We start from the raw sequence: 54,326 nt of genomic DNA, 5'->3' as shown, positions 1-54,326 counted from the left end.
AACTCGCGGCGTAGCAACCAACCGAGGAACTGTCCAAGATCCTTGACACAGCTCAAGGCATCCCCCACCCCCCACACGGGGCATGGGCGCGGCGTGCGCGGCGCATGGGCAGCGGTGGCCTGGTAGTTGGCGAGCATCCGAACATCATCGTTCACGAGTTCATCTCTGCCGGGTTCGACCCAGACTGCGTCCGCCGCAACAGTGGCATCCACCTACCCGGTTACTACCGTCCCGCCAAGAAATGGGCCGTGGTGGTTGTCGATAGCGGGCTCCTGGTTGCCGCTATCGAGTTCAAGTCCCACGTCGGGCCGTCCTTCGGTAATAACTTCAACAACCGTATCGAAGAGGCCATCGGTAGCGCTGTCGACGTCTGGAGAGCCTACGAAGAGGGCACGTTCGGCGAGGTGCGGCCCTGGCTCGGGTACTTCTTCCTGCTGGAGGATGCGCCACGCTCGACGAAGCCTGTCAGCCTTCCAACCACCGTCTTTCCGGTCGACGATGCGTTCCAGGATTCGTCGTACACGGATCGCTACCGAATCTTCTGCCAGCGCCTTCTCCGGGAACGCTTGTATGACGCCGCCTGTTTCCTGACGGCCTCCGGCACCGGTGTAACGATGATCAATGAGCCGTCACGGGAGCTTGGGTTCGCTGCCTTCGCGGCGAAGATCGCTGGCCGCGCAGCCGAGATCCACGCGTTGAAGGCCACGGGTATCCACGGCTAAGCCACGTGAGTCGTTCGCTTCGACGGCTAGGTTTTCTCCGAAAGCTTGATTTTGTCGAGGTCGGGGGCGCGGCTGTAGTCGTTGAACAGCTTCACCGAGTTGGCGCCCTTCGCGAGCCGGACGGTCGTCGTCACCGTCCCCGGCGACCCGGACCGGCAGCGCACGGTCTTCGTCTCGCCGCCGTTGACGGAGACGCGGAGGTCCCGGTCGCGGCTGGCCCGGTAGGTCACCGTCAGCGTGTAGTCGCCCGCCGCCGGGGCGGAGATCCCGCCGAACGTGAGCCACCCGGACCGCCACAGGAACCCGTCGATGAACCCGGAACCGAGCTGCCCGATCGCCGCGCCGCCGGAACAACCGCAACTGAGCCGCAGCGCGCTGCCGCCGAGCTGCGCGGACTCCGCCTCCACCGTCACCGCGAAGGCCGCCGACGCGCGTGTGGTCGGTGCGCGCCCCGTCGCGGTCGCGGTCGGTGCGGGCGGCGTTGTCCGTGGTGGCGCGCTCGTCGACCGCGTCGGTGTCGCGGTGTGCGACGGCCGCCCCGCGGTCGCCCGCGACCCCACGCGCGGCGTCGGGCTTGCCGGCACCGCACTGGGCAGCGCGGCGGTCGCCCCGCGCGGCCGTGCGTCGCCGGCTCCCGTCCGTTGCGGATCCACAATCAGGAGTACGAGCGTGAGCGCGGCGAGGACGGCAGCGCCCCCGGCGACGATCAGTCGCATCCGTTCGCCCGGTGTCCGCAGGCGCCACATGACGAACCGTGACATTCGTGTGAACCTAGTGGCCGCGCTCGCGGCGTTGCTCCACCGTCGGGACCGGTCGGTTGTCCGTATAGGGACACCTGGCGGGCCGGCCGGCCGCTAATCTTGCGCGCAACCGATGAACCGGAGGCCACCCGTGACCCAGATCCTTGCCGATGTGGCCCCCGAGCCGGAGGGCGTCGCCGCCGAGGTGCTGGCCATCGGGGCCGGCCTGTTCGTCGTCGTGGCGATCGTGGTGGGCGTCGTCGTGCTCGTGATGCGCCGCGCCAAGCGCGGCAGCTGACCGGTCAGTCCATGCGGCCCGCGACCACGCCGGCCAGGACCGAGCCGCCGTTGACGCCGACGGCCACCGCGGCGAGCAGCACGAGGTCGAGCCGGGTCGTCGCGCCCCGGCCCCGGGCGGCGATGACGCCGGCGGCGAGCACCGCCCACTCGATGACGCACACGGCCGCCTCCGCGCCGGCGAGCACCCACAGGTACGCCGGGTCGTCCGCCCACGGCCGCAGTGACCACCACAGCGCCGGGTGCGTCAGCGCGTTCGCGGCGAGCGCGAGGGCGGCGGCCCGCCGCCACGACAGCCCGAACCAGCCCACCAGCGCCGCCACATACAGTGGCGCCTCGACGAGCAGGGTGAGCGCGAACGCGCCCACGTACCGGGGGAAGGACACGCCATGACAGTAGGTGGCATGCGGGCCCCGGCGCTTTCCGCACCCGCGCTGACCGTCCCGGCGGGCGTGCCGCCGCGTGCCGCCGGCCGGCTGGCCGCCGCGCTGCGTTCGGGTGACGGGTCGCCGAGCGGTGTCGCGCTCGCGGCCGGGTTCGCGCTCACGGCCGCGATCGCGCTGGCCGTGGCGGCGCGCGCGCCGCTGGCCACGACGGTGCTCGGCCTGATCGCGTTCGGCGCGCTGCACAACGTGCTGGAGTTGCGCTATGTGGCGGGACGATTCGCCGGGGTGCTGCGGGGACGGCTGCTCGTCGTGCTGCTGGCGCTGGTCACCGGCATCCTCGTCTGCCGGCTCGCGGCCGCCCGTACGCCTGAGATTGTGTTGGCGTACGCGCTGCTGGGGGTGGGCGTCGCCTACGCGGTGACCCGGCCGTGGTGGCGCCTGGCCGCGTTGGGCGGGCTGGGTGGGGCGCTCGCGGCGTCGCTGGCCTTTCCGGCGTACCACTTCGTGATCCTGACCCACCTGCACAACGTGGTACCGCTGTTCTTCCTGTGGGAGTGGTCGCGGCGGCTGACCCGGGGGCGCACGGCGTTCCGGGTCGCGCAGGTGGGCTGGGTGCTCGGCATCCCGGCGCTGATCCTGCTGGGTGTCGCCGACGGCCTGGTGGTCAACCAGCTCGCGGACGGCGGGGCGGGCACGGTCACCGCGTTCGCGGGCACGCCGGCGAAGCTGGCCGCGCCGTTCGTGCCGCCGGGCCTGCAACCCGACCTCGTCGTCGGGCTGCGGTTCCTGGTCGTCTTCGCGTTCCTGCAGACGATGCACTACGCGGTGTGGGTGGGCTTCCTGCCCCGGGCCGCCCCGGACGCGGCGGCGGCCTTCGAGGCGCGGGTGCCGTGGCTGGCCGGCTGGCGGGCCTGGGCCCTGGGCGCGGCCGCCGCGGCGCCGCTCGCGGTGCTGTTCGCGGTCGACTACACCCAGGGCCGGGTGATGTACTCGGCGTTCGCCAGCTACCACGCCTACCTGGAGTTCCCGGTCCTGCTGGCGCTGCTGTTCAGGCCACGTGCTCCAGATAGCGTTCGATAGTCTCCGCGAGGATCTCCGCCCCCGGCCGGGCCCACACCTCGGCGTTGAAGACCTCGACCTCGACCGGTCCCGTGTAGCCCGCCTCGTCGACCGCTTCCCGGAACCGGCGCAGTTGCACGCAGCCGGTGCCCGGCAGCCCGCGCCCGAGCAGCACGCCCTCCGGCAGCGGCGTGATCCAGTCGGCGGCCTGGAAGCAGGCGATGCGCCGCTCCGCCCCCGCCCGCGTGATCTGCCGCCACACCTGGTCGTCCCACCACAGGTGGTAGGTGTCCACGACCACGCCGACGGCCTCGGCGGGGTAGGGGTCGGCCAGGTCGAGGGCCTGCCCGAGGGTCGACACGACGCACCGGTCGCTGGCGAACATCGGGTGCAGCGGCTCGATGGCCAGCCGCACCCCGGCGTCGAGCGCGTGCGGCACGAGTGCGCCGATCGCGTCGCCGACGTGCTGACGCGCCGCGTCGATGTCGCGCTCCGCCGGGCGCAATCCACCACAGACCAATACGAGTACCGGGGTACCGAGCGTCGCCGCCTCGTCGATGGCGCGGCGATTGTCGTCGTACCAGTCGTCCTGTTGGAAGAAGCCGCCCCGGCACAGCGACGTCACCGCGAGCCCGGCGTCGCGGACGAGCTGGGCGGTCGCCGCCACGCCGTAGGCCTGCACGGGCTCGCGCCACAGCCCGATCTTGTCGAGCCCGGCGGCGGCGCAGCCGGCCACCGCGTCCGGCAGCGCCCAGTGTTGCGCGGTGGCCTGATTGAACGAGAAGCGATCAAGGTCGCTCATGCCCTGAGTTCCTTGATCTCGACGCGGCAGCCCTCGCGGGCGGAGAACAGGCCACACTCGGCGAGCTGCACGCCGCGCGCGCCCGCCCACAGGTCCCAGGTGTAGGGGACGTCCTCGACGACATGGCGCAGGAACAGCTCCCACTGCGCCTTGAAGCCGTTGTCGAACTCCTCGTTGTCGGGCACGACCTGCCACTGGGCGCGGAAGTCCTCGGTGGCCGGCAGGTCGGGGTTCCAGACGGGCTTCGGGGTGGCGCCCCGGTGCTGGATGCGGCAGGTGCGCAGGCCGGCGACGGCGCTGCCCTCGGTGCCGTCCACCTGGAACTCGACCAGCTCGTCGCGGTAGACCCGCACGGCCCACGACGAGTTGATCTGGGCGACGATCGGCCCGTCCGGGCCGGCGATCTCGAAGATGCCGTACGCGGCGTCGTCGGCCGTGGCGGCGTACTCCTCGCCCCGCTCGTCGACCCGGCGGGGGATGTGGGTCGTCACATGCGCGGTCACGGCGGTGACCCGACCGAAGATCTGCTCGAGGACGTAGTGCCAGTGCGGGAACATGTCCGTGACGATGCCGCCGCCGTCCGCGGCCCGGTAGTTCCACGACGGACGCTGGGCGGCCTGCCAGTCACCTTCGAAGACCCAGTAACCGAACTCGCCGCGTACGGACAGGACGCGGCCGAAGAAGCCGCCCCTGACGAGCCGGTCGAGCTTGCGCAGCCCGGGCAGGAACAGCTTGTCCTGCACGACGCCGTGCTTGATGCGGGCCGCGTCGGCCGTGCGGGCGAGGTCCACCGCGCCCGCCAGGCCCTCGGCGGTGGGCTTCTCGGTGTAGATGTGCTTGCCGGCCTCGATGGCGGCGCGGATCGCCTTTTCCCGCTGGGACGTGACCTGAGCGTCGAAGTAGATCTCGACGTCGTCGCGGGCGAGCGCGGCCGACAGGTCCGTGGTCCAGTCGGTGAGGCCGTGCCGGGCGGCGATCTCGGCGAGCTTCGTCTCGCTGCGCCCGACGAGCACCAGCTCCGGCCACAGCCGGCTGCCGTCGCGCAGCGGCAGGCCACCCTGCTCGCGGATGGCGAGCAACGAGCGCACCAGATGCTGGCGGTAGCCCATGCGTCCGGTGACGCCGTTGACCACGATGCCGATTGACCTGCGATTCATCGAGCCGTCCCCTAGTCGGTTGTCGTGCCGTTGCCCGTACCGTGCCGCCCGGTGGACCGTGCTGTCCTGGGTGCGGCACGGTCTGCGGAAAGCGCTTTCCGCAGCCTAGAGCGTACGGCTGTCGCGCGGCAAGGGCATACCCGCGTACGCCACCCGGTACGCTGCTCGCCCATGGGGACCACACGTCGGGTGGCGCGGAGCATGGACGGCCCGGAACCGGATGCCGGCCCACCCGCTGGGGAGGCGTCCGCGCGGGGCGGCATCGCGCGCGGTGCGGTCACGCTCGCCGATGTCGCGCGGCGCGCCAAGGTGTCGCCCGCGACCGCGTCAAGGGTGATCAACGGCAGCACGAAGCCGGTCGCGGAGGAGCTGCGCGCCCGCGTGCTGCGCGCCGTCGAGGACCTGCGGTACGTGCCGAACGCGCACGCGCAGGGCCTGGCCCGGTCGCACCGCATCGCCGTGGGCGTCATCGTGCACGACGTCTCCGACCCGTACTTCGCCGAGATCACCCGCGGCCTGCAGCGGGTCGCGACCGAGCACGGCCGGCTCCTGGTCATCTGCAACAGCTACCGCGACCCGGCCCGCGAGCTGGAGTACGTGGAGCTGCTGCGCGCCCAGCAGGTGGCCGCGATCGTGCTGGCCGGCTCCGGCTACCACGACGTCGCGTTCACCAAGGAGATCAACGCCAAGCTCCGCGCGTACCAGCAGTCCGGCGGGCACGTGTCCGTGATCGGCCGGCACGAGCACGTCGGAGACGCCGTGCTGCCCGCCAACGAGGAGGGCGGCCGGCTCATCGCCGAGCACCTCTACGAGCTGGGCCACAAGCACATCGGCGTCATCGCAGGCCCGAAGGTCCTCACCACGACGACCGACCGGCTCGCCGGCATCCGCCGCGCCGCCAAGGACCACGGCCGGGCGCTACCGGCCCGCCGGGTCGTGCACTCGGACTTCAGCCGCGACGGCGGCGCCACCTCGACCGCGCACCTGCTGCACGACTCGCCCGAGGTGACCGCGATCGTGGCGCTCAACGACTCCATGGCCGTCGGCGCCCTGGCCTGGCTGCGGGCGCACAAGATATCCGTGCCCGGTCAGGTCTCCGTGGCCGGCTTCGACGACATGCCGGTGGCCAGCGATGTCACCCCGACGCTGACGACCGTGCGCCTGCCGCTCACCGAGATGGGCGCCCGCGCGATGAGCATGGCCCTGTCGGGCAGTGCGATCCACCCCACCCGCATCGAGCGCGTCGAGGCGATCGTCGTCGCGCGCGAGAGCTCGGGCCCGCCGCCCGCCTAGCGGCCTGCCGGGTTCAGGGCGCCTGGAAGCCGGCGGCGGTCAACACGGCGAGGCCCTCGGCCGACCGTACATAGTCGACGAAGGCCTGCCCGCCCGCGGCGTTGGGCGCGTCCTTCAGCGTCGCGATGGGGTAGTCGTTGATGGCTGCGGCCGATTCCGGGAACTCGACGGCGTCCACGTCGGCCGCGGCCGCTCTGGCGTCCGTCCGGTAGACCAGCGCGGCGTCCACCTCGCCGAGGCGTACCTTCGCCAGTGCTGCCTTGACGTCGTGTTCGAGGGTCACCGGCGTCAGCGCGACGCCGGCCGCGTCGAGTGCCTTCCTGGCCGCCGCGCCGCAGGGCACCTGCTCCGCGCACGACGCCACCGTGGTGCCCGCCGTGGCGAGATCGCTGAGTCCCTTGATCGCCTTGGGGTTGCCCTTGGCGGTGGCGATGACAAGCTGGTTGCGCACGAACGTGACCGGGGCTGCCGCCACCGCGCCGGCGGCCACCACGGTCTGCATGTTCGCCGGGCTCGCCGAGGCGAACACGTCCGCCGGCGCGCCCTGCCCGATCTGCGCGGCGAGCGCCGAACTGCCCGCGAAGCTGAATCTGACGCTGGTGCCCGGGTTGGCGGCCTCGAAGTCCTTGCCGATCTTCGTGAACGCCTCCGTCAGCGACGCCGCGGCGAACACGGTCACGGTCCCCCCGTGGCCCTGATCCGGGGCGCTGTCCCGGCAGCCACCGAGAACCAGGAGGCCCACAGCCGCGCTGGCCGCGATCAATCGCCGGATGCTCATGCAATCACTCTCGCATTAGCAAGCTGTAAACGCCAAGTTCCCTTGCATCTGCGTCAGCGCTGGCGGTGACGCGGGACGCAAAACCGTATGTGTCGGGTGCGGTTCCCCCGCTGCGCGCTCGTCCGGCGACCTGTGCGAGGCGCGTCACATCCCAGCCGGCCACGCCGCCGTCCGACCGGTGAGCACCGGGGCGCTGGTCTGCCGTCCACGATGGACGTCCGCGCGAACCGGACGGTTGGCAGCTCACCCTGGGTGCGGGACCGTGTCCGGAGGTTCTCCCCGCGGCCGTGGGCCTGTCCCCACCGCCGACCGCCCGCGATACCGGCCGCACCGGGCGGGTCGGCGCCGTGACTCTGCGCGGCGGGACACTGCCCCCGCGTCGTCGCAGCTTGACTGTCGGGTCATAGACCGGGTTGAGAGTCTGGGGTGCGCGCCACCATACTGTCGCGTCATGAGTGATGGCATGCTGCCCGGGGGTGCTCCCGCGAACCAACCTCCGCCGTGGACACCTGGATCGGCGCCGCAGCCCGGCGCGTCCAACCCCGACGTGACCCAGATCGACTCCGGGTACCCCGGTCAGCCCGCCTCACCCGGCCAACCGCCCTACGGCGCGCAGCCGCCCTATGGTGGTCAGCCCGGCTCCGGGCAGCCGCCCTACAGCGCGCAGCCGACGCCCGGCCAGCCCGGCTACGGTGCTCAGCCATCCTATGGTTCTCAGCCGCCCTACGGCGCGCAGCCGACGTCCGGCCAGCCGGGCTACGGCGGCCAGCCTGACTACGGCGGCCAGCCGGGGTACGGGGCCCAGCCGGGATATGGGGCGCAGCCCACGTCGGGCCAGCCGGGCTACGGGGCCCAGCCGGGGTACGGGGGGCAGCCGGGCTACGGGGCGCAGCCGACGTCCGGGCAGCCATACGGCGGACAGCCGACGTCGGGGCAGCCATACGGCACGCAGCCGTACGGCGCGCAGCCCACCTCCGGCCAGCCCGGCTACGGCGGCCAACCCCCGTTCGGGGTGCCGGGGCAGTTCCCCGGGCAGCCGCCCGCGAAGAAGAACACGACGCTGTTCATCGTCCTCGGCGTCGTGCTGGTGCTGGTGCTCGCCTGCTGCGGCTTCTTGGGGTTCCGGCTTCTCAGCGATGACCCGAAGACGACGTCCAACCCGCAGACCACCTCCGGCGCGGGCGGGCCGACCGGAGCGCCGACCGCCGCGTCCGTGACGCCGGAGGCGTACCAGCAGGTGCTGGCGCAGGCGGACGCCGCCGTCGTCGCGTCGTACAAGTCGTTGGCCGCCGCGAAGAGCAAGTCGGCCGCGGTCAGCGCGGCGGGTAAGTTCGACACCGCACTGGCTCAGGCGATCACCCTGCTGCAGGGCACGGCGACGCCGGGCGCGGCGACCCGGTCGGCGCACGAGGACGTCATCTCCGCGCTGCAGCGCTTGCGCACGGACGTCGCCACCATGAAGGACGGCCGTTCGGCCTGCCCGGCGGCGGCCGCGCTGCCCGCGATCAGGAACTCGAGCGCCGCCGCCACGCTGCGGGCCGCCGCGAAGCGACTCGCCGAGGGCGACGCCGCGCACGAGTACAAGGTGGCGACGTGGCTGCCGGGCACCTCCAAGGCGCGCACGGTGGCCAACGGCACGATCGTCAAGCGGACCAGCAGCGGCCCGAGCCGGCTGGAGATCACGAACAACAGCTCGCCGGGCTTGATCAGCCTGGTCAAGAAGGGTTCCAAGTCCGCCACGATCATCGTGTACGTCGGCCCGAACAAGAAGTACACCGTCAACAGCGTGCCCAGCGGCACGTACACGATCTTCATGGCGTCCGGTACGGACTATGACCGGAACGCGAAGAGCTTCGCCCGCAACTGCGGGTACTCGAAGTTCGACGACACGTTCACCTTCTCCTACACGCAGGCCTGGCGGATCACTCTCACCAAGAGTTCGGGCGGCAACGCGTCGACCAGCGGCGTCGACCCGGACGACTTCCCGCAGTAGACGGTCCCATCACGGCACGCCGCGCCGGGCGCACACCACGCCCGGCGCGGCGTTCGCGTGTCAGGGCGCGCCGCCCTCCGCCGGGTCCGGGGGCGCGGCGCGGTCCAGGAGTACGGAGCGCTCGCGGGCGTTCGCCGTTAGCGCGGCCGCCCGCTCGTACTCGGCGCGCGCCTCGTCGCGGCGGCCGAGCCGGTCGAGCAGGTCGGCCCGGACGGCCGGGAGCAGGTGATAGTCGCGCATGGCCGGCTCGCCGGCGAGCCGGTCGACGATCTCCAGCCCGGCCGCGGGGCCCTGTGACCTGGCGAGCGCGACCGCGCGGTTGAGTTCCACCACGGGCGTCGGCATGAGCTCCGCGAGCCGCGCGTAGAGGGCCGCGATGCGGCCCCAGTCGGTCTCCTCAGGGGTGCTGGCCCGCGCGTGGCAGGCGGCGATCGCGGCCTGCAGCACGTACGGCCCGGCCGCCGACCCGGGCTGGTCCCCGGCCCGCAGGAGGCGCTCGGCGTGCAGCAGGGCCGCGAAGCCCTGGTGGATCATCGCCTGGTCCCACCGGGTGCGGTCCTGGTCGGGCAGCGCGATCGGCTCGCCCGCGGAGCCCACCCGGGCGGCGAGCCGCGAGCCCTGGATCTCCATGAGGGCCAGCAGCCCGAAGACCTCCGGCTCGGTCGGCGTGAGGTCCGCCAGGATCCGCACCAGGCGCAGACCCTCCTCACACAGGGCGGGCCGCAGCCAGTCGTCGCCCGCCGTGGCGGAGTAGCCCTCGTTGAAGATGAGGTACAGCACCTCGAGAACGGAGGCGAGCCGCGCGGCGCGCTGCGCCGGCGGCGGGACCTCGAACGGGATGCGCTTGTCGGCCAGGGTCCGCTTGGCGCGCACGATGCGTTGCGCGATGGTCGGCTCGGGCGCCAGGAACGCGCGCGCGATCTCCGCGGTCGACAGCCCGCCGAGGACCCGCAGCGCGAGCGCCACCCGCGCCTCCGCCCCCAGTACGGGATGACACGACACGAAGATCAACCGCAGGAGGTCGTCGTTGAGTGCGTCGTCGTCGGCCTCGATAACGGCCTCGTAGTCGGCCGTACCGTCGAAGGTGGCCGACTGCTGTCGCTGGTGCGCCTCGTGGCCCAGCTGGGCGACGCGCTCGCGCAGCCGTACGTCGCGGCGGATGCGGTCGATGGCCCGACGGCGGGCCGTCAGCATCAGCCACGCCCCCGGGTTGTCGGGCACGCCCTCGGCCGGCCACTGCTCCAGCGCGGCGACCAACGCGTCGGCGGCCAGCTCCTCGGCCAGGCCGACGTCGCGGACCACGCCGGCCACGCCGGCCACGATCCGGGCCGACTCCGCCCGCCACGCCCGCTCGACCGCCTCCGTAACGTCCGCGGCCTGCATCGCCTACTGGCCGTAGATCAGGCGCATGTCGCCCTCGCCGTCGCGGACGATGGCCCAGAAGCGTTCGGCCAGCGCCAGCGCCTCCTCCTTCGAGGCGACCTCGATCACGGCGAAGCTGACGACGGTCTCCTTCGTCTCGGCGTACGGGCCGTCGGTGAAGGTGACCCGGCCGTTGCTGGCCGACATGCGGGTGCCGGTGGAGTCCAGGCCGCCGGTGGCGACGAGGGTGCCGGCCCGGCTCAGCTCCTCGATGAAGCGGCCCATGTCCGCGTAGAGCTGCTCGTCGGCCTTGCGGCCGCCGCCGTTGATCGTCAAGAGGTACCGCACGCTGGCCTCCGGTATCCGTACTGTCGCGCCCATCCAATCATGGGAAAGATCTGCGGCCGCGTGTCGATCCGGCGGTGGGCCGTTCGACGCACTGGTGGCGGGCGGCGACGGGCCGCCCCGACCGGAGGGAAACAGCGATGCGCAAGCTCGTGGTGGCGCAGTTCATCTCGCTCGACGGCGTCGTGGAGGCACCCGACCAGTGGCACACCCCGTACGTCAACGAGGAGATGTTCGCCGTCATGGCGGCCGACTCGGCGGCCGCGGACACGCTGCTGCTGGGCCGGGTGACGTACGAGAGCTTCGCCGGGGCGTTCGGCAACGCGCCGGCCGACGACCCAGGGGCCGCGACGATGAACCGGCCCGCGAAGGTCGTCGTGTCGGGAACCCTGACCGACCTGTCGTGGCGCAACTCGACCCTGCTGAAGGTCGACGGCACCGACGTGGCCGGGGCGGTCGCCCGGCTCAAGGAGGAGCCCGGCGGCCACATTCTCGCCCCCGGCAGCATCACGTTGGCCCGGACGCTGCTGCGGGCCGGCCTGGTCGACGAACTGGCCCTGCTCGTGCACCCGATCGTGGTGGGCCGGGGGCGGCGCCTGTTCGAGGCGGACGGCCCGACGATCCCGCTGACGCTGGCGAGTTCCGCGACGTTCTCGACCGGCGTGGTGCACCAGGTGTACCGCCCGGCGTGACGGGGGTCGGGGCCCGGCCGCCACGGCGACCGGGCCCCGGCATGCGGCCTACGACTGGTCGCGGGCCCAGGGGACCGCGAGTTCGCGCAGGAGGGCGAGGTCGCGGCCGGCGCGCAGCAGGGTGTCGTTGATGCCGGGGATGGTGTGGTGGATTTCCGGGGCGTCGCCGGTGACCGTGACGAACGCCGGGTCCACCCGCGGGGGCACCCCGGCGGCGCGGATCGCCTCCAGGACCACCGTGAACGGCAGGGTGTCGGCCAGCGGGGCGAGCAGGGGCACGCCGTCGGGGTCGGCGCGGTGGTCGAGCAGGTTCTCCAGCAGGCCCACCCGGCCGGGCACGTCGCGCAGGCCGGCGTCGCCCGGCATGGCGAGGCGGTCCGTCGGGTACTCCAGCCGGGCCGTACCCGTCGTGCCGACCGCCGTGAGCATGCCGGGCAGAAAGTCCTCCCCGCACAGCGTCACCGCCACCAGGATGCGCACCCCCGAGGCGAGCGTGACGCGCAGCGTGGCCGTGTCGTCGACCTCGATCTCCCGGGTGCGGTAGGCGTCGAGCTCCACGAGCGTCGGCTCGGACCCCGCGACCGCCAGCGCCTGCATCACCGCGTGCGCGAACGGGTTGGCCAGCGCGCCGTCGAGCACCGGGTGGCCGCCCACGCTGCGCCGGCCCGCCCACGGCGAGCGGGCGTAGTACGCGTCCGAGCGCTGCCACGAGCCGACCACGGAGACGCCGGTCAGCGTGCCCAGCTCGCCGGAGTCGACGGCCGCGCGCAGCCGGGCGAGCGCCACGGAACCGAGTGCCTGGAAGCCGACCTGCAGCGCCCGGCCGGTCTCCGCGACCACGGACGCGAGCGCCTGATGGTCGGCCACGTTGACGACGGGCGGCTTCTCCAGCAGCACGTCCGCGCCCGCGCGCAGGCAGTCCGACGCGATGGCCAGGTGCGTGTGCGGCGGCGTGCAGATCACGGCGACATCGGGGGAGTACGCGCTGAGCAGCTCGCGGTGGTCCGTCAGCACCGCGGTGCCGTCCGGGATGGGCGCGCCGTCGGCGGGAGCGACGTCCCTGACGTCGACGAGCGCCACCAGGTCGACGCGGCCGGCCTCGTGCAGCGGCGCGATCCGCCGCCGGTGCCACAGTCCGTGCCCGTTCGCCCCGATCAACGCCACCCGCGGCGGCGGGCCGGCGGGTGTGGCGGCCCCGTCCGCCGGCCCGCCGGTCCCGTCGATGGCGTCGGCCGCCGCGGCGACCTGCGCGAGGTCGGCGTTGAGCCGGTCCGCGCCGTTCACCGGGCGCCCGCGACCGTCGTGGCCGCTCCGTGCGCGGTCAGGTCCGTGAGCCACCCGGTGATGAGACCGCGCACGACCTCGTCCTCGGCCAGTTCGGCGGGGAAGACCTGGCGCAGGTCGAGCAGCGCTCCGACGATCTCATCGGGCTTCCCGCCGGCCGCGGCGAGCGCGGCGCGCACCGGCCCGGCGAGCGGGTCGTCGAGCGGCAGCTCCCGGCCGTCGTCGGCGCGGCCGGCGGCGAAGCGCATCCACGCGGCGACCACGAGCGCGCCCCACCGCGGGGACGCCCCGGCCGCGCGGCGCTCCAGCATGCCGTGCAGCACCCGCTGCGGCAGCTTCTGCGTGCCGTCCATGGCGACCTGCAGGGTGCGGTGTCCGAGGGCCGGGTTGGCGAAGCGGCTCAGCACCGATTCACCGTACTCGATAACGGATACGCCCGCCGGGGGTCGCAGGCTCGGCGCGATGTCCTCGGCGATCATGCGTCGCAGCAGGTCCGCCATGCCGGGCAGCGCCAACGCGTCCGCGATGTACTCCCGTCCGGCCAGCGCCCCCAGGTACGCCATCGTCGAGTGCACGCCGTTGAGTGCCCGCAGCTTCAGGTGCTCGTACGGGGTGGTGTCCGTGGTCATGGTCGCGCCCGCCAGGTCCCACGCGGGCCGGCCACCGGGGAAGTCGTCCTCGATGACCCACTGCATGAACGGTTCGGCGGCCACCGGCGCGAGATCGACGACGCCGAGCGCGGCCTCGGCGCGGGCCAGGGTGTCGGCCGTGGTGGCCGGCACGATGCGGTCGACCATCGTCGACGGGAACGACACGTTCGCGCCGACCCATGCGGCGGCCCGGTCGTCGCCGGCCAGCGCCAGGGCCTGGGTGATGAGCCCGCGCAGCCGTTCGCCGTTGGTCGGCAGGTTGTCGCAGCTCGCGAGCGCGACCGGCCCGGCGTCCGCGGCGGCGCGGGCGCGCAGGCCGGCGACCAGCAGCCCGGGCACGGTCGTGGGCGCGCGGTCCGTGGTCAGGTCGGCGCGCACCTGCGGGTCGTCGCGGAGCGTTCCGGTCGCCGGATCCAGGGCGTACGCCTTCTCGGTGACCGTGAGGGTCACGACGCGGATGTCCGGGTCGGCGAGCAGCCCGACGACGCCGGCCGGGTCGCTGGCGGCGTGCCGCAGCCCGGCGAACGCGCCGAGCACCTTGGCCCTGGCGCCGCCGTCGTCGAGGGTGACGACGCTGAACAGGCCGTCCTGCTCGGCGATGGCGTTGAGCACGTCGCGGCTGCGCGGCGCGACCCCGACGATGGCCCAGTCGCTACCGCCGCCGGCGGCGATCGCCGCCTCCGTGTAGACCGCCTGGTGGGCGCGGTGGAACGCGCCGAGGCCGAGGTGCGCGATGCCGGCCCGCACGTCGCCCGGCAGCACCGCCGGCCGGGCGCCGGCCGGCACCCGCCCCACCGTGCGCAGCGAGAGGCGCTCGCTCACCCGGCCCATACCGGCCCGTCGGGGAACGAGTACCCGGCGATGGACTCCGGCTTCATGGTGGCGCTGTAGCCGGGCTGCTCCGGCACCAGGTAGCGGCCCTCGCGGGTGCGTACCGGGTCGACGAAGTGCTCGTGCAGGTGGTCGACGTACTCGACCATGCGGCCGTCCAGGGACGCGCTGACGCGCAGGTAGTCGAAGATCGCCAGGTGCTGCACGTACTCGCAGAGGCCCACGCCGCCGGCGTGCGGGCAGATCGGCACGCCGAACTTGGCCGCCAGGAGGATCTCGGCGAGCACCTCGTTGACGCCCGCGACCCGGCAGGAGTCGATCTGCATGACGCCGATCGCGTTGGCCTGCAACAGTTGCTTGAAGATGACCTTGTTGGCGGCGGCCTCGCCGGTCGCCACGTGGCAGCGCCCGCCGGTCAGCTCGCGCACGGCCGCCGCGATGCGGGCGTGGCCGAGCACGTCGTCGGCGTGCGTGGGCTCCTCGATCCAGTACGGGTCGAACCGCGCCAGTTCCGTCATCGCGGCGATCGCCACGTCGACGTCCCACACCTGGTTGGCGTCCATCATGAGCAGCGCGTCCGGCCCGATCTCGGACCGGATGATCTCCGCACGCCGCACGTCGTCGGCGAGCGGCCCGCCGACCTTCATCTTCATGGCCCGCCAGCCCTCGGCGTATGCCTGCTTGGCCAGCGCCCGGACCTTCTCGTCCGGGTACCCGAGCCAGCCCACCGAGGTGGTGTACGAGGGGAAGCCGTCGCGGCGCAGCTCCGCCAGGCGCTCCTCATAGCCGACCCGGCCGCTGTCCAGGATGGCCGCCGCCTCGGCCGGCGTGATCGCGTCGGTGATGTGGTGGAAGTCGACGTTGGCGACCAGCTCGTCGGTCGGCATCTCGGCGAGCAGCTGCCACAGCGGCACCCCGGCCAGCTTGGCCCGCAGGTCCCAGACGGCGTTGACGATCGCGCCGGTGGCCATGTGGATGACACCCTTCTCGGGGCCGAGCCACCGCAGCTGCGGGTGGGCGGTCAGGCTGCGCGAAAAGGCCACCGGGTCCGCGATGATCTCTTCGAGCGTACGGCCGACGAGCGTCGGCTCGAACGCCCGCACGGCCGCGCAGGTGATCTCGTTGCCCTGCCCGTTGGTGAAGGTGAACCCGGCGCCGACCGTCCCGGCGGGGGAGTCCGTGTGCAGCTCGACATAGGTGGCCGAGTAGTCGCCCCGGTTGATGGCGTCCGAGCCGTCGGCGTGCAGCGACGTGGGAAAGCGGACGTCGCGCACGGTAACGGCCGTGATGGTGGTGGTCATACTGTCTCTTTCTTCGGGTCGTTATCCAGCCGGAAGACGCGCTTGGGCAGCCGGTACGCCAGGTCGACGATCGTCTCGGCGGCCTCGTCGAGGGGCAGCCGGTCCTCGGCCACGAGCCGGGCGAGGAACGCCGCGTCGACCCGGCGGGCCACATCGTGCCGGACCGGGATCGAGCAGAAGGCGCGGGTGTCGTCGACGAAGCCGGTCGTGTTGTAGAACCCGGCCGTCTCGGTGACGGACTCGCGGAAGCGTCGCATCGCCTCGGGGGAGTCCAGGAACCACCACGGCGGCCCGAGGAACAGCGCCGCGTACCCGCCCGCGAGCGGTGCGAGTTCGCGCGAGAACGTGTACTCGTCGAGGGTGAAGACCACCACCCGCAGGCGCGGGTCGTTGCCGTACGCGTCGAGCAGCGGCGCCAACGCGTGCGTGAACTCCGTGGCGTGCGGGATGTCGCCGCCCACGTCACGCCCGTGCGTGGCGTGCAGCCACGTGTTGTGGTTGCGCACCGAACCGGGGTGCAGTTGCAGGACCAGGCCGTCCTCGATCGACATCCGGGCGAACTCGACCAGCATGTGGGCCCGGAACGCCTCGGCGTCGGCGGCGCTGGCCTCGCCCGCGAGGCCGCGCCGCAGCAGGGCCTCCGCCTCGTCCGGCGTGAGGTTGAGGGTACGGGCGGTGGGGTGCCCGTGGTCGCTGGACGTCGCGCCGGCCGCGATGAACGCCTCGCGCCGCCGGCGCAGCGCGGCCAGGTAGCCGGCGAACGTGGTCGTGTCCTCGCCGGTCAGCTCGCCGAGCTGGGCGACCCGGTCGGCCCAGCCGGCCCAGTCCATGTCGACCACGTTGTCCGGGCGGAAGGTCGTGATGACCCGCCCGCCCGGGCCGCCCCAGCCGTCCGCGGCGAGCTTGGCGTGCCTGGCCAGGTCGTCCAGCGGTGACTCCGTCGTGGCGAGCACCTCGATGTTGAACGCCTCGAACAGCGCGCGCGGCCGGAACGCGGGCTCGGCCAGCTTCGCCGCGATCGCGTCGTAGATCTCGTCGGCGGACTCCGGCCGCAGCGGCGTCGTCACGCCGAACACGGTCTCGAAGGTGCGCTCCAACCACAGCCGCGTCGGGGTCCCCCGGAAGAGATACCAGTGGTCGACGACGGTGCGCCAGATCGTGCGCCCGTCCGTCTCGGCCGGCTCGCCGTTGACGGTCGGCACGCCGAGGCGCGACGGGGGTACGCCCTGGCTGAGCAGCATCCGCGTCAGGTAGTGATCGGGCACGATGAGCAGCCGGGCCGGGTCCGGGAACGGCGCGTCGTCGGCGAGGATGGCGGGGTCCACGTGGCCGTGCGGGCTGATGATCGGCTGCTGGGCGGCGAGCGCGTAGAGCTCGCGGGCGAGGCCGCGTTGCGTGGGATCGCTCGGGAAGAGGATGTCGCTGGGCACTGCGCGTTCTCCTTCGTGCGGTTGGGCGTGCGGGGTGGTCGCCCTCAGGCCAGGTCGAGCAGGTCGGCGGCGCGCACCGGCAGGCCCGACTCGAGCGACAGGTTGGCGGCCAGCCCGGTCAGCAGCGACGCGGCGCCGTCGCGCTCGGTCGCCGCGCGGCCCAGCGGGTCGACGGCGTGGCGGTCCGGTCCACACAGGACCGCGGTGAGCTTGGCGTCCGCGCCCCCGTGCCCCTCCCGCGAGTACCCGTCGACCGTTACCTCGTACGGCGGCTGCCAGAACGGCCGCACGAGCAGGCTGTAGTGACCCTTCCCGGCGCCGGGTGGGCCGGCGTGGTCGGACTCCACCACCTCCAGTTCGAGCCGGCCGGCGGAGCCGTTGAACATCACCCGGTAACCCTCCCACGGGGCGTAGGCCGTGAGGTGGTAACTCATCGTGGCGCCCGTGTCGTAGCGGACGAGCACGGACAGGTCGTCCTCGATCGTCACGCCGGGAGCGAAGACGTTGCGGTCGCGGTGGTACCCGTCGATCGACTCCGCCTCCAGGTACAGCTCGCGCAGCCCGGCGTCGGTCGCCAGGTGGATCGCGAACGGGTCGTCCTCGGCGGCCGGCGACGCGTACGCGCGGTCGTAGTCGCGGGCGTACCCGTGCCGGGCGCCGGCCTCGCCGTAGAAGAACAGCCGGCCCTGCGCGTACACGGTCTCGGGGCGCGCGCCCAACCACCAGTTGACCAGGTCGAAGTGGTGCGTGGACTTGTGCACGAGCAGCCCGCCGGAGTTGGCCTTCTCGCGGTGCCAGCGGCGGAAGTAGTCCGCGCCGTGGCGCACGTCGAGCAGCCACTCGAAGTGCACCGAGCCGACCTCGCCGATGGTGCCGGCCGCCAGCAGCTCGCGCACCTTCTCGTGCACGGCGTTGTAGCGGTAGTTGAACGTCACCGTGACGTGCCGGCCGGTGCGCCCGGTCGCCTCGAGGATGCGCCTGCAGCGCGGCAGGTCGACCGTCATCGGCTTCTCGGTGATGACGTCGCGGCCGGCCTCCAGCGCCGCCACGATGTACTCGTCGTGGGTGCGGTCGACGCTCGTGACCAGCACGACGTCGACGCGCTCGCGGTGCAGCATGGCCCGGAACCCGTCGGCCGGATAGGTGGCCGCGGCTGGGGCGCCGAGCGCGACGAGGCGGCGGTTGTGCGTGTCCATGCGGACCTGGTTGACGTCGGCGAGTGCCACGAGCTCGGCCGTCGCGGCGTGCTCGGTGGCGATGGCGCGGGCGAACATCGCGGCGCGGGAGCCCGTGCCGACGATGGCGAAGCGCGTACGACCGCCGGTCTGGTCGGTGGGCATCAGGCTGCGCCTCCCCGGATCGCACAGATGCGGAACGTGCACCGATTGGTGCTGCAAAGGTTTGCAGGAGAAGTAACCATGTCGATGCCCCGCGCGTCAACGGCTCGTTTCAAGTGGACCGAGAACATCCTGTTTTGTGCGCTTCTTCCGCACGGGATAGCGCTTACCTGTAATCAAACGGCAACACACCACCGTTGACAGCCGAGCAACCGTTTGCATTAATTGGCCATCCATCCGGACCACTGTCCCGAGGCGACACCTGACCCAGAAAGGGGGCGCCGTGCCAGCCACCATCCGCGACGTCGCGCGCGCCTCCGGCGTGCACATCTCCACGGTGTCGCGCACCTTCTCGGCGCCCCACCTGGTCAACCCGGAGACCCGCAGCCGGGTGCTGGCCACGGCCGAAAGCCTCGGCTACCGCCCGAACCGGGCGGCCCGTGCCCTGATCACCGGCCGTACGCACAACGTCGGCCTGATCGTGGCCGACATAGCCAACCCCTTCTTCCCGCCCCTGATCAAGGCGGCGGAGAGCCAGGCCCGCCAGCGCGACTACCACGTGTTCGTGGCCGACACGAACGAGGACGCCACGGCCGAGGAGGAGCTCGTGCTCGCCATGGCCAAACAGGTCGACGGCGTTCTCCTGTGCAGTCCACGCATGAGCAACAGCCTCATCGAACAGTGCAGCCGCGAGGTGCCGCTCGTCGTCATCAACCGGCTCGTCACGGGCCTGCCCTCCGTCGTCATGGACGTGGGGCAGGGCGCGCGTGACGCGATCGAGCATCTGGCCGGCCTCGGCCACCGCCAGATCGCTCTACTCGGTGGCCCGCGCGGGTCGTGGACCAGCCGGGAGATCCGGCGCGCGGCCCTGCTCGCGGCGCGGGCCGCGGGCGCCGACCTGACCGTACTCGGCCCGAATCCACCGACAGAGGACGGCGGCGCGGCCGCGGCGGACCAGGTCCGCCGGGTCGGCTGCACGGCCGTGCTCGCCTACAACGATCTGATGGCGATCGGCCTGCTGGAAGGGCTCGATTCGCTGGGGATCCGGGTGCCGGAGGAGATCAGCGTCGTCGGCATCGACGACATCTCGCTGAGCCGCCGCACCCGGCCCAAGCTGACGACGGTGGCCACCCCCACAGCGGCCGCCGGACGGGCGGCTATCGACATGCTGCTCCAGCACGACAACACCGCCCCGTCCCGAACCGGACGGGCCGCCCCCACAGCGGTCGACGGCCGTCGTACCACCGCACAGGTAACGCTCCAGACCGAACTGGTCATCCGCGACTCGACCGGTCCGGGCCCGCATCTGCCTGCGGGCCCGACCTACGCGGCCACTGCCGCATCCGGACCCGTCGCGTCCTACGTCAAGGAGTGAGCGCAATGCACCCCGTTAAAGTCCCAACCCCTCGGCGCCCGCGCCTGGTCCGAGCTCTGGTAGCCGCCGTCGCGGTGCTTCCCGTCGCCCTCGGCGCGGCGGCCTGCGGCGACGACGATTCCGGCTCCGGCAAGACCGAGATCTCCATCTTCTGGTGGGGAGCCGACGGTCGCGCCCAGATCACGCAGAAGGCGCTCGACCTCTACCAGTCCAAGCACCCCGACGTGGTGTTCAAGCCGACCTGGCAGGGCAACCAGGGCTACTTCGAGAAGCTGGCCACCCAGGCGGCCGGCGGCAACGCCCCGGACATCTTCCAGATCGACGACAACTTCCTCGGCGAGTACTCGGCCCGTGGCATCGCCATGGACCTGAGCCCGCTGGTGTCGTCCAACAAGATCGACCTGTCGAAGTTCCCGGAGAGCCTGGCCAGGTACGGCCAGGTCGACGGCAAGCAGTTCGGCATCGCCACCGGCGAGAACACCCCGGGCATGGTCTACGACAAGACGCTCCTGCAGCAGCTCAAGCTGCCGGAGCCGAAGACCGGCATGTCCTGGGACGAGCTCATCGACTGGGGAGCCCAGGTCACGGCCGCCGCGGAGAAGGCCGGGCTGAAGAACGTCTACGGCACCATGGACCCGTCCGCCGACTACAAGGCGTTCTGGATGTGGCTGCGCCAGCAGGGCAAGCAGCTCTACAACGGCAGCCAGCTCGGCTTCACCGAGGCCGACGTGCAGAAGTGGTTCGAGCTGTGGCAGGGCGCCGCCGCCAAGAAGGCCACCCCCACGGCCGACCTGATCCACGCCGCCAACGGTGGCGACGCCACCAAGCAGCTCGTCGTCACCAAGAACGCCGCCACGTCGTTCATGTGGTCCAACCAGATGCCCGACCTGTCGAAGAACACCGACCACGAGCTCGGCGTCGTGGCTTACCCCGGTGACCCGAGCGCCCAGTGGGCGCGGGCCGCGCTCTACTGGTCGGCGTTCAAGGGCACCAAGCACCCCGACGTTGTCGCCGACGTGATCAACTTCTTCGTCAACGACCCGGAGGCCGCGAAGATCCTCGGCACCGACCGCGGCCTGCCGTCGAACCTGGACCTGCGCAAGGCCATCGAGGCCGACCTCTCACCGCAGATGAAGACGACCGTCGCGTTCGAGAACGAGATGACCCCGAAGTTCGGTCAGGCGCCGCCGCCGCCGATCAAGGGCCACAGCGGCGTGCGCGCCGCGCTGGTCAAGGCCGCGGAGACCGTTTCGTACAAGCAGGCGTCGCCCGCCGAGGCGGCAGCCGCCTTCGTGGCTGACGCCAAGGCCGCCATCGGCGGCTAGCGCTGACCGACAGTCATTCGTCGGCTTCGCCGACTGACAGCAGTCATCGAATCCGTCCGTGGCACGGTCGCACCGGCCGTGCCACGGACGGCCCGAGAGGAGAACCGACGGTGGCCATGACCCAGGCACCGGCTCCGCCCGTACGGGGACCGCGCGACGGCCGTACTCCCACCAACCGCCGCCGGGGCGCGGCCCTGCGCCGGCGGGAGAACCTGGCGGGCTACGCCTTCCTGTCGCCGTGGCTGCTCGGCCTGATGCTCATCACGGCGATCCCGATGCTCTACTCGCTCTACCTGAGCTTCACCAACAACGAGCTGTTCGGTGATTCCGAGTGGATCGGCCTGGACAACTACAAGAAGATCTTCACCAATGACCCGCACTTCTGGCACGCCGTGCAGGTCACCCTGGTCTACGCGCTCGTGGCCGTGCCGCTCAAGCTCGCCGCCGCCCTCGGTGTCGCGCTGCTGCTGCGCCGCGAGCGCCGCGGCATCGGCCTGTTCCGCGCGCTGTTCTACCTGCCGTCCCTGCTCGGCGGCAGCGTCGCGATCGCCATCCTGTGGCAGGCGATGTTCAGCCGGTCGGGCGCGTTCAACTCGTTCCTCGCGGTGTTCGGCATCGAGGGCAAGGCGTGGGTCAACGACCCCGACTGGGCGCTGAGCACGATCATTCTGCTCGGCATGTGGCAGTTCGGCGCGCCCATGGTCATCTTCCTCGCGGGCCTCAAGCAGGTGCCGCCGGAGCTCTACGAGGCCGCGGCCGTCGACGGGGCCAGCCGGCTGCGCTCGTTCTGGCACGTCACGCTGCCCGCGCTGTCACCGGTCATCTTCTTCAACCTCGTGCTGGAGACGATCCACGGCTTCCAGGGCTTCACCTCGGCGTACGTCGTCAGTGGCGGCACCGGCGGGCCCACCGACTCCACCCTCATGTACACGCTGTACCTCTACATCAAGGGTTTCACCGAGTTCAAGATGGCGTACGCGTCCGCCATGGCCTGGGTGTTCCTCATCGCGGTCGGCCTGCTGACCGTGGTGCTGTTCTCGACCGGCAGGTTCTGGGTGCACTACGGGGACGGAGACAAGTGATGAGCGAGCGTTCGCGAGCGAATCATCAGCTCAGTGCCTACTCATGTCGGCGCCGGAGCGAAGCGGAGATGACGGCATGAGTACCGAGACCGCCGTACTGCCCGGGGACCGCGTAGGGACGGGCGCCAACGTCGCCCGGTGGGCCGCGCTGCTGTTCATCATGGCCGTGGTGCTCTATCCCCTGTGCTGGCTGATCGGCACGTCGCTGAAGGCACCCACCGAGATCGTCAACAACCTGTCGATCTTTCCCAAGGACGTGACCTGGAGCAACTACAGCGACGGCTGGAACGGCTTCACCGGGGTCACCTTCGCGACGTTCTTCCTCAACAGCGCCCTCATCGCCGGCGCCACCGTGGTGGCCAACGCCGTCTCCTGCCTCGTCGCGGCGTACGCGTTCGCGCGGCTGAAGTTCGTCGGTCGCGGCCTGTACTTCGGCATCATGATCAGCACCCTGCTGCTGCCGCACCACGTGCTGATGATCCCGCAGTACATGCTGTTCAAGGAGTTCGGCTGGATCAACACCCCGCTGCCGCTCATCGTGCCCAAGATCCTGGCCACCGAGGCGTTCTTCGTCTTCCTCATGGTGCAGTTCATGCGGGGCATCCCGCGCGAACTGGACGAGGCCGCGAAGGTGGACGGCTGCAGCCCGTACGGGATCTTCTGGCATGTGATCCTGCCGCTGACCCGGCCGGCGCTCGTGACCACGGCGATTTTCTCCTTCATCTGGACGTGGAACGACTTCCTGCCCCAGCTGATCTACCTCAACGAGCTTGATCAGCGGACCGTGCCGGTGGCGCTGCGCGGCTTCCTGGACTCCGGCGGGCAGAGCGACATCGGCGCCATGTTCGCGATGGCCGTGTTGTCGCTGATCCCGGTCTTCGTGTTCTTCGTCGCCTTCCAGCGGATGCTCGTCCAGGGCATCAACACCTCCGGCCTCAAGGGCTGACGGAGTACGTCATGATGGCCGGCATGCCGACGCGGCGGCGCGACCCATCGAATCTCCCCGAGCCCGACTCCGGCGACGAGCCGGAGATCGGGGCCGGGCGGGACTGGCGCGACACCCTGCGCAACGGCGCCGACCTGGCGCTGGCCGGCATCGTCACCTTCGTGCTGGCCGTGCCGATCATCACCGCCGGGGCGGCGCTCGCTACCGCGAGCGCCGCCATGGCGCACTTCTGCCGCATCGAACGCTTCCCGTCGGCCGGGGAGTCGGCCCGCCGTTTCGGCCGGGCGATCCTGCCGGGCCTCGGCGCGAGCCTTGTCGCGTGCGTGTTGATCTGGCTCTTCGCCATCGACCTGCGCCTGCTGCGTGAGGGCACTGTTCCCGGCGGCCCCGCGCTCATCGCGGCGACGACCGTCGTGGCCGTCCTCGTGCTCGGCGTCGTCGGACTCACCCTCGTCGAGGTCGGCCGTGCCGGCGGTGCCGGCTGGCGGTCCGCCGCCCGTGCCGCCGTGGATGTGGCGCTGCGCAAGCCGGCCGTGGCGCTCGCCGAGGGCGGAGTTCTGGCGCTGGCCGTGCTTCTCGCGGTGCTGATCCCGGTCTGCGCCCCGATCCTGCTGGGCTACGCGCTCTTCGCCCTGCACGTGGTGGCCCGCCGCTTCCTGCCGGCCTGACCCGGCGCTCTCCTATCCGCCTGTCCGGCGGCGCGCCCGCCGGGTGCCCTGGCTCGGCGGCGCACGAAGGCGATATTTCCCCTCTACGCGGCCGCCGCGTGGCCGGCAAAGTCGCGACGTCACGGAAATGGATCACGGCTTGCCGGGTGGGACGCGGCGGCCGCGCCAAGGTGCGCACTTTGGCGGCTACGAAGGGCTGGCTTAGCCGCCAAAGTGCGCACCTTGGCGGGGTGGGGGGTGGGGTGGGGGCGGGGGGGAGTGGGGCGGTTCGGGTTCAGTGATCAAGGTCCCGTTTGTGTTAAGAGTCTTTACAGATAGGATGGGCGCGCTACGAGGACCTACCGAGCGGAGGCGGGGCCATGGACGACGCACGTTCGCCGGAGACGCGGGGTGTGCTGCCGGCGGTGATTCCCGTACCGGTCGGGATGGCTGCCGTGGCCGGCACGGAGGTCACGCTCGGTGCTGGCGCCGTCATCGCGGCCGACCCCGGCGCGGACGGCGTCGCGGAGTACCTTGCCGGTCTCCTGCGCCCGGCGACCGGCCTGCCGTTCCCCGTGAGCACGACGCCGCCCGGCCCGGGTATCGCGCTCCGGCTCGTGGCCGCCGGGGGCGCGGAGGCTCAATCCCGGTCGCTCGGCGCCCAGGCGGCGCCGATGGTGACCGGCGGGGTGGGCCCGACGGTCGAGGGTGAGGCGTACGAGCTGGTCACGGACGGGTCGGTGGTCACGATCAGTGCCGCGACGCCGGCCGGGCTGTTCCGGGGGGTACAGACGCTGCGGCAGCTGCTGCCCGCGACGGTGGAGCGGCGGTCACCCGGAGAGGGCCCGTGGACGGTGCCCGGGGTGCGGATCGTCGACCGTCCGCGGTTCGCGTACCGGGGCGTGATGCTCGACGTCGCGCGGCACTTCTTTCCGGTGGCGACCGTCGAGCGGTTCATCGACCAGGCCGCCCTCTACAAGGTCAATCACCTGCACCTGCACCTGACCGACGACCAGGGCTGGCGGCTGGAGATCGCGTCCTGGCCGCGCCTGACCAGCTACGGGGCCGGGAGCGAGGTGGGTGGCGGGCCGGGCGGCTTCTACACCCAGGACGAGTACCGGCACCTGGTCGAGTACGCCGCGGCGCGCTTCATCACGGTGGTACCCGAAATTGATCTTCCTGGGCACACGAACGCCGCCCTCGCCGCGTATCCGGAGCTGACCCGCGACGGCGTCGCGGTGCCCCGGTACACGGGCATCGAGGTGGGCTTCAGCTCGTTGGCGGCGGACAATCCGCGCACCTACCGGTTCCTTGAGGACGTGTTCGGGGAGGTCGCGGCGCTGACCCCCGGACCGTACCTGCACCTGGGGGGCGACGAGGCCAAGAACACGTCCCGCGGGGAGTACGACACGATGCTGGCGCGGGCGCAGCAGATCGTGCGCGGGTACGGCAAGACGCCGATCGGCTGGCACGAGATCGCCGAGGGTCCGCTGGACCCGCCGACCGTCGTGCAGTTCTGGGGCACGTCGCGGGAGGCGCCCGAGGTCGTCGCGGCGGCCGGGCGGGGCCATCGGGTCATCATGTCCCCGGCGAGCCTCACCTATCTCGACATGCAGTACGTGCCGGGGGACCGGCTGGGGCTGAACTGGGCGGGCTTCATCGAGGTCGACGACGCGTACGGGTGGGACCCGGCCGGCCACCTGCCCGGGGTGACGGAGGAGCACGTGCTCGGGGTGGAGTCGCCGCTGTGGAGCGAGACGGCGACCACCGGCGCGGACCTCGACGAGCTGGCCTTCCCGCGACTTCCGGTGCTCGCGGAGGTCGGCTGGTCGCCGCGCGACGCTCGGGACTGGGCGTCGCTGCGTGCCCGGCTCGCCGCCCACGGCCCGCGTTGGGACACGCTCGGCATCGCCTACTACCGCTCCGAACGCGTCGCCTGGCCGGTGGCCGCGGACGCCGGGTGAGCCGGTCAGCCGGTCAGTCGTCGGCGGCGGGCGGCCAGGTAGCCGGCTGTCAGGGCGCCGGCGAGCACGCCCAGGCCGATCACCCACCACCAGAAGGTGCCGGACGATTCCTCCTCGTCGCTGACCGGCCCGGGCGAGATGCTGACGACGCCGGTCGGCTCGGTGGCGGCCGGCGCTGTCGTCGGGGCGGCCGTGGTCGGCGCGGCCGTCGTCGGTGCGGCTGTCGTGGCGGGTGGCCTGGTCGCAGCCGCCTGGAGCTTGAGGACAGGCGCAGGGTTCTCGCTGTCGGGGTCGCCGATCCACCGGTCGACGTCGTTGTTGCCGTACGTCACGAGGGTCTTGAAGGTCAGCGACCGCTCGTCCGGCAGTTGGGCGAGTTTCACCTTGTGCGTGACGTTGCGGCCGGTGGGCTGGGCGGCGCCGGCGACCTGGTAGCCGTCGTCCGTGGTGGTGAGCTTCCAGCCGGACGGCGCGGAGACCAGGCTGACGTCGGCGGGCGCGATGCCGTCGGGCAGCACGACCCGGACGGACTTGATGCCGGACGTGGCGGACTCGGCCGCGGCGACGAAGGTGACCGTGACGTTGGTCGCCAGGGCGCGGGCCTTGTCGGCGCGCACGTCGACGTGGGCGTACGCCACGCCCGCGACCGGTAGCGCGGCGGCGACGCCCAGGGCGATGGCGGCTGTCCAGCGGGCCGTTCTCGTCATCTGTGTCCCCTTCGTGCGGCGGGCCCGGCCCGCCTACCCTCGGATCGTGCGGCGTGTCGATCCTCCGCCATCTCAACGGTCGGCCGGCGGAGGGCCCTGGTTCCCGCGAGTGTCGTGCGTTTGAGTGGTTGAGGCACGGACCGGGACCGCTGTGCCGGCGGCCACGCCATCATTGCACTTATTGCAATGTCCGCATACATTCGACAGGGATCGCGCCGAGAGGGAGGGTCATGGGTCACCACGATCACGACGACCCGCGCGGCCGGCACCAGCACGGGCCGCTGGTGACCGCCGGTACGGACCGTCGCCTGCTGGCCTGGGCCCTGGCCCTGATCCTCGCCTTCATGGCGGTCGAGGTCGTCATCGGCTTCGCGGCCGGGTCCCTCGCGCTGCTCTCAGACGCCGCCCACATGCTCACCGACGCGGCGTCGATCGCGTTGGCGCTGCTCGCGATGCGGCTCGCGGCCCGTCCGCCGCGCGGCGGTTACACGTACGGGCTGAAGCGCGCCGAGATCCTCTCCGCGCAGGCGAACGGTCTCACGCTGCTGCTCCTGGCCGGCTGGCTCGGCGTCGAGGCGGTGCTGCGGCTGTGGGAGCCGGCCGAGGTCGCCGGCGCGGCCGTGCTGTGGACGGCGCTGGCCGGCATCGTGGTCAACCTGGTGGCGACCGTGCTCATCGGCCGGGCCAACCGGCGCAGCCTGAACATCGAGGGCGCCTACCAGCACATCCTCACCGACCTCGCGGCGTTCATCGCCACCGCCGTGGCCGGCGCGGTCATCCTGCTCACCGGATTCGTGCAGGCGGACACGATCGCGTCGCTCGTCGTGGTGGCGCTCATGCTCAAGGCCGGCCTGGCGCTGCTGCGCGACAGCGGCCGGGTGCTGCTGGAGCGCGCCCCGGCGGGCCTGGAGCCGGCTGGCATCAACGCGCGGATGCGTACGGTCGACGGCGTGGTGGACGTGCATGACCTGCACGTCTGGGAGATCACATCGGGGGAGCCCGCGCTGTCGGCGCACGTCCTCGTCCGCCCGGGCGTGGACTGCCACGGCGCGCGGCTGGCGATCGAAGCGGTACTGCTCGAGGGCTACCGCCTCACCCACACGACGCTGCAGGTAGACCACGCGGGTCCGGAGATCCTGCCCATCGGGCGCACCGGGCCGTAGGCCGGGCCCGCGCAGGGCCGAATCCTTAAAACAGTCGTTAGGTATGCGGAACCCCGTGAATGGGGCATACCGCCTAGCTCACGGCACCCTGTCTCCGCTTGGCGGCCTGCCATCGCCGAGGAGGAGACATGCAGCGTCGACGCTGGTCACGCCCGTCCACAGCCGCCGCCCTAGCACTGGCACTCCTCCTGACCAGCGGCGTCGCGGCTCAGCCGAGACAAGCGTCGGCGGGCGCGCCCGCGCCCGATCCCGGCGGGCTGACCGCGCCCGATCCCGGCGGGCTGACCGCCCTGGCACTCGGGCCACCGCAGCGGACCGGCGGCGTCGCCAAGGCACTCACCAGCCGGCTCGCCCGCACCGACGAGCGGCTGCTCGGCCGGCGGGACACCATGCCCGTACCGGTGATGGTGAAGCTCGACTACGACCCGGTGGCCACCTATACCGGCAACGTGCCCGGCTTCGCGGCCACCAGCCCTTCGGTCACCGGCAGGACCCTGCGCGAAGCGCCGGCCGAGCGGCGTTACACGACATACGTCGAGGGTCGCGAGCGCGACTTCATCGACCAGCTGCGCGAGCGCGTCCCCGGCGCGGTCGTCGGACAGCGGCTGCGCACCGTCTACGGCGGCGTGGCCCTCACCGTCCCGGCGAACCGGGTCGCGGACGTCGTCGCCATCAAGGGCGTCGTCGCCGTGCAGTCGGACGCTCCCGTGCGTCCGCTCACGGACGCCAGTCCGCAGTTCATCGGCGCCACGGACATCTACCCCCGCATGGGCGGGCCCGCGACCGCCGGGCGCGGCGTGATCGTCGGCGTGCTCGACACGGGCGCGTGGCCGGAGCACCCGTCCTTCGCCGACCAGGGCCAGCTCGGCGTGCCGCCGCCCCGGGCCGATGGCAAGGCCCGCAAGTGCGACTTCGGTGACAACCCGCTCACGCCGGGCAACGAGCCGTTCCGCTGCAACCGGAAGATCGTCGCGGGTCAGGCGTTCCTGGAGTCCTACCTCGGCGACCCGGATCGCGCCCGCGCCGAGCGGTTCCACAACGCCCGCGACTCCGACGGCCACGGTACGCACACCGGCAGCACGGCCGTGGGCAACGTCGTGAGCCCGGCCCGGGCGCTGGGCATCGACCGGGGTCCGGTCGGCGGGGTCGCGCCCGGCGCCTGGCTGTCCGTCTACAAGGTCTGCGGCGTGCAGGGCTGCTTCCCGTCCGACTCCGCGGCCGCGATCGCCGCGGCCGTCAAGGACGGCGTCAAGGTGATCAACTATTCGATCTCCGGCGGCACCACCATGGACGTCGTCGAACTCGCCTTTCTCGACGCGTACGCCGCGGGGGTCTTCGTGGCCGCCGCCGCGGGCAACGAGGGGCCGGCGACCGGCACCACCCAGCACCTGTCGCCGTGGGTGACCACGGTGGCCGCCTCCACCCAGCGCCGCGAGTTCTCGTCCACGCTGCGGCTGAGCGCCCCCGACGGGGCAAAAGCGACGCTCGCCGGGGCCACCATCACCCGAGGGCTGTCGGCACATCCGATCGTGCTCGCGAGCGCGCCGCCGTATTCGAGCGAGCAGTGCGACAAGCCGGCGCCGCGCGGCACGTTCACCGGGAAGATCGTGGCGTGCGAGCGGGGCGGCAACCCGCGCGTCACCAAGGGCTACAACGTCAAGGCCGGCGGAGCCGAGGGCATGGTGCTCTACAACCCGACGCTGGCCGACGTGGAGACCGACAACCATTGGCTGCCGGCCGTGCACCTCGCGGAGGGCACCCAGCTGAAGGCGTTCCTGGCGGCCCACCCGGGCGCGAAGGCGGAGTTCACCGACGGTCGCCGCCGGCCGGGCCGGGCCGACGTGTTGGCCGCGTTCTCGTCGCGCGGGCCGGCCGGCGACTTCCTCAAGCCCGACATCTCCGCGCCGGGGGTGCAGATCTTCGCGGGGCACTCGCCTGTCGCCAACAAGGTCGAGGAAGGCCCCCAGGGCCAGTACTTCCAGGCGATCGCCGGCACGTCGATGGCCTCGCCGCACATCGCCGGCGCGGCCGCGCTGCTGCGGTCGCTGCATCCCCGATGGACGCCGGGCCAGGTGCGTTCGGCCATGGTGACCACGGCGGTCACCCGCATCCTCAAGGAGGACCTCACGACGCCGGCCGGGCCATTCGAGGTGGGGTCGGGGCGCATCGACGTGGCGCGCGCGGCCGAGCCGGGGCTGACCTTCGACGAGACCGCCGCGCGGATGACCGCCGCGCGCGACGACGCGGTCGCGCGCGTGCAGCTCAACCTGCCGACCCTCAACGCCCCGGTCATGCCGGGCCGGCTGGACATCACGCGCACGGTCGCCAACGTCAGCGGCCGTGGGCTGACCTACACGGCGGTCGGCACCGGTCCGAAGGGCACGGCCATCACGGTCAACCCGGCGAGGTTCACCCTCGCGCCCGGTGCCCGGCAGCGGCTGGCCGTCACCATCCGCAGCACCGGGGTGAGCGGGCAGGTGTTCGGCCAGGTCCGGCTCGTGCCGGCCGCCGGGTCGGGCGTGCCCGCCCTGCACCTGCCGGTGGCGTTCGTGCCCAAGCAGGGCGACGTGAAGCTCACGAGTACGTGTGACCCGGCGCAGCTCACGGTCGGCGCCCAGGCGGCGTGCACGGTGACGGCGGTGAACCGGGGCTACACGCCGACGAGCGTCACGCTGACCACCCGTACGCATCCGAACCTGGACGTGACGCGGGCGTCGCTCGGCATCATCGACGACAACCTCGTGCGTCTTCAGCAGCGCACCATCCCCGGCATCACGCCGAGCCGGCCGTCGCTGAGCCCGGGCGGCACCGGCAACAGCTACACGCCGTTGTCGCGCCTCGGCATCGAACCCAACAAGGTCGGCGACGACGAGCTGCTCAACTTCGACACGCCCCCGTTCACGTACGGCGGGCAGCGGTTCACGCGCCTCGGGGTGGACACCAACGGGTACGTCGTGCCGGGCGGCGGCACGGCCGAGGACGACAACTGCTGCGTCGTGCGGATGCCCGACCGGGCCCGGCCGAACAACACGATCGCGCCGTTCTGGACCGACCTCGACGGCCGGAAGGCGCCCGGCATCTCCGTCGCGGTCGTCTCCAAGGGGACGAAGAAGTGGGTGGTCGTCGAGTGGCGGATGAACCTCTACGGCACGGACAGCGACGAGCGCCATTTCCAGCTGTGGCTGGGGGTGGCCGGGCCGCCTTCGCCGGCGGCGCTGCGCGAGTCCCGCCAGGACGTCACCTTCGCCTACGATCCGGCCAAGCTGCCGGCCAAGCCGCGCGACCTGCCGTTCGTGGTGGGCGCGGAGAACGTCAACGGGTCCGCGGCCGCGATCCTGGGGCGCGAGGTCCTGCCCACCCGCGACCTGAAGGTGTTCGCGACCGCTCCGATTGTGGGCGCTCCGCTTCGCTACACCGTGTGGGTGCGGGGCACGCGCGAGGGCACGGGCCGGGTGACGACCACGATGAGCACCCCGGCCGTGCCGGGCGTCACTGAGGTTGTGACGCCGTTGCCGGTGCGGCGACCGGGCCAGTGAGCCGGGGGTGGCCGGCCCCGCGCGGGTCGGCCACGCCGGCGACCGTCTCCACGACGTCCTCGACGATCTCGTCGACGGCTTCGGCGATCTCCGCGACCGTCTCGCCGACGGTCTCGGCCGCCTCGGCGGCGACCTCGACCAGCGCGAGCCCGCGCGCGGCGCGGTGGCGCAGGTACAGCGTCGTGGCGATGCCGAGCACCACGGCGGCGAGCAGCGCGACCCAGGAGAAGCCCTTGAGGTACTTCTCGGCCTGCTGGCCGAGCGCGTAGACGACGAACGCGGTGCCGGCCGCCCAGCAGACGCCGCCGGTGGCGTTGGCGATGAGGAACTTGCGGTAGGGCACGTGCAGGGCGCCGGCGAGCGGACCGGCGAGGATGCGCAGCAGGGCGACGAACCGGCCGAAGAACACGGCCCACACGCCGTACCGGGCGAAAAGGTTCTCGGCCTTCGCGAGGTGGGCCGGGCCCAGATGCTTCGGGAAGCGCCGGCCGAGCCGCACCAGCATGGCGCGCCCGCCCCGGCGCCCGATGGCGTAGCCGACGGAGTCGCCCGCGATCGCGCCGATGGAGGCGGCCGCGGCCACCCAGCCGATGTCGACGACACCACTGGCGGCCATGATCGAGGAGGTGACGAGGACGATTTCGCCGGGTACGGGGATGCCCATGCTCTCGGTAAAGATGATCAAGCCGAGCGTCACGTAGACGAGCAGCGGGGGCAGGCCGGTGAGCCACTGCTCGATCAGATGCACCGTATCGCCCCGTTCGTCGTCGAATGCCGGACCGGGTGGAACCCGGCATAACGAAGTTAGACGAGCCGCGCGGCTGTGTCGACCGCGCCGCTGCGCGGGGTGGGCGGGCGGCGCCGGCGGCCGGCCGCCGTGGCCACCCGCGAGATGGCCGTGGCCACCTCGGCGGGCCGCTCCAGGCTCAGCATGTGGCCCGCGTCGGGCAGCACGGTCAGCTCCGCGTCCGGCAGGGCATCGGCGATCGTCTGCGCGCAGCGCGGCGGCGTGAGCCGGTCCTGGGTGCCGACGAGGACGCTGACCGGCATGCCGCGCAGCGCCGGCAGGGTGTCCAGGCAGCGGTGCAGGTGAACGGCCGGCCGGAAGCCGCCGATCGAGCTCAGCGGGGTGCGCGACAGGCTGGACAGCGTCAGGCGGACGTCCGCGCGGCGGGCGGTCGCGCCGAACAGCAGCCAGCGAAGGAACGGCAGCAGGCCGGGGGAGAGCGCGCGATGCGGGCGCCAGGCACCCGACCGGGCCAGCAGTGCGGCGCCCGTGAGCTCAAACCGGCGGGCCGCCGCGACGAGCGCCTGCGGGGCGAGGCCGTAGTCCGTGTGGGTCGAGCCCTCGGCGCTGGTGGCGACCAGCACCGCGCCGCCCACGGACGTGGCCAGCACCTCGGGGTGGCGGACGCCCAGTTCGAGGATCGCCATGCCGCCCAGGCTGTGGCCGACGAGCACGGCCCGTTGGCGGGGGGCGAGTTCCAGCGTCAGCACCTCGGCCAGGTCGTCGGCGAGCTGCGCGACGGTCGCCTGCCCGGGCTGGACCCGCGACGAACGGCCGTGCCCGCGCAGGTCGTACGCGATGACGCGGTGTCCCTGACCCACCAGGGTCTCGATCTGTGGCCGCCAGGCGCGCTTGTCCAGCGTCCAGCCGTGCAGCAGCACGACCGCGACGCGGGCGTCAGCCGGTCCGTGCCGCTCGACGGACAGGTGGCCACCGTCGGCCAGCGGGATAGTGGCATCCATGGCACCCTCCCTCCTTCCATTCTGGCGGACAGTGATCGACCTCGCATTACCCATCGGTAAGCTTTAACAACAGTGAAGAGTGCGACAGGCTTGTCACCATGAGGTCCCAGGGCGTTACCCCCCAGAAGGCACTGGAAGTCCTGCTTGCCGGCAACGACCGGTTCACCAGCGGGGCCCCACGGTATGGCCACGAGGTTAGCTCGGAGGCGGCGCGCTCGGTCGAACAGAAGCCGTACGCCGTCGTGGCCGGATGCATCGACTCCCGGGTACCGCTGGAAGCGATCTTCGATCAGGACTTCGGATCCATCGCGGTCGTCCGCTCCGGTGCGCACGTCCTCGACCGGGCGCTCATCGGCTCGATCGAGTTCGCGGTCACGGAACTCTCGGTGCCCCTCGTCCTCGTCCTCGGTCACGAGCGGTGCGGGGCGGTCGCCTCGACCGTCGAGGCGGTGCGGGCGGGCACCCGGCCGCCGGGCGCGCTGTCGTACCTCATCGAGGTCATCGCGCCGTCGGTGACCGGCGCGGAGGCGGAGGTCGCCACGGGCGGCGCGCCCCTCACCGAGGAGGAGCTGGCGGCCCGGGCGACGCGACGCCATGTGCTGTTCACGGTGGCCCAGTTGCGGGCGCTGCCCGTCGTGGCGACCTCGCGTGGCGAGGTGGCCGTCGCGGGTGCCATCTACAATCTTGATTCCGGCGAAGTCGAACTGCTGACCGGACCCTGACGTTTTCCGGTCCGGAGCCGGCAAACTTGACGTATGACCCCCACCGGCGACGCCCACCTCGCGACCGCCGCCGCCGTTCCCGCACCGCGCGGGGCCGCGCCGGCGGTGACCGAGATCGACCCGGGCGTGGTCGCCCAGGCCGCCGACATCGCCGAGCGGGCCGCCGCTGACCGGGGGCTCGTGGTGCGCGAGCTGGACAGCGTCGCCGATCTCGACGCGCTCGCCCTGCTCTTCCAGCGGGTGTGGTCGGCGCCCAACGTCGACCAGGTGATCAATTGCGCGACCATGCGGGCGCTGGTGCACGTCGGCAACTACGTCGTCGGGGCGTACCGGTCGGGGGAGCTGATCGGCGGCTCCGTGGCGTTCTTCGGCCTGGACGGCGACGGAATCGTGCTGCACTCGCACCTCGCGGGCGTCGTCCCGGGTGGGCAGGGCCAGGGGGTCGGCCGGGTGCTCAAGCTGCACCAGCGCGCCTGGGCCCTGCGACGCGGCATCCGGCGCGTGACCTGGACCTACGATCCCCTGCTGAGCCGCAACGCGTATTTCAACCTGCAGAAGCTCGGCGGTCTGCCGGTGGCGTACGAGCCGGACTTCTACGGCGTGCTCGATGACGGCATCAACACCGGCGACGCGACCGACCGCCTCGTGCTGCTGTGGGAGGTGGACTCGCCCAGGGCGGTGGCCGCCGCGCGCGGCGAGCTGACCTCGCCTGACGCCGCCGCGCTGCGGTCGGCGGGCGCGACCGTTCTCGTGGACCGGACAGGCGATGATCCGGTGTCCCCTGATGAGGGGTCACCGCCGTCCGGGCCGGCGTTGCTCGTGGCGCTGCCGGCCGACATCGAGGCCATGCGGCCCAGCCGGCCCGAGGTCGCCGCGGCGTGGCGCTACGCCGTGCGCGACGCGCTGAGCGCGGCGCTGGCGGCCGGCTACCGGTTTGACGGCTTCGACCGGGCCGGCTGGTATGTCCTGGTCAGCGACGAGCGGAGGAGCGGCCAGTGCGACTGACCGGTGTGGAGTTGCGGCGGATCGCCATGCCCCTCGTGGCACCCTTTCGGACCTCGTTCGGCACCGAGGTGGCGCGTGACGTGCTGCTCGTGCGGGCGGTCACGCCCGACGCGGAGGGCTGGGGCGAGTGCGTGACCATGGATGCCCCGCTCTACTCCGCCGAGTACGTCGACGGGGCCGCCGACGTGATCAGCCGGTTCCTGCTGCCCGGGCTGGCCGGCCTCAACGCGGCCGGCACGCTCGACGCGCACACGGTGGAGCCGATCTTCGCCGAGGTCAAGGGCCATCCCATGGCCAAGGCCGCGTTGCAGACCGCGATCCTCGACGCCCAGCTGCGCGCGGCCGGCATGTCCTTCGGCGGCTATCTGGGCGCGGTGCGCGACCGGGTGCCCTCCGGGGTGTCGGTCGGCATCATGGACTCGATCCCGCAGCTGATCGAGGCCGTCGAGAAATACCTGGACCAGGGGTACGTGCGGATCAAGCTGAAGATCGAACCGGGCTGGGACATCGCGCCCGTGCGCGCCGTCCGGGAGCGCTTCGGCGACGAGGTGCTGCTGCAGGTCGACGCGAACACGGCGTACACCCTGGCCCACGCCCGGCACCTGGCCAGGCTCGACGCCTTCGACCTGCTGCTCATCGAGCAGCCGCTGGCGGAGGACGACCTGCGCGGCCACGCGGCGCTCGCCCGATCGATCGCCACCCCGGTCTGCCTGGACGAGTCGATCACCTCGGCGCGGGCGGCGGCCGACGCGATCGCGCTGGGCGCCACCTCCGTGGTCAACGTGAAGCCGGGCCGGGTCGGCGGCTACCTGGAGGCCCGCCGGGTGCACGACGTGTGCGTGGCCAACGGCGTGCCGGTGTGGTGCGGCGGGATGCTGGAGACCGGCGTGGGTCGCGCGGCCAACCTGGCGCTGGCTGCCCTGCCGGGCTTCGTGCTCCCGGGCGACACGTCCGCCTCCGACCGGTACTTCGCCCAGGACGTGACCAGGCCGTTCGTGCTGGAGGACGGGCACGTGGCCGTCCCGGACGGGCCGGGGCTGGGCGTGACCCCGCTGCCGGGCGTCCTCGACGAGGTCACGACGGCGACCACCTGGCTGCCGCTGTAGCCCACGGCCGGCGCGGACAGCGAACGGCCCCCGGACGCCGAGCGTCGCGGGGGCCTTGTGCTGTGTGTCGAGGGTCTCAGCCCTCGAAGACGCCAGCCTCGACGAGGCGCTTCTCGGTCGCGTCCCAACCGTGGGTCGGGTGCGCCGCCGCGAGAGCGACGAACTCGGCACGGATCTTGGTGCCGTGGCCGGCCGCGCTCAGCACGCGGATCTCCTCGACGAAGGCGTCCGAGTCCGTGCGCAGGTGCACCGTCTTGCCGTTGGTCAGGTTGCGCACGTACGCGTGCTTGCCGCCGTTGAGCGGGATGAGGTACTTGAACTCACCGAGCACGGAGAGGGCGCCGCCGGTGGCCTGACCGGCCCGGACTGATGCGCGCGCAGTCTTCGAGGTGTTGTTGGCCACGCCGGGACTCCCTGATGAAATGGTGCGGACACGAAGAGCAGAACAATCCTACCCGACGCTGTCAGCGCGACCGACCGGCCGTGCGACGCCTCACCCGGTTGTGCACTTTTGCCACACTGGCCACAGCAGTCATCATGAATAAGCCAGTGACGTGACCACTTCGGACGACAATCGTTGTACGAGTGAGAGCGCCGCGGACATCTGCGGTACGAGGTCGTAGGGGAAGACGCACCTCGTCCCTGGAGGCCTGCTGTGTCAACCCGTGGCGTCATCTACGTGCACTCGGCGCCGCTCGCCGTGGCTCCCCACGTCGAGTGGGCCGTGGCGCGCGTCCTCGGCACACCGGTGCGGCTCGACTGGAGCCCGCAACCGGTCGAGTCGGCTGCCCGTCGCACGGAGTGCACGTGGACGGGCCGCCCGGGCACGGGCGCGGAATTCGCCGCCGCGCTGCGGGTCTGGCCGATGCTGCGCTTCGAGATCACCGAGGAGCCGTCGCCCGGCGCGGACGGCGAGCGGTTCATGTTCGTCCCCGGCCTGGGCCTGTTCCGGGCCGCGACCAGCGCAAACGGCGATATCCAGCTGGGCGAGGACCTCGTGCGGCACCTGATCGCGACCACCCGCGGCCACGAGGGCCTGGCCCACGCCCTGCAGGGCGCCCTCGGCGCCGCCTGGGACGCCGAACTGGAGCCCTACCGGTACGCGGGCGAGGGCGCGACCCCGACGTGGCTCACCCGCGTCGGGTGAGGCGGCCGGACACGCGAGCGCCCAAGTCGACGGCGCGGCGGCGATGTGGTGGGGTAGGCCGGTGCGCATCGGAGCCTGCAGCCGGGCTGCCCGGAGAGTCGCCGCCGCTGTCGCGGTGGCCGGACTGGCCTGCGCGGGGGCGGCCTGCTCGCCGTCGCCGCGTGCGCCCGGGCCGGCCGTGACCGGGTCCGGCGCGACCGGCGGCCCGCCGTCCGCCCCGGCGACCTCCGCCGCCGACCCCATGCGCGCGCTCGCGGCCGGCCTGACCGACGAGCAGCTCGTCGGCGCGGTGCTGATGCCCACGATCAACCTCGGCGACCCGGCGGCGGTCTCCGCAGCCCTCGTGCGCGACCATCACGTCGGCGGGGTGATCCTCATGGGCTCGCCGCCGGCCGGCGCCGACCAGGTCGAGACCGTGCGCGCGCTCACGAAGGCCCTGCACGGGGCCGCCGACACCCCCGGCGACCTCCCGCTGCTGGTCGGCATCGACCAGGAGTACGGGTTCGTGACCCGGGTGACCTCGGGCATCACGCAGCTGCCCAGCGCGATGGCGTTCGGCGCGGCCGCCCGGCCCGACCTCACCGAGGCCGCCTGGCGGGCGGTCGCCGCCGAGCTGCTGGCCCTGGGCGTCAACCTCGACTTCGCGCCGACGGCCGACGTGCTCGGCTCGGCCGCCAACAAGGTCATCGGCTCCCGGTCGTACGGCAGCGACCCGAAGGCGGTCGCGGCCCAGGTCGCGGCCGTGACGCGTGGGCTGCAGGGCGCCGGGGTCGCCGCGAGCGTCAAGCACTTCCCGGGGCACGGCCGCACGGCCACGGACAGCCACACCGACCTGCCGCTGCTCAAGCAGAGCCGCGCGGCGCTGGGCGCCGGCGACCTGCCGCCGTTTCAGGCCGGCATCGACGCGGGCGCCTGGCTGGTGATGTCCGGCCACCTGGAGGTCGCCGCGATCGACCGGGGCAGGCCGGCGAGCTTCTCGTCCAAGGTGCTGAACGGCCTGCTGCGCAAGCAGCTCGGCTTCACGGGCGCGGTGGTCACGGACGCGCTCAACATGGCCCCCGCGCAGCGGTGGGCGCCCGGCGAGGCAGCCGTGCGCGCGCTCCTGGCGGGCAACGACCTGCTGCTCATGCCGCCGGACCTGGGTGCCGCCCAGCGCGGGTTGCTCGACGCGCTGCGCGGCGGCCGGCTGCCGAGGGAGCGCCTGCTCGACGCGGCCACCCGGGTGCTGACCGTGCGGTCCAAGGTGGCGCCCGCGGGCGGCTCCGGCCTCGACGCCGTGGGCTCCTCACCGAACCGGGCCGCCGCCGCGCGGGTGGCCGCCGCTTCGATCACCGTCCTCAAGGGATCGTGCGAGCCGCCCCTCGTGCGCGGGCCGGTGCGGGTGACGGCGGCGGACGGCCGCGAGGACAAGGCCGCGCTGCTGGCGGCGGCCCTCAAGCGGGCGGGCGTCGCCGCCTCGGTCGGCAGGCGTTCGGATAAACCGGGCAGGTCCACGATCGTGCATCTCGTCGGGTACGGGGACGGCCCGGCGGACCTGCACCCGGCCGCCGCCGTCACGGTCGCCATGGACACGCCGTTCATCCTGGCCCGCGCGTCGTCGCCCGTCCGGATGGCGACGTACTCGTCGACGCCGGTTGCCCTGGAGGCCCTCGCCGACGTGCTGGCGGGTAAGGCGGCCGCACCGGGCCGCTCGCCGGTCGCGGTCGCCGGCCTCGCCCGCAGTTCCTGCGCCGCCCAGTAGGCGCGACCACCGACAAAGCACCCCAATAAGATCCATTTCTCCGGTGCTAAGCTCTCTCACCATCGATCATGAACGTGCGCCGGGCGAGGTGCACCCACCTGGAGCGTCGGACGGGACTGGGCGGATGGGAAGCCTCGTGGTGGAGCGGGCGTCGGCGGACACGGTCGAACGGACCCCGCCGGCCCGGCCGTGGTGGCTGCGCTGGGCGCCACCGGTCGCCGCCGTCGCGGCGTGCGCCGCGATCCTCATCGGCACGGACACGTCGGTGGCCGACCTGGGCCGGTTCGCGGGCTACGTCCTGCTCGCCGTGCTGCTGCCCGGCACGCTCGTCTACCGCGCCCTGCGGCGCACCCCGCACACGCTCGTCGAGGACCTCGCCATGGGTGCGGCGGTCGGCCTCACGCTCGAACTCGCCGCCTGGGCCGTGTTCTCCGCGCTCGACGTGCGCGGCGCGCTGTGGACCTGGCCCCTGGCCGTCGTCGTCGCGTTCGTCGCGGTGCCCCGGCTGCGCCGCCACTGGTGGGTACGCGGCTACCAGCCCGTACCCGTGGGGTGGTCATGGGCGGTGAGCGCCGCGGCCGTGGCCTTCACCGCGTACCTGTCGCAGGTCTTCCTGTTCCGCAACCCGATCCTGCCGACGTCGGAGGCCACCGCGCAGTACATCGACCTGGCCTACCAGCTGTCGCTGGCCGGCGAGGTCAAGAACCACCTGCCCGTGCACCTGCCGCAGGTCGCCGGCGAGCCGCTGCACTACCACTGGTTCGCCTACGTGCACATGGCCATGACCAGCATCATCGGCGGCATCGACCTGCCCGTCGTCGCGTTGCGGCTGGCCGTGCCGGCGCTGTGCGTGCTCGCCGTCGTGCTCACCGCCGTCGTCGGCTGGCGGGTCAGCGGCCGGCCGTGGGTCGGGGCCGTGGCCGCCGCGCTGTTCTGGGTGGTCGGCGAGTTCAACTTCACCGACCCGGTGACGACGCCCATGGGCACCCAGGCGACGTTCGTCATCTGGCACGGCATGTCGATGATCTACAGCTGGGTGCTGCTCATCGCCGTGATCGCGCCGCTGGCCGACATCGTGCGCCGGCAGGATTCGGACAAGCCGGCCGCCGTGCCGTTGATCGGCGCGGGCGCCTACGGGCTCGCCGCGCTGCTGCTGTTCGCCTCCAGCGGCGCGAAGGCCAGCTCGCTGCCGATCGTGCTCGCCGCCCTGCTGTTCACCGTCGTGATCATGTTCGCGGCCCGGCGGCGGATCCCGTGGCGGGTGGGCGCCGCGCTGCTCATCGCCGCGGCCGCCCAACTCTTCGCGACGGTGGTCCTCTTCAACTTCCAGACGTACGGGGTGGCGGTCGGCTTCTTCTCCGGGCTGGAGCGGTTCTGGACCGACTCCGGCAAGACCGGCTGGGCACAGGTCTGGGTCGTCGTGGGCGTGTTCGCCGCGTTCTTCCTCAACCTGCAACTGCGCCAGGCCGGCATCATCGCGCTGCTGTGGCAGCGGCGCATGCGGCTGGAGCCGGTGCAGGTCTTCCTGCTCGGCGGCGCCATCGCCGGCCCGGCCTGCTACTTCGTGTTCACCCAGACCTCGGGCGGCAACCAGTACTTCACCCGGGCCGGGTTCACCTTCGGGGTGATCCTGTCCGCCTGGGGGTACGTCGAGCTGGCCGAGCGGGTGGCCCTGCCCCGGTGGGGTCGGTGGGCGCTCGCGGGCGTCACGGTCGCCTTCGCGGCCGTGCTGATCTGGGCGCAGCTCGCCTTCGCCGGGCCGGTCACCGGGGCGGCGCCCTACTCCCAGCTGCTGCCCATGTTGCAATGGGCCGGCGTCCTCGCCGCTGTGGCCGTCGTGGGCGGCGTCCTGTGGTGGCTGACCGCCCGGTTCGTGCGCGGCATGCGCCGCCGGGGTGGGCTCGTGCTGCTCACGCTCGTGCTCGTCGCCGGTATCCCGGGCCTGATCATGGACTCCGCCAAGTCGCTCAGCGTCCCCAATGGAGGCAGCATCGGGGCCGCCGTACCCATGCCGCGCTCGCAGGTCGACGTCGCCCGCTGGGTGCGCGACCACAGCGCGCCCGACGACGTCATCGCGACGAACCGGCACTGCTGGCGGATGCTGTCGCGCGGGAAGGTCTGCGACTCGCGGACCTTCTGGCTCAGCGCGTACGCCGAGCGGCGGGTGCTCATCGAGGGTTGGGGTTTCGCGCCGCGCATCACCGGCGACTACCGCCAGCCGTTCTGGGACCAGGCGCTGCTCGCCGCCAACGACGCCGCGATCACCGCGCCGACCGCCGAGGGACTGCGGGACCTCTACGCGCGTCACGGGGTGCGCTGGCTCGTCGTCGACCGCGCGGCGGGCACGGAGTCTTCGCAGCTGGCCGCGCTCGCCACGAAGGTCTACGACTCGGGTCCGTTCGCGGTGTACCAGCTGCGCGCGTAAGGGCGGCCGGACCGGCCGCCCTTACGCGCGGTCGCGTTACAGCGGGATGTTGCCGTGCGCGCCGCGGGCCGCGGGCGCGTTGGCGAGCGCCTCGGCGATGCGGCGGCGGGTCTCGGACGGCTTGATGACGTCGTCCACCACGCCGATCTCCAGCGCCCGGCCGACGCCGCCGGCCGTCGCGATCTGCTCCTCCACCAGCTGGGCGCGCAGCGTCTCGCGCTCCTCCGCCGGGGTGGCGGCCAGCTTCTTGCGGTGCAGGATGTTCACGGCCGCGCTGGCGCCCATGACGGCGACCTCCGCGTTGGGCCACGCGTACACGGCCGTGGCGCCCAGCGAGCGGGAGTTCATCGCGATGTACGCCCCGCCGTACGCCTTGCGGGTCACCAGCGTGACGCGGGGCACGACCGCCTCGGCGAAGGCGTGCAGCAGCTTGGCGCCGCGGCGCACCACGCCCTCCCACTCCTGGCCCAGGCCGGGCAGGTAGCCGGGCACGTCCACGACCACGATCAGCGGTACGCCGAGCGAGTCGCACATCCGCACGAACCGCGCGGCCTTCTCGGCGCTGGACGCGTCGAGGCAGCCACCGAGCCGCATCGGGTTGTTGGCGATGACGCCGACCGTACGCCCGGCGAAGCGGCCCAGCGTGGTCACCACGTTCGGCGCCCACTTGGCGTGCAGCTCCACGCCCGGCTCGTCGAGCAGCGCGGTCACCACGGGCTTCACGTCGTACGCCCGGCTGGCCTCCGGCGGGAACAGCGCGGCGAGGTCGTGGCCGTCCGCGTCCGCCTCCGCGTCCGGCACGTCGGCCGGCGAGAGGCGCCCCTGGTGGCCCAGCAACGAGGCGACCGTGCGGGCCGCCTCCAGCGCGCTCGCCTCGTCCTTCGTCGTCACATGGGCCACGCCGGAGCGGCGGCCGTGCGGTTCGGGGCCGCCGAGGCGCGCCATGTCGACCTGCTCGCCGGTGACGCTGCGCACGACCTCCGGGCCGGTGACGAAGATGCGGGCCGAGTCCGACATGATCACGACGTCGGTGAGCGCCGGGCCGTACGCGGCACCGCCGGCGGCCGGGCCGAGCACGACCGAGATCTGCGGTACGCGGCCTGAGGCGCGGACCATCGCGGCGAAGATCAGACCGATGCCGTCGAGGGCGACGACGCCCTCGGCCAGGCGGGCCCCGCCGGAGTGCCAGAGGCCGATGACCGGCACGCGCTCGCGCACGGCGGTGTCGATCGCCTCGGTGATGAGCTGGCAGCCCCCGATGCCCAGCGCACCGCCCATGAGGGTGGCGTCGGTGACGAAGGCGATCACCGGGGCGCCGTTGATCTGGCCCCGGGCGCTGATCACGCCGGAGTTGTCCGGGCCGCTGCGCTCGTCGCGGGCCGCGATGGGGCGCAGCGAGCCCCGGTCGAGGAGAGCCTTGAGGCGTACCTCGGGATCGCGGCGGTCGACGACGGACTCGTCGGCGGTCGGGATGGTGGCGGTCACGGCAACCTCCGGGTCAGGGACGCGTGAAGATGAGGGCGACGTTGTGGCCGCCGAAGCCGAACGAGTTGTTCAGCGCGGCGGGGATGTCCAGTGGCCGCGGCTTGTGCGCGGCGACGTCCAGCGTGAGGCCGTCGTCCGGGTCATCGAGGTTGATGGTCGGCGGTACGACACTGTCGCGGATGGCGAGGACGGTCGCGATGGACTCGACCGCGCCGGCCGCGCCGAGCAGGTGACCCACCATCGACTTGGACGCGGTGAGCACCGGGTGGTCGCCGAGTGCGACCCGCAGCCCGTTCACCTCGATCATGTCGCCGGTCGGCGTCGAGGTGGCGTGCGCGTTGACGTGCGCGATGTCGGCCGGCGACAGGTCGGCGTCGGCCAGCGCCTTGCGGACGGCCCGGACGAAGCCGGAGCCCTCCGGGTCGGGCTGGACGATGTCGAAGCCGTCGGACGTGACGCCGGAACCCGCGAGGCGGGCGTACACCCGCGCGCCACGGGCAGCGGCGTGCTCGGCGCTCTCCAGGACGAGCACGCCCGCGCCCTCGCCGAGGACGAAGCCGTCGCGGCCCTTGTCCCACGGCCGGGAGGCGCGTTCGGGCTCGTCGTTGCGGGTCGACATGGCCCGCGCGGCGGCGAAGCCCGCGATCGGCAGCGGGTGCACGACCGCCTCGGTGCCGCCGGCCACGACGATGTCGGCCCGGCCGGAGCGGATGATGTCCAGGCCCAGCGCGATCGCCTCGGCGCCGGTCGCGCACGCGCTGGCCACCGAGTGGACGCCCGCCTTGGCGTGCAGTTCCAGGCCGACCCAGGCCGCGGGGCCGTTGGGCATGAGCATGGGCACGGTGTGCGGGGAGACCCGGCGGGCGCCGCTGGCTTCGAGGATGTCGTCCTGGGCGAGCAGGGTCTGCGCCCCGCCGATGCCCGTGCCGACACTGACCGCCAGGCGCTCGAGGTCGACGTCGGCGCCGTCGAGCCCGGCGTCGGCCCACGCCTCCTGCGCCGCGATCAGTGCGACCGCCTCGGAGCGGTCGAGCCGGCGCAGCTTCACCCGGTCGATCTTCTCGGACGGTTCGACCAGGAGCTGTGCCGCGATCTTGACCGGCAGGTCGGCGGCCCACTCCTGCTCGATGGCGCGCACGCCGGACCGTCCGGCGAGCATGGCTTCCCAGGTCGACGCGACATCCCCGCCGAGCGGGGTGGTCGCGCCGAGCCCGGTGACGACTACGTCTGGACGCGTCACGTTCGGCCTTCTCACGTTTCTGCGGGGGGCGACCGGTCGGCCGCCCCCGCTACCGAGGCGGCCGACCGGCCGCCAGGACGACAGAGCAGCTCAGGCTGCCTTGAGGATGTAGGAGACCGCGTCACCGACGGTCTTGAGGTTCTGGACCTCCTCGTCGGGGATCTTCACGCCGAACTTCTCCTCGGCCGCCACGACAACCTCGACCATCGACAGCGAGTCGACGTCCAGGTCGTCGGTGAAGGACTTCGCCTCGGCCACGTCGTCCGGGTTCACCCCGGCGACCTCCTCGAGGATCTCGGCGAGGCCGGCGGTGATCTCTTCACGGGTCATGTGCGGTGCTTCCCTTCTTTGGGGTCTGTCCGGGCGAGCGGTCTGCCGCCCGGCGACGTTTCGGTCACGGGCAGCGGACGACCTGCCCGGCGTACGTGAGGCCGCCGCCGAAGCCGAACAGCAGCACCGGGGCGCCCGAGGGCACCTCGCCGCGCTCGACCAGCTTCGACAGGGCCAACGGGACGCTCGCGGCCGAGGTGTTGCCGGACTCGACGATGTCCTTGGCGATGACGGCGTCGGTGAGGCCCAGGCGCTTGGCGATGCCGTCGATGATGCGGGTGTTGGCCTGGTGCGGGACGAACGCCGCCAGTTCGGCGGGCGCGACGCCGGCGCGCTCGCACGCCCGCAGCGCGATCGGCGCGAGCGCCGTGGTCGCCCACCGGAAGACCGCCTGGCCCTCCTGCTGGATGTACGGGCGCCAGCCCTCGATCCGGATCGCCTCGCTCGGCGCGGAGCCCCACACGACCGGGCCGACGCCGGGCCGCTCGCCCTCGGCGTCGGCGGTGATCACGGCGGCGCCCGCGCCGTCGCCGAAGATGATGCACGTGGACCGGTCGGTCCAGTCCGTGATGTCGGAGAGCTTCTCCGCGCCGATGACCAGGGCGTTGCGCGACGCGCCCGCGGTGATCGCGTGGTCGGCGGTCGCCAGCACGTACGAGAAGCCCGAGCAGGCCGTGTTGAGGTCGTACGCGGCCGGCGCGGTGATGCCGAGGCGCGCCGCGACCCGGGCGGCGACGTTGGGGCAGCGGTCGATCGACGACGTGGTGGCGACGGCGACCAGGTCGATGTCGGCCGCGGTCAGCCCGGAGCTGGCGAGGGCCTTCTCCGCGGCGGCCGAGGCCATGTCGGCGACCGACTCGTCCGGCGCCGCGATGCGGCGGGTGGCGATGCCGACGCGGTCGCGGATCCACTCGTCGTTGGTGTCGACCATCTGCGCGAGGTCGTCGTTGGTGAGCACCCGCGACGGCTGGTAGTGGCCGAGGCTCATGATCCTGCTCATAGGTGGCCTCCGATGCGGGCGAGGGGCTGCCCGGGGGCGACCGGGTCTTCGTGGTGGGCGAGCCATTCGACGAGGACGCCCGGGTCGTGCGCGAGCACCTCCGTGCGGCCCTGGCGGGTGACGATGTGGCCGATCACCTGGTTGTCGGTGACGTTCGTCCCCTCGTCCAGCCCGTCGAGCGGCTCGAACGTCCCGGCCACCGGCGCGACCGCCACGAGGAACGCCATCGTCGGCTCGTGGCTGGGCGCCACGGCGTGGCGGGCGATGAGGTCCCGGGCGGCCTTGAGGTCGTCCGGGGTGTTCAGGGTGACGATCTCGGGCAGGTTGTCCTTGAGCTCGCGCTTGACCAGCCCGGCCAGCGTGCCGGCGGGCGGCAGCTCGATGACCGCCGTGACGCCGAGGTCGGCCATGGTGCGCATGCACAGGTCCCAGCGCACCGGCGCGGTCACCTGGGCGATGAGCCGCGACAGCATGGTCGGCCCGTGCGCGACCGCGGCACCGTCCGCGTTCGACAGCAGGATCTTGTGCGGGTTCGTCGCCGTGATGCCGCCGGCCACGGCGGCCAGGGCCTGCTCGGCCGGCGCCATGTACGGCGTGTGGAACGCGCCCGCCACCTGCAGCGTGATGATGCGCGCCCTGGCCGGCGGGGCGGCCGCGAGCTTCTCCAGTCCGGCCTGCGACCCGGCGGCCACGACCTGGCCGGCACCGTTGCGGTTGGCGGGGGTGAGGCCGGCGGCGTCGATCGCGGCGAGCACCTCGGCGGGGTCGCCGCCGAGCACGGCGCACATGCCGGTGGCCTCCAGCGCGCAGGCCGCGGCCATCTCGCGCCCGCGCACCCCGGCGAGCGTGACGGCCGACTCGGGGGTGAGCACGCCCGCGATGCTGGCCGCGCCGAGCTCGCCGACGCTGTGGCCGGCGACCAGGCCGACGTCGTCGAGGGGGAGTTGCCCCGCCGCGAGCAGCGCGGCGGCGACCAGGAGCGGCTGGGTCTTGGCGGTGTCCTTGATCTCGTCGGCGTCGGCCTCAGTGCCGAGGTGGACGAGGTCCGTCCCGGCGAGGGCCGACCACCAGCGCAGGCGGGCCTCGGCGCCGGGAAGTTCGAGCCATGGAGCGAGGAAGCCGGGCTTCTGGGCTCCCTGTCCGGGAGCGAGTACGGCGAGCACGACTACGACTCTTCCGGATACCACTGGGTTAGTTCGTGCGCACAGTCCACGAAACCCAACGACTATCTTTGTAGGAAGTCTCCAAAACGTAGACTCAGGTCACATTTGACTGACCGGTATGTCGCTATCCGGGGTCACGTCCAACGCCGGGGCGATCGGCGGGGGCGGCGCCGGTACGGCCGGATCGAGCCGCCCGATCGTCAGCGCCACGCGCAGCGCGAAGGCGTCGCGTGACGTCGTCGGCGTGAGCCCGGTGATCTCCGCGATCCGCCGCAGCCGGTAGCGGACCGTGTTCGGGTGCACGTACAGGGCGCGGGCGGCGCTCTCCAGCACGTTGCCGGCCGTGAAGAACCCGTCCAGGGTCTCCAGCAGCTCCCCGCCCGAGCGCACGAGCGCGCCGTAGATCTCCTGCCGCAGGATGCGCCGCGCCTCCGCATCGCCCGCCAGGGCCCGCTCCGGCAGCAGCTCGGTCGCCGAGACGGGCCGGGGAGCGCTCGGCCACGCCGGTACCGCCCGGAACCCGGCCAGCGCCGCCCGCGCGGACTCGGTCGCCTCGTCCAGGCTCGGCACGGGCGGCCCGACCACCACGGGACCCTCCCCGAACGCGGCCAGCAGCCGCTCCGTCGTGTGCACCGGGTCGTGCGTGCCCCCGAGCACCAGCACCAGCCGGTCGCCGTGCACGCCGCCGATCACGTCGACCCCGATGCGGCGGGCCAGCCGGTGCAGCACGTGCAGTACGGCCGCCGCCTCCCCGCCCGGCGAGCGTCCCACGGCCACGGCCACCGGCGACGTGTCGCCCCAGTTCAGCGCTGCCGCCCGGCTGGCCAGCTCGTCGGCGGAATCGCCGCGCAGCAGCGCGTCCACCAGCAGGGCCTGCAGCCGCGCGTCCCAGGCGCCCCGCGAGTCCGCGGCCCGCGCGTACACCCGGGCGGCCGCGAACGCCACCTCGCGCGAGAAGCGCAGCATCGCGTCGGACACCGCGCGTTCCTCGCCCGGGGCGGCCAGGTGTGCCACCTGCATCTCGACGACGTCGATGGTGACCTGGATGAGCTGCACGGTCTGTTGCAGGCTGATCGACCGGGCCAACGCCCGCGGTGCCGCGTCGAAGATCTCGTCGGACACCTCCTGGGTGCCGTCCGCCTGCCGGCCGGACTCGCGCAGCCACTCCACGAAGGAGCGCACGCCGGCCTGTGCCACGAGCATGACCCAGGCGCGCTGGTCGGCGGGCAGCTCGCGGAACCACGGCAGGACCTCGTCCATCCGCGCGACGCTCGCCGTGGCGAGCCCGCCCGCCGCGCGTTCGATCATCCGTACGCTCTCGGTCAGCTCGCCGTCCGCCCCACCTGCCGCCATCGGACCAGCCTCGCACGCCGGCTCGTGACCCCGCACGCCACGCCGTGCGATCATGGTCCGATGCGGGGCGGCGGGCGCGGATGGTGGCCGGCCGCGATCCTGTGCGGGCTCGCGCTCGTGGCGCTGACGCTCGCGGTGCAGACCTCGTGGGGCCCGCTCGCCACGCTCGACCAGACCATCAACACCCGGTTGTACGTCTTCGGCGCCGCCCACGGCACCTGGACCGCCGTCTGGAAGGTGATCACGCACGCGGGCGCCTCGGCGTTCGGGCTCCTGGTCTGGCTGGTCGCGGTCGTCGTGCTGGTCCGGCTGGGCCGCCAGCGGGACGCGCTCGCGGTGTCGCTCGCGGTGCTGGCGTCCCAACTGGTGTTCCGCGCCCTGCGACTGCTGGTCTACCGCCCCCGCCCGCCGGCCTTCTTCGTCCAGGTCGAGCCGCCCAGTTTCCCCAGCGGCCACACGATGGCCGCCGCGACCGGGGCGATCCTGCTGACCATCCTGATCTGGCCCGCCGCGCGTCGCGCGTGGTCCCGCGTCGCGCTGGTCACCGGCATGATCGCCTGGGCCGGCCTCGTGGGGGTGAGCAGAGCCGTGCTCTGCGTCCATTGGCCGAGCGACGTCGTGGGCGGCTGGCTGTGCGCGGTCGCGCTCGTCCCCCCGGCGTACGCCCTCGCCACAGCTGTGACCGCCGCCCGCCGGAAGGACTGACACGACGGCGCGGGCCGCGACGTGCGGCCCGCGCCGATGACGAACGCGCCGGTCAGCCGGGCGGCCGGGCTGTCCACGATGGCGCGTCGCAGCACGTGGCCATGTCGAAGATCCATCCGAGGCGGACGATGCCGGTCAGGTCGGGTCCGCGTTGACGCGTACCCGGTCGCCGGCGCCGTCGGAGAGGAACGACGCCAGGCGCTGTCCCTCCTCCTCGACGGCGGAACGCTCGCCGCCGGTGAAGCCGCGCAGCGGGAACACCGTGACGGCCTCGGCCTCGACGCGCCACGTCGCGGCGACCCGGCCGTCGACCAGGACGACGCGCTCGCCGGCGACCGACAGGCCCCGGTCGGCGTCGTCGATGATCCGGCTGCGGTCGTCGTACCCGAGGATCGCGTTGTCGAACGCCGGCAGGAACCGCACCGGCGCGGGCGTGTCCGGGTCGGGGCGGGGCGCGCCGGGCAGGTCGAGCAGCTCGCGACCCCGCGTGTCGCGGAAGGTGACCAGCTCGCCGCGCATCGCGGCGACCGTCGCGGGCAGCCCGGCCACCCCCGACCAGGCGCGGATGTCGGCCGTGGCGGCCGGACCGTACGCGGCCAGGTAGCGCCGGACCATCGCCTGGCCGGCCGGGTCGTCCGGAGCGAGCGGGTCGATGTCGCGGCCGAGCCACGCGACGAGCGGCAGGTTGCGCACGCCCGCCTTCGTGCGCCAGACCCCGCGCGGCGGCACCTGGACCATCGGAACGAGGGCGCACACCAGCATCGCGCCCAGGGCCTGGGGCGGCACGGCCGGCCAGTGCTGCGCGACCGCCCGGACCAGCTCGGCCATCGTGCGGGGTACGCCGTCGGCCAGCACCGCCCGGCCGACCTCGGCGAGCTTGCCGAGGTCGACGTCGACGAGGTCGCGGCGGAACGCCCCGAGGATGCGCTGGCGCAGCATCGCGTTGTGGCGGGCCCGCCACGCCAGGGCGTCGTCGGCGGTCAGCAGGTGCAGGGTCGCACGCATCAGGTGCGTGCGGACCACCTGACGACCGAGGAGGAGATCCGACAGCGCCGCCGGGTTGAACGCCCGCACCCGCGACCAGAGCCCGACGAACGGCTCCTGCGGCTCCTGCGCCTGTAGCCCGCACACGTGCGCCACCGCGTCGAGCGCCGGCAGGTCGGCGCGGTCGAGCAGCAACTGCCGGGCCAGGGTCGCGCGGTTGAGGGCGCGGGCGTCCAGAGTGGTCATCGATCAGGTCGCCCTCTGGCCGTCGATGGACTCGCGCAGGATGTCGGCGTGCCCGGCGTGCTGGGTGGTCTCAGCGATGACGTGCAGCAGCACCCGGCGCACGCTGTAGACCTCGCCCGGCTTCCAGGGCGCGTCCGGCACCGGATGCGTCGCGGACAGGTCGGGCACATCTGCGATGATCTTCTCGGTGTGCGCGGCGACGTCCGCGTAACGCGCGAGGACCCCGGCCAGCGTCTCACTGGGCAGCAGGCGAAAGCCGTTCTGGTGGTCGATCAGCCACTGCGGCACCTCCCGCGCGGTGCCGGCCTCGATGTCGGCCCAGGTCACCCCGTCGGGCAGGTCGAAGCTCATGGCCGACGGTCCCTCCACCACGAACCGCAGCCAGCGCTCCTCCATGGCCGCGACATGCTTGACCAGCCCGGCCAGGTTGAGGGCACTGACCGTCGGGCGCAGCCCGGCCTGCTCGTCCGTGAGGCCACGGGTCGTGTTGATCAGGGCGGTACGGGCGATCGCCAACTCCGCGAGCAGGTCCGCCCGCTCGGCCTCGAGCGTCGTGGTCGTCATCGTCATCAGATCCTTCCGGTCGGATGGGTACGGGATCACCCTCGCACCGGAAGCGGTCAGGATCTGTCCTCTTCTCCCGGCCATACTGGCGACATGCCGAAGACCTCCGCGCGCCTGCTGGCGCTGCTCTCCCTGCTGCAGGCGCGCCGGGACTGGCCGGGGTCGCTGCTGGCCGACCGGCTGGCCATCAGCCCGCGCACCGTCCGTCGCGACGTCGACCGCCTGCGCGAACTCGGCTACCCGATCGTGGCCACGAAGGGTCCCGAGGGCGGCTACCGGCTCGGCGCCGGCACGAACCTGCCGCCGCTGCTCTTCGACGACGAGCAGGCCATCGCGCTCGCCGTCGCGTTGCAGACCGCGGCCACGACCGGAGCCGGCATCGAGGAGGCCGCGACGCGCGCGCTGAACACCGTCCGGCAGGTCATGCCCGCGCGGCTGCGCCACCGGGTCGACGCGCTGCGCGTCACCGCGGTCGACCGTGTCGGCCCCTGGACGAATCCCCAGGTCAATCCCGAGGTACTGGTGACCCTCAGCGCCGCTGTCCACGCCCGCGAGGCGCTGCGCTTCGACTACGCGACCGCGGCCGCCGGCGCCCCTCCCCGGCGGGTGCACCCGCACCACCTGGTGACCTGGAGCGGGCGCTGGTACCTCGTGGCCTGGGATCTCGACCGCGACGACTGGCGCACGTTCCGGGTCGACCGGATCGCCCCGCGCACCCCCACCGGGCCCCGCTTCACGCCCCGCGACCTGCCGGGCGGGGACGTGGCGGCCTTCATCGCCGCGAGGTTCCAGGGCTCCGCCCGCGTGTTGCCCTGCCGGGGCGAGGTGATCCTCGACCTGCCCGCCGGCGTGGTGTCCAGCTACGCGGGCGACGCCCTCGTCGAGGAACTGGGTCCGGACCGCTGCCGCGTCATCATGAGCGCCTGGTCATGGCCGGGCCTCGCGGCCGCCCTCGGCCGGTTCGACGCCGACATCGAGGTGGTCGGCCCACCGGAACTGAAGACCGCGTTCGGGCACCTGGCCCGCCGGTTCGCGGCGGCGGCCGGTCACTCGTCGGCGGCCGGGGAGGGCAGCACCGGCAGCGTGCGGGACCGGCGCGGGCGGGGGTAGGCGGCCGCCGCGTCCGCCAGGCGTACGGCGTGGTCCTGTTGTTTCTGCCAGTGACCGTAGAGCGCGCCACGGCGGCTGAGCCGATCGACCTCGCGGATCGTCTCCGCGTCCACGCGGCCGGGCGGAGCGTCGCGCCACGGCGTACCGGGCAGCGGCATGAACGTGTGCGCGTGGATGCGCGCCCCCAGGTCGGCCAGTTCCCGGGCGAGCGCCAGTGACTGGTCCACCTCAGCCGGGCCCTCGCCCGGCATCCCGAAGATCATGTCGACGTTGATGCGGAACCCCTCCTGGATGCCGACCCGCACCGCTCGGCGCACGGCCTCCACGTCGTGGCCGCGCTTCGCGGTCTCCAGCACGTCCGCGGAGCCCGACTGCGCGCCGACGATCAGGTTGTCGTTGGCGCAGTACCTGCGGACCAGCCGCAGCGCCTCGACGGTGATGTGTTCGGGCCGGATCTCGGACGGGAACGAGCCGAAGAACACCCGCCCGTCCGGGCCGATCTCCTCCTTGCACGCGGCGAGCAGCTCCTCCACGGCGGCGAGGTCGGGCGTCTCATCCTGAGTGCCGTAGGACAGCGAGGTCGGCGTGATGAACCGGACGTCGCGCAGCCGCGCGGCGCGCATCCGCCGCACGTGCCAGCGGACATTCTCGACGGACCGGTGGCGGAACTTCGCGGAGAACATGAACGGCGTCTGGCAGAACCGGCACGCGTAGACGCACCCACGGGTGATCTCGATCGGGTTGAACCGCTTGTACGTCACCGGAAACGCCCGGTACCGGTCCAGCGGCGCCCGATGGGCCCGCCCGGTTTTCACGACCTCCCCGGCCGCGTCCCGGAACACCAGCCCGGGCACGCCCGCGAGGTCCTTCCCGCCGCCGGCCGCGTCCACGAGCCCCAGCAGCGTGGCCTCGCCCTCACCCACGGCGGCCACGTCCCACCCGGCGTCCAGCGTCCGCACCGGTTCGGCGGTCGCGTGCACGCCGCCAGCGACGTGGATCACGCGCGGGTCGTCGACCGCAGCCTTGATGCCGGCCAGTTCGGCGGACAGCGCCTCGGCATCGGGCGAATAAAAAGACCACAACACGAGTACGCGCGCCGCGCCGCTGAGCGCGGTCTGGATCTCGGCGGTGGTCGTGGCCGCATCGGTCCCGAAGCGCACCTCGTACCGCACCGGCGTCTCGTGCTCCTCCAGCGCGGCGAGCAGCGTGTGATGCCCGTACGTCACCGCCTTGCGGTAACGCAGCACGATCGACAGATCCACCCCGCCGACCCTACTGACCCGGGGGCCGGCGGGAGGCCACGGGTCAGCCCACCGGCGCGACCCGTCGCGGCCGGGTCGGACGCCGGCAGGGCCCGGTCGCCGTCGGTGCTCTCGTGCCGGGCGGCCACGCCGTCGGTGCTCTCGTGCCGGGCGGTCGCGCCGTCGGCGCTCTCCTGGTGGCGGTCGGGCCGTCGGTGCTCCGTCCTGCCGGCGGGGTCGCGGGCGCTCAGCAGGCGGAGCGGGCGCCCGCGACCGCGCCGGGGCGGACGGTGTCGCGCAGCTTGCGCAGGGTGGCGAGGAAGGCGGCCAGCTCCTCCGCGTCAAGGCGGCCGGTGAACCAGTTGTCGATCATGTCGAGGTGGCCGGGCAGGACGCCGTTGAGGCGCGCGAGGCCCTCGTCCGTGATACTGGCGAGCAGGCCGCGGCGGTCAGTGGGACAGGCGAAGCGCCGCACGAGGCCGTCGCGCTCGAGCCGGTCGACGACCCGGGTGATGCCGCTCGTGGTGAGCAGCGTCTGGGTGGCGAGGTCGGTCATGCGCAAGGCCTGTGCGGGCGTGCGGGCCAGCCGGAGCAGCACCTCGAATTCGACCGGGGCGAGGCGGTGCTCGGCGAACTGGGCGGAGAATTTGGCGTTGAGGCCACCGATGACCTCGGCCAGCAGGCCCATGGCCGTGATCCGGTCGTCGTCGTAGCGGGCCGGGTCGTGCTCGGCGGCGGGCGGGGCGTTCGTGGAGGCAGGGAGGTGTGCTGTCACACAGCTATCCTAGCAACCCTTGACATGGGGATTATTGCTCAGACTATTATTGTTGCGTCAGACATCGTCTGTACAAGCTTCAGCTCATGGAGGATTACGCAATGACCACGCCTGCGCTCGCTACCCGCGACTACCAGGGCACCACGATCCCGGTCGCCGGCACGTTCGCCCTCGACCCGGCCCACACGAGGGTCGGTTTCGTTGCCCGGCACCTCATGGTCTCCAAGGTCCGGGGCGCGTTCGAAGAGGTCACCGGCACGGTCACCGTCGGCGAGGACCCGCTCGCCTCGTCCGTGAACGTGACGATCGCCGCCAAGAGCGTCAACACCGGCCAGGCCGACCGGGACAACCACCTGCGCAGCGGCGACTTCCTGAACGTCGAGGCCCACCCGGAGCTCACCTTCACCAGCACCCGCGTCGCGGAGTTCAAAGGCGACGAGTTCACCCTCGTCGGCGACCTGACCATCGCCGGCGTCACCCGCGAGGTCGAACTGGAGGTCGAGTTCGAGGGCGTCGCCAAGAGCCCTTGGGGCCAGGAGGTCATCGGCTTCACCGCGTCGACCGAGATCGACCGCGAGGACTTCGGCCTCACCTGGAACCAGACCCTGGAGACCGGCGGCGTGCTCGTCGGCCGGAAGATCAAGATCGAGATCGGCGCCGAGGCTATCCGCCAGGCCTGATCTGCCCCCGTCCCCCCCGGGAGCGGAAGGGGCCGCCAGCACCCGCTGGCGGCCCCTTCGCCGTCCGTCGGACCCGCTGTCCGCACCCCGCACAGCCCTGCGCCGACCCCGCCCCGTTCCGACCCGTATCCACCGCGCCCACTCCCCGCGCCGCCCACCCCCCACGCCGCCCACGCACCCGCCCGCCCCGCCCGCCCGCCCGGCCCCGTTCGCCCGCCCGCCCCGTTCGCCCACCGCCCGCCCCGTTCGACGTTTGGGTGGTTTCGCGTGTCAAATTGACCCCGGGTAAGGCGCCAAATCGTCCAAATCATCGGGCCCGTGGCCGGGCGCCCTGGAGGCGCGAAAATGGGG

General features: G+C 72.7%; 49 protein-coding genes. 23 read left to right on the top strand and 26 right to left on the bottom strand.

All coding sequences use genetic code 11. The features are described 5' to 3' along the window. Positions 1-104: 104 nt before the first annotated feature. Positions 105-722, top strand: a complete 618-nt coding sequence (locus tag ABD191_RS25180; protein ID WP_344087098.1) for a PaeR7I family type II restriction endonuclease — start codon at positions 105-107, stop codon at positions 720-722. A gap of 26 nt (positions 723-748) precedes the next feature. On the opposite strand, the gene ABD191_RS25175 is transcribed toward ABD191_RS25180, so the two are convergent. Further along, positions 749-1,483 (bottom strand): carbohydrate-binding protein, encoded by a 735-nt coding sequence (locus ABD191_RS25175; RefSeq protein WP_344087095.1) that lies wholly within the window; start codon positions 1,481-1,483, stop codon positions 749-751. Between the two features lie 130 nt (positions 1,484-1,613). Between ABD191_RS25175 and ABD191_RS25170 the strand changes: the two genes are divergently transcribed. Beyond that, entirely contained in the window at positions 1,614-1,760 is a 147-nt protein-coding gene (locus ABD191_RS25170; RefSeq protein WP_344087092.1) for a hypothetical protein, read from the top strand. 4 nt (positions 1,761-1,764) lie between these two features. Here ABD191_RS25170 and ABD191_RS25165 read toward each other — a convergent pair whose 3' ends face one another. Beyond that, entirely contained in the window at positions 1,765-2,145 is a 381-nt protein-coding gene (locus ABD191_RS25165; RefSeq protein WP_344087090.1) for a hypothetical protein, read from the bottom strand. Between the two features lie 3 nt (positions 2,146-2,148). On the opposite strand from ABD191_RS25165, the gene ABD191_RS25160 reads away from it, so the two are divergent. After that, positions 2,149-3,225 carry a hypothetical protein gene (locus ABD191_RS25160; RefSeq protein WP_344087088.1) on the top strand — a complete coding sequence of 359 codons (1,077 nt, stop codon included), beginning with the start codon at positions 2,149-2,151 and terminating at the stop codon, positions 3,223-3,225. Here ABD191_RS25160 and ABD191_RS25155 read toward each other — a convergent pair. Both ABD191_RS25155 and ABD191_RS25150 read right to left on the bottom strand, forming a co-directional pair. Continuing rightward, a complete protein-coding gene (locus tag ABD191_RS25155) occupies positions 3,194-4,006 on the bottom strand; it encodes a sugar phosphate isomerase/epimerase family protein (RefSeq protein WP_344087085.1) in 813 nt (270 codons plus the stop codon). The genes ABD191_RS25160 and ABD191_RS25155 overlap by 32 nt on opposite strands. After that, on the bottom strand, positions 4,003-5,163 hold the full coding sequence (locus ABD191_RS25150; RefSeq protein WP_344087082.1) for a Gfo/Idh/MocA family protein: 1,161 nt from the start codon (positions 5,161-5,163) through the stop codon (positions 4,003-4,005). Before ABD191_RS25150 ends, ABD191_RS25155 begins: the two co-directional genes overlap by 4 nt. Before the next feature lie 171 nt (positions 5,164-5,334). On the opposite strand from ABD191_RS25150, the gene ABD191_RS25145 reads away from it, so the two are divergent. Beyond that, positions 5,335-6,456 carry a LacI family DNA-binding transcriptional regulator gene (locus tag ABD191_RS25145; protein ID WP_344087079.1) on the top strand — a complete coding sequence of 374 codons (1,122 nt, stop codon included), beginning with the start codon at positions 5,335-5,337 and terminating at the stop codon, positions 6,454-6,456. A 13-nt stretch (positions 6,457-6,469) separates the two neighbouring features. On the opposite strand, the gene modA is transcribed toward ABD191_RS25145, so the two are convergent. Further along, the gene (gene modA, locus ABD191_RS25140; RefSeq protein ID WP_344087076.1) at positions 6,470-7,234 is read right to left on the bottom strand and encodes a molybdate ABC transporter substrate-binding protein; all 765 of its coding nucleotides are present in this window, start codon (positions 7,232-7,234) and stop codon (positions 6,470-6,472) included. A 451-nt stretch (positions 7,235-7,685) separates the two neighbouring features. On the opposite strand from modA, the gene ABD191_RS25135 reads away from it, so the two are divergent. Beyond that, positions 7,686-9,227, top strand: coding sequence for a hypothetical protein (locus ABD191_RS25135; protein WP_344087073.1), 1,542 nt, complete (start codon positions 7,686-7,688; stop codon positions 9,225-9,227). A 60-nt stretch (positions 9,228-9,287) separates the two neighbouring features. Here the strand turns inward: ABD191_RS25135 and ABD191_RS25130 are convergent, their stop codons facing one another. Then, positions 9,288-10,610, bottom strand: a complete 1,323-nt coding sequence (locus ABD191_RS25130) for an RNA polymerase sigma factor (RefSeq protein ID WP_344087070.1) — start codon at positions 10,608-10,610, stop codon at positions 9,288-9,290. 3 nt (positions 10,611-10,613) lie between these two features. Then, entirely contained in the window at positions 10,614-10,937 is a 324-nt protein-coding gene (locus tag ABD191_RS25125; protein WP_344087067.1) for a YciI family protein, read from the bottom strand. Positions 10,938-11,074: 137 nt separating this feature from the next. Here ABD191_RS25125 and ABD191_RS25120 point away from each other — a divergent pair, with 137 nt between their 5' ends. Further along, positions 11,075-11,626, top strand: coding sequence for a dihydrofolate reductase family protein (locus tag ABD191_RS25120; protein ID WP_344087064.1), 552 nt, complete (start codon positions 11,075-11,077; stop codon positions 11,624-11,626). A gap of 48 nt (positions 11,627-11,674) precedes the next feature. On the opposite strand, the gene ABD191_RS25115 is transcribed toward ABD191_RS25120, so the two are convergent. Genes ABD191_RS25115 through ABD191_RS25095 form a run of 5 tightly spaced genes read right to left on the bottom strand, consistent with a single transcriptional unit; the run spans position 11,675 to position 18,462 of the window. Continuing rightward, positions 11,675-12,910, bottom strand: coding sequence for a Gfo/Idh/MocA family protein (locus ABD191_RS25115; protein ID WP_344087061.1), 1,236 nt, complete (start codon positions 12,908-12,910; stop codon positions 11,675-11,677). Then, positions 12,907-14,391 (bottom strand): mannitol dehydrogenase family protein, encoded by a 1,485-nt coding sequence (locus ABD191_RS25110; RefSeq protein WP_344087058.1) that lies wholly within the window; start codon positions 14,389-14,391, stop codon positions 12,907-12,909. The genes ABD191_RS25115 and ABD191_RS25110 overlap by 4 nt, the downstream gene beginning before the upstream one ends. Then, entirely contained in the window at positions 14,379-15,692 is a 1,314-nt protein-coding gene (locus tag ABD191_RS25105; protein ID WP_344087055.1) for an enolase C-terminal domain-like protein, read from the bottom strand. Before ABD191_RS25105 ends, ABD191_RS25110 begins: the two co-directional genes overlap by 13 nt. Next, on the bottom strand, positions 15,689-17,122 hold the full coding sequence (uxaC, locus tag ABD191_RS25100; protein ID WP_344087052.1) for a glucuronate isomerase: 1,434 nt from the start codon (positions 17,120-17,122) through the stop codon (positions 15,689-15,691). The genes ABD191_RS25105 and uxaC overlap by 4 nt, the downstream gene beginning before the upstream one ends. 44 nt (positions 17,123-17,166) lie before the next feature. Further along, the gene (locus ABD191_RS25095) at positions 17,167-18,462 is read right to left on the bottom strand and encodes a Gfo/Idh/MocA family protein (protein WP_344087049.1); all 1,296 of its coding nucleotides are present in this window, start codon (positions 18,460-18,462) and stop codon (positions 17,167-17,169) included. Positions 18,463-18,742: 280 nt separating this feature from the next. On the opposite strand from ABD191_RS25095, the gene ABD191_RS25090 reads away from it, so the two are divergent. From ABD191_RS25090 to ABD191_RS25065, 6 genes are all read left to right on the top strand, one after another. Then, on the top strand, positions 18,743-19,834 hold the full coding sequence (locus tag ABD191_RS25090) for a LacI family DNA-binding transcriptional regulator (protein WP_344087045.1): 1,092 nt from the start codon (positions 18,743-18,745) through the stop codon (positions 19,832-19,834). A 5-nt stretch (positions 19,835-19,839) separates the two neighbouring features. Then, entirely contained in the window at positions 19,840-21,159 is a 1,320-nt protein-coding gene (locus tag ABD191_RS25085) for an ABC transporter substrate-binding protein (protein ID WP_425560854.1), read from the top strand. Positions 21,160-21,269: 110 nt separating this feature from the next. Next, a complete protein-coding gene (locus tag ABD191_RS25080; RefSeq protein ID WP_425560853.1) occupies positions 21,270-22,241 on the top strand; it encodes a carbohydrate ABC transporter permease in 972 nt (323 codons plus the stop codon). A 76-nt stretch (positions 22,242-22,317) separates the two neighbouring features. Next, on the top strand, positions 22,318-23,187 hold the full coding sequence (locus tag ABD191_RS25075) for a carbohydrate ABC transporter permease (RefSeq protein ID WP_425560851.1): 870 nt from the start codon (positions 22,318-22,320) through the stop codon (positions 23,185-23,187). A gap of 23 nt (positions 23,188-23,210) precedes the next feature. After that, entirely contained in the window at positions 23,211-23,855 is a 645-nt protein-coding gene (locus ABD191_RS25070) for a hypothetical protein (protein WP_344087036.1), read from the top strand. 359 nt (positions 23,856-24,214) lie between these two features. Beyond that, on the top strand, positions 24,215-25,798 hold the full coding sequence (locus ABD191_RS25065; RefSeq protein WP_344087033.1) for a beta-N-acetylhexosaminidase: 1,584 nt from the start codon (positions 24,215-24,217) through the stop codon (positions 25,796-25,798). A 5-nt stretch (positions 25,799-25,803) separates the two neighbouring features. Here the strand turns inward: ABD191_RS25065 and ABD191_RS25060 are convergent, their stop codons facing one another. Next, positions 25,804-26,505 (bottom strand): DUF1775 domain-containing protein, encoded by a 702-nt coding sequence (locus ABD191_RS25060; RefSeq protein ID WP_344087030.1) that lies wholly within the window; start codon positions 26,503-26,505, stop codon positions 25,804-25,806. Positions 26,506-26,735: 230 nt separating this feature from the next. Between ABD191_RS25060 and ABD191_RS25055 the strand changes: the two genes are divergently transcribed. Both ABD191_RS25055 and ABD191_RS25050 read left to right on the top strand, forming a co-directional pair. Further along, positions 26,736-27,668 carry a cation diffusion facilitator family transporter gene (locus tag ABD191_RS25055; RefSeq protein ID WP_344087027.1) on the top strand — a complete coding sequence of 311 codons (933 nt, stop codon included), beginning with the start codon at positions 26,736-26,738 and terminating at the stop codon, positions 27,666-27,668. A 128-nt stretch (positions 27,669-27,796) separates the two neighbouring features. Then, positions 27,797-31,204, top strand: coding sequence for a S8 family serine peptidase (locus ABD191_RS25050; RefSeq protein WP_344087024.1), 3,408 nt, complete (start codon positions 27,797-27,799; stop codon positions 31,202-31,204). On the opposite strand, the gene ABD191_RS25045 is transcribed toward ABD191_RS25050, so the two are convergent. After that, positions 31,158-31,952, bottom strand: coding sequence for a DedA family protein (locus tag ABD191_RS25045; RefSeq protein ID WP_344087021.1), 795 nt, complete (start codon positions 31,950-31,952; stop codon positions 31,158-31,160). The two genes, ABD191_RS25050 and ABD191_RS25045, sit on opposite strands and share 47 nt — an antisense overlap. A gap of 56 nt (positions 31,953-32,008) precedes the next feature. Then, the gene (locus ABD191_RS25040) at positions 32,009-32,953 is read right to left on the bottom strand and encodes an alpha/beta fold hydrolase (protein ID WP_344087018.1); all 945 of its coding nucleotides are present in this window, start codon (positions 32,951-32,953) and stop codon (positions 32,009-32,011) included. Positions 32,954-33,051: 98 nt separating this feature from the next. Here ABD191_RS25040 and ABD191_RS25035 point away from each other — a divergent pair, with 98 nt between their 5' ends. Genes ABD191_RS25035 through menC form a run of 3 tightly spaced genes read left to right on the top strand, consistent with a single transcriptional unit; the run spans position 33,052 to position 35,786 of the window. Next, positions 33,052-33,675 (top strand): carbonic anhydrase, encoded by a 624-nt coding sequence (locus ABD191_RS25035; protein ID WP_344087015.1) that lies wholly within the window; start codon positions 33,052-33,054, stop codon positions 33,673-33,675. Between the two features lie 33 nt (positions 33,676-33,708). After that, positions 33,709-34,680, top strand: a complete 972-nt coding sequence (locus tag ABD191_RS25030; RefSeq protein WP_344087012.1) for a GNAT family N-acetyltransferase — start codon at positions 33,709-33,711, stop codon at positions 34,678-34,680. Continuing rightward, positions 34,671-35,786, top strand: coding sequence for an o-succinylbenzoate synthase (gene menC / locus ABD191_RS25025; RefSeq protein WP_344087009.1), 1,116 nt, complete (start codon positions 34,671-34,673; stop codon positions 35,784-35,786). The genes ABD191_RS25030 and menC overlap by 10 nt, the downstream gene beginning before the upstream one ends. Positions 35,787-35,862: 76 nt before the next feature. Here the strand turns inward: menC and ABD191_RS25020 are convergent, their stop codons facing one another. After that, entirely contained in the window at positions 35,863-36,189 is a 327-nt protein-coding gene (locus ABD191_RS25020; RefSeq protein WP_344087006.1) for a hypothetical protein, read from the bottom strand. Between the two features lie 252 nt (positions 36,190-36,441). On the opposite strand from ABD191_RS25020, the gene ABD191_RS25015 reads away from it, so the two are divergent. From ABD191_RS25015 to ABD191_RS25005, 3 genes are all read left to right on the top strand, one after another. Beyond that, a complete protein-coding gene (locus ABD191_RS25015) occupies positions 36,442-36,933 on the top strand; it encodes a DUF3145 domain-containing protein (protein ID WP_344087003.1) in 492 nt (163 codons plus the stop codon). 43 nt (positions 36,934-36,976) lie between these two features. Then, a complete protein-coding gene (locus ABD191_RS25010; RefSeq protein WP_425560850.1) occupies positions 36,977-38,674 on the top strand; it encodes a glycoside hydrolase family 3 N-terminal domain-containing protein in 1,698 nt (565 codons plus the stop codon). A 124-nt stretch (positions 38,675-38,798) separates the two neighbouring features. After that, positions 38,799-41,099 (top strand): hypothetical protein, encoded by a 2,301-nt coding sequence (locus tag ABD191_RS25005; RefSeq protein WP_344086998.1) that lies wholly within the window; start codon positions 38,799-38,801, stop codon positions 41,097-41,099. Positions 41,100-41,135: 36 nt separating this feature from the next. Here the strand turns inward: ABD191_RS25005 and ABD191_RS25000 are convergent, their stop codons facing one another. The 6 genes from ABD191_RS25000 to ABD191_RS24975 all read right to left on the bottom strand — a co-directional run bounded on the left by ABD191_RS25000 (position 41,136) and on the right by ABD191_RS24975 (position 47,670). Beyond that, positions 41,136-42,584 (bottom strand): acyl-CoA carboxylase subunit beta, encoded by a 1,449-nt coding sequence (locus tag ABD191_RS25000; RefSeq protein WP_344086995.1) that lies wholly within the window; start codon positions 42,582-42,584, stop codon positions 41,136-41,138. A gap of 13 nt (positions 42,585-42,597) precedes the next feature. Next, on the bottom strand, positions 42,598-43,824 hold the full coding sequence (fabF, locus tag ABD191_RS24995) for a beta-ketoacyl-ACP synthase II (protein ID WP_344086992.1): 1,227 nt from the start codon (positions 43,822-43,824) through the stop codon (positions 42,598-42,600). Between the two features lie 90 nt (positions 43,825-43,914). Further along, positions 43,915-44,154, bottom strand: a complete 240-nt coding sequence (locus tag ABD191_RS24990; RefSeq protein WP_344086990.1) for an acyl carrier protein — start codon at positions 44,152-44,154, stop codon at positions 43,915-43,917. A gap of 64 nt (positions 44,155-44,218) precedes the next feature. Next, entirely contained in the window at positions 44,219-45,154 is a 936-nt protein-coding gene (locus tag ABD191_RS24985; protein WP_344086988.1) for a beta-ketoacyl-ACP synthase III, read from the bottom strand. After that, positions 45,151-46,317, bottom strand: coding sequence for an acyltransferase domain-containing protein (locus tag ABD191_RS24980; RefSeq protein WP_344086984.1), 1,167 nt, complete (start codon positions 46,315-46,317; stop codon positions 45,151-45,153). Before ABD191_RS24980 ends, ABD191_RS24985 begins: the two co-directional genes overlap by 4 nt. Positions 46,318-46,416: 99 nt before the next feature. Continuing rightward, positions 46,417-47,670, bottom strand: coding sequence for a PucR family transcriptional regulator (locus ABD191_RS24975; RefSeq protein WP_344086981.1), 1,254 nt, complete (start codon positions 47,668-47,670; stop codon positions 46,417-46,419). A 60-nt stretch (positions 47,671-47,730) separates the two neighbouring features. On the opposite strand from ABD191_RS24975, the gene ABD191_RS24970 reads away from it, so the two are divergent. Further along, complete coding sequence (locus tag ABD191_RS24970) at positions 47,731-48,375, top strand: phosphatase PAP2 family protein (protein WP_344086978.1); 645 nt, start codon at positions 47,731-47,733, stop codon at positions 48,373-48,375. 135 nt (positions 48,376-48,510) lie between these two features. On the opposite strand, the gene ABD191_RS24965 is transcribed toward ABD191_RS24970, so the two are convergent. Together ABD191_RS24965 and ABD191_RS24960 are read right to left on the bottom strand one after the other, a co-directional pair. Further along, positions 48,511-49,605, bottom strand: a complete 1,095-nt coding sequence (locus ABD191_RS24965) for a winged helix DNA-binding domain-containing protein (protein WP_344086975.1) — start codon at positions 49,603-49,605, stop codon at positions 48,511-48,513. A gap of 3 nt (positions 49,606-49,608) precedes the next feature. Further along, complete coding sequence (locus tag ABD191_RS24960) at positions 49,609-50,169, bottom strand: DinB family protein (protein WP_344086972.1); 561 nt, start codon at positions 50,167-50,169, stop codon at positions 49,609-49,611. 93 nt (positions 50,170-50,262) lie between these two features. On the opposite strand from ABD191_RS24960, the gene ABD191_RS24955 reads away from it, so the two are divergent. Next, positions 50,263-51,279, top strand: coding sequence for a helix-turn-helix transcriptional regulator (locus ABD191_RS24955; RefSeq protein WP_344086969.1), 1,017 nt, complete (start codon positions 50,263-50,265; stop codon positions 51,277-51,279). Here ABD191_RS24955 and ABD191_RS24950 read toward each other — a convergent pair. Together ABD191_RS24950 and ABD191_RS24945 are read right to left on the bottom strand one after the other, a co-directional pair. After that, on the bottom strand, positions 51,216-52,541 hold the full coding sequence (locus ABD191_RS24950; protein ID WP_344086967.1) for a TIGR04013 family B12-binding domain/radical SAM domain-containing protein: 1,326 nt from the start codon (positions 52,539-52,541) through the stop codon (positions 51,216-51,218). The two genes, ABD191_RS24955 and ABD191_RS24950, sit on opposite strands and share 64 nt — an antisense overlap. A gap of 226 nt (positions 52,542-52,767) precedes the next feature. Beyond that, complete coding sequence (locus ABD191_RS24945; RefSeq protein ID WP_344087101.1) at positions 52,768-53,208, bottom strand: MarR family winged helix-turn-helix transcriptional regulator; 441 nt, start codon at positions 53,206-53,208, stop codon at positions 52,768-52,770. 188 nt (positions 53,209-53,396) lie between these two features. Between ABD191_RS24945 and ABD191_RS24940 the strand changes: the two genes are divergently transcribed. After that, the gene (locus ABD191_RS24940) at positions 53,397-53,975 is read left to right on the top strand and encodes a YceI family protein (RefSeq protein ID WP_344086964.1); all 579 of its coding nucleotides are present in this window, start codon (positions 53,397-53,399) and stop codon (positions 53,973-53,975) included. Positions 53,976-54,326: the final 351 nt, after the last annotated feature.

Origin of the sequence: Luedemannella helvata, from assembly GCF_039528415.1 — a bacterium.
GTDB lineage: Bacteria > Actinomycetota > Actinomycetes > Mycobacteriales > Micromonosporaceae > Luedemannella > Luedemannella helvata.
Note: the sequence above shows the minus strand (reverse complement) of the source record. Positions and strands in the feature narration are given on the sequence as shown.

Excerpts from the sequence above, each read along its gene's own strand:
- ABD191_RS24970 (WP_344086978.1), top strand. The coding sequence starts at position 47,731 with ATGCGGGGCGGCGGGCGCGGATGGTGGCCGGCCGCGATCCTGTGCGGG.
- ABD191_RS25095 (WP_344087049.1), bottom strand. The coding sequence starts at position 18,462 with ATGCCCACCGACCAGACCGGCGGTCGTACGCGCTTCGCCATCGTCGGC.
- ABD191_RS25075 (WP_425560851.1), top strand. The coding sequence starts at position 22,318 with ATGAGTACCGAGACCGCCGTACTGCCCGGGGACCGCGTAGGGACGGGC.
- ABD191_RS25085 (WP_425560854.1), top strand. The coding sequence starts at position 19,840 with ATGCACCCCGTTAAAGTCCCAACCCCTCGGCGCCCGCGCCTGGTCCGA.
- ABD191_RS25010 (WP_425560850.1), top strand. The coding sequence starts at position 36,977 with ATGTGGTGGGGTAGGCCGGTGCGCATCGGAGCCTGCAGCCGGGCTGCC.
- ABD191_RS25030 (WP_344087012.1), top strand. The coding sequence starts at position 33,709 with ATGACCCCCACCGGCGACGCCCACCTCGCGACCGCCGCCGCCGTTCCC.
- ABD191_RS24960 (WP_344086972.1), bottom strand. The coding sequence starts at position 50,169 with ATGACGACCACGACGCTCGAGGCCGAGCGGGCGGACCTGCTCGCGGAG.
- ABD191_RS25120 (WP_344087064.1), top strand. The coding sequence starts at position 11,075 with ATGCGCAAGCTCGTGGTGGCGCAGTTCATCTCGCTCGACGGCGTCGTG.
- ABD191_RS25050 (WP_344087024.1), top strand. The coding sequence starts at position 27,797 with ATGCAGCGTCGACGCTGGTCACGCCCGTCCACAGCCGCCGCCCTAGCA.
- ABD191_RS25180 (WP_344087098.1), top strand. The coding sequence starts at position 105 with ATGGGCAGCGGTGGCCTGGTAGTTGGCGAGCATCCGAACATCATCGTT.
- ABD191_RS25175 (WP_344087095.1), bottom strand. The coding sequence starts at position 1,483 with ATGTCACGGTTCGTCATGTGGCGCCTGCGGACACCGGGCGAACGGATG.
- ABD191_RS25065 (WP_344087033.1), top strand. The coding sequence starts at position 24,215 with ATGGACGACGCACGTTCGCCGGAGACGCGGGGTGTGCTGCCGGCGGTG.
- ABD191_RS24985 (WP_344086988.1), bottom strand. The coding sequence starts at position 45,154 with ATGAGCAGGATCATGAGCCTCGGCCACTACCAGCCGTCGCGGGTGCTC.
- ABD191_RS25105 (WP_344087055.1), bottom strand. The coding sequence starts at position 15,692 with ATGACCACCACCATCACGGCCGTTACCGTGCGCGACGTCCGCTTTCCC.
- ABD191_RS24965 (WP_344086975.1), bottom strand. The coding sequence starts at position 49,605 with ATGACCACTCTGGACGCCCGCGCCCTCAACCGCGCGACCCTGGCCCGG.
- ABD191_RS25160 (WP_344087088.1), top strand. The coding sequence starts at position 2,149 with ATGACAGTAGGTGGCATGCGGGCCCCGGCGCTTTCCGCACCCGCGCTG.
- ABD191_RS24955 (WP_344086969.1), top strand. The coding sequence starts at position 50,263 with ATGCCGAAGACCTCCGCGCGCCTGCTGGCGCTGCTCTCCCTGCTGCAG.
- ABD191_RS25005 (WP_344086998.1), top strand. The coding sequence starts at position 38,799 with ATGGGAAGCCTCGTGGTGGAGCGGGCGTCGGCGGACACGGTCGAACGG.
- ABD191_RS24940 (WP_344086964.1), top strand. The coding sequence starts at position 53,397 with ATGACCACGCCTGCGCTCGCTACCCGCGACTACCAGGGCACCACGATC.
- ABD191_RS24975 (WP_344086981.1), bottom strand. The coding sequence starts at position 47,670 with ATGGCGGCAGGTGGGGCGGACGGCGAGCTGACCGAGAGCGTACGGATG.
- ABD191_RS25150 (WP_344087082.1), bottom strand. The coding sequence starts at position 5,163 with ATGAATCGCAGGTCAATCGGCATCGTGGTCAACGGCGTCACCGGACGC.
- ABD191_RS24945 (WP_344087101.1), bottom strand. The coding sequence starts at position 53,208 with ATGGGCCTGCTGGCCGAGGTCATCGGTGGCCTCAACGCCAAATTCTCC.
- ABD191_RS25110 (WP_344087058.1), bottom strand. The coding sequence starts at position 14,391 with ATGGGCCGGGTGAGCGAGCGCCTCTCGCTGCGCACGGTGGGGCGGGTG.
- ABD191_RS25035 (WP_344087015.1), top strand. The coding sequence starts at position 33,052 with ATGAGGTCCCAGGGCGTTACCCCCCAGAAGGCACTGGAAGTCCTGCTT.
- ABD191_RS25055 (WP_344087027.1), top strand. The coding sequence starts at position 26,736 with ATGGGTCACCACGATCACGACGACCCGCGCGGCCGGCACCAGCACGGG.
- ABD191_RS25060 (WP_344087030.1), bottom strand. The coding sequence starts at position 26,505 with ATGACGAGAACGGCCCGCTGGACAGCCGCCATCGCCCTGGGCGTCGCC.
- modA (WP_344087076.1), bottom strand. The coding sequence starts at position 7,234 with ATGAGCATCCGGCGATTGATCGCGGCCAGCGCGGCTGTGGGCCTCCTG.
- ABD191_RS25135 (WP_344087073.1), top strand. The coding sequence starts at position 7,686 with ATGAGTGATGGCATGCTGCCCGGGGGTGCTCCCGCGAACCAACCTCCG.
- ABD191_RS25155 (WP_344087085.1), bottom strand. The coding sequence starts at position 4,006 with ATGAGCGACCTTGATCGCTTCTCGTTCAATCAGGCCACCGCGCAACAC.
- ABD191_RS25040 (WP_344087018.1), bottom strand. The coding sequence starts at position 32,953 with ATGGATGCCACTATCCCGCTGGCCGACGGTGGCCACCTGTCCGTCGAG.
- ABD191_RS24990 (WP_344086990.1), bottom strand. The coding sequence starts at position 44,154 with ATGACCCGTGAAGAGATCACCGCCGGCCTCGCCGAGATCCTCGAGGAG.
- ABD191_RS25130 (WP_344087070.1), bottom strand. The coding sequence starts at position 10,610 with ATGCAGGCCGCGGACGTTACGGAGGCGGTCGAGCGGGCGTGGCGGGCG.
- ABD191_RS25070 (WP_344087036.1), top strand. The coding sequence starts at position 23,211 with ATGCCGACGCGGCGGCGCGACCCATCGAATCTCCCCGAGCCCGACTCC.
- ABD191_RS25145 (WP_344087079.1), top strand. The coding sequence starts at position 5,335 with ATGGGGACCACACGTCGGGTGGCGCGGAGCATGGACGGCCCGGAACCG.